Source organism: Bradyrhizobium sp. ARR65 (assembly GCF_000472385.1).
Lineage (GTDB): Bacteria > Pseudomonadota > Alphaproteobacteria > Rhizobiales > Xanthobacteraceae > Bradyrhizobium.
This window is the reverse complement of record NZ_AWZU01000015.1, coordinates 1-57671: the sequence shown is the minus strand read 5'-3', so window position 1 is coordinate 57671 and position 57671 is coordinate 1. Positions and strand designations below refer to the sequence as shown.

Here is a 57671-nt window from a genome sequence, read left to right as displayed (position 1 = left end):
GTACAGCCCAAGCGTTGCGCCATAGACGCCGAGCGCAAAGAAATGCGCCGCAAACAGGATCGTCACGAAAGCCGCATTGATCGTGAAACGTAGCGGCCATTGCCGCTCCGCCAGCATCAGGTAGGCGGCGATGCCCCAGAGCGCGATACCGAGACCGCATTCGAAATTGACGAAGCCCCAACTGAACGGCAGGCAGTAGAGGAACATCAGCGCCGCGAAACCCGCGAGGTGGACGCGCCTCTTCACGGCCCATTCGAGTGCAAGTGCGCCGCTGATGATCGAGAGCTGGCTCAAGAGGAGAAACAGTCGCGTGGCGCTTTGGACACTCATCACGCGCGCCAGCCGCGGGATCACCAGATCCATCGCCAGATTGGGATAAAGCGCCCAGGCCGCCTCGTAGTACGGATTCGCATTCGCTGTGCCGGCTTGGCTCAGGATATACATGCGGGTCAGGTGATTGAGATAATCGACCATCGCCGGAATGGGTGTGAGCAGCGTCGGGAGAAGCGAAGCAACTGCCAGCAGCCCAAAAACAACGGTCGCCACCGCCCGTTCCGAGCCGTACCCCGTCCGGGCTGTCACGACCTGCCAAGCGGACGAAACCGTGTCATTGGATTGCTGCATCTGGGTTAATGTCTGGCCGAGCGCATATCGGCTCGGGCGTGGTACAAGGTTATCAGCAAGATGCCCCCATTCTCGATCATTCGCGCCGTGCAACTGGTCGAGAAGTCTAGGCGGCCTTCGTGAATGAACAGGTAAGGGTGCCTGGTGGCATGCTTAACGAGGACCTAAGAGGGCATGCTGCGAGTGATCTTCCGCCTCGAAATCGCGCGGCCCACGAGCCCTGATCGGAGTTCATTGCCATGGATATGCTGGTGAAATTGTATGATCTGCCGGACTCCGGTCAGAGCTTGAGCCGCCTTGCCGCCGTTGGAATATCGATCCGCCGCGCTTTGCCGCCCGAGAAACATAAGGTCCTTGACTGGGTCCGAAGCAATTTCAGCCAGGCATGGGCCAGCGAGGCCGAGGTTGCCTTTGCACGCGAGCCCGTGTCCTGCTTCGTCGCGATCCGGGCAAAGAGTTTGCTGGGTTTCGCCTGCCATGATGCGACATGCCGGAATTTTTTCGGTCCCACCGGCGTCGATGCGAACGCCCGCGGCAAAGGAATCGGTGCCGCGCTGCTGCTGGCGTGCCTCGAATCTATGAGGCAGCAGGGTTTCGGCTACGCCATCATCGGCGGAGTCGGTCCAGCCGATTTCTACACGAAAACTGTCGGCGCTATTCCGATCGCGGGATCCGAGCCCGGCATCTATCGGGGACTTCTTTGACCGACGTTGCTTGTAACGTGCACCGGCTTGCTAGGTGGATCATTGCTATCAGGGGTACCATAGGAACTCATGCGCAGCCAATCGTCACGCGTGCTGCCCTCGCCTTAGCCAGAAACGTGATGAGAAGGTCGAGCAAGAACGCGCTCGCGCCATCTTTTGTTATCCCTGCCGGGGGTCCGCGCGCGAGCTACGGGGTGAGACCCGGATAGGTGGGCGGCGAAACCGGACACGCGCCCTGAGCGCCTGCGCTCTCAATCGCCAAGCTCAAAACGGAAAAATAGAAAAAAGAATAAAATCCCAAATTTTCAAACAGGCCATTCATCGGTACTTTTTACCTCTCCCCCCTCTGATTCTGGGTCACTCCTTGAGCGACATTGCCGAACAAGTCTTGCGCGCCGCAGATGCCATTATGAGCGCTGCTCCTGAGAACCTTGTCGTGAGTGTGAGAGACGCCCTACGATCGTTCCTCAGCTCCGACTTTGTAGTTGGTTCGGGCTCTATCCACGATGCATTTGGGAAATCGACGCCGATCTACCCTATTGTCATCTATCGTGCCAGCAATGAGCCTTCGCCACGGGCAGACGGACAGATCGCAATCTCTGCTGATCATGCTGCCGTGGTAATCGAGATCTGTAACGAGCTCAACGTCGATCGCTTGCGCGATGCCTATGCAAGAGTATCGCAAGCGAAGCAGCTCGGCAAAACGCCGGTGCCCGTGGACGAAGCGCGCACCAACATAACTTTGGGCGTCGTCGTTGCAGCCAAGTCGGCCGTCTCGCTCGATTCATTGGCGGACGAACTGTATCAGCTCAACATAGCGACATCACATAAGCATTGGCTCGACATGCTCGTTGTTGTCCCAATCGGAGTTATAAACTACGCAATACAATTTCCCGGCGAGGTTCTCGCCGGTGACTTCATGCCACCAGCGGATGGAGCCCTCGATCCACCAGCGCCGCCGGCCTTTTACGTCACGATCGTGATGCGGCCCACCGGATGCAGCTCCTTCAATAAACTCGTCGCATTTGTGCTTGGGCACCTTCAGATCTTTGCACCTGATGTCGCAGCCAAACAACTTAATTGGAATCTGATTCTAGAAGGCCAGCCTTTGGGGGCGCTGACGACATTGGGCTTCCAGCCGAACCTGAGTGGTGAACTCGTTGCGGTGCCGCCTGATGCATACAGCGGAAAATTTATACCTAACAAGCCGGTTTTGCTCGAAGACACAAAGGGCACGATACTCGCCGCCGTTCAGTTTATGAAGTGGCAGAGTGGCGGTATCATCATCGCGGCCGGCAAGCTTCCCCTTGAGGGTCTATTGGTCTTTCTGCCGAATGCACGACGAGAATATCTGAGGGTTATGAAGCGGCCAACTCATCAAATTTCACCTGTTCTGCCCATATCCCATCTTCAGTTTAGCCAGTGGCTCGCCAACGTTCAGCAACGCTCCAACATTCGAGTTCGGAAAGACCCAGGCTCTATCATAATGCAAAAGTTTTTGGACGAGGGCACAACTGTCCCGTTCGTTGCTCGATGTACTCTTGGGTTGCTCCGATTGCGAGAGGGCGCGCTAGCTGACGCGTCAAAGCGCGGGGAATTTGATCGGCGCTTTCAGAGCGCGCTCTCGTCGATAATGACCGCTCGGGAAGCTAACAAAAAGCTTCTGGAAATTTGGGAGGACCATCGCGATCGGGTTTCATCAGGCGACGCCGCGCACTTGGAGGGGGTGGACATTCGAATACTTGAGAACGTCAATAAGCGACTTAGCGACGAATTTGAAGCCTTCTTAAACGCCTCAGCTCGCGCGACCAAGACCGGCATTCAAGGCTTAGCTGCGTTTTTGGGCTTTGACATTGGCTATTTGTTCAAAAGGAAATCTGCGTTTGACGCGGGTATCGATCGTCTAAGAAAGATAGATGGGGCTCTCGCCGACTACCTTTTGCAAACCAGGAACTGGACTGAACGACTGATTCTATTACGGAACAATTTGGAGCACGACATTTGGGAATTCCCTCGGGTGAACTACTCCGTGGAAAGTGGACGCGTTCGCGCAATAGAGCCGAAGATATCCGGCGAGGACCTCACCGTGCTAGTTACATTCCTTTTCGACCGGACAATATGCTTCTTTGAGGAGGTGATTGCCTACGCCCTTCAGCACAACCTTCCCTGTGGGACGACAATCACAGAGATTGCTCTCGCTGAAAGGATCAAGGAGGTACCCGAACGGTTTCGCATCACGCTCGCGCAAGGCGGCGAACCGCCGTGGCGAATTACTTATCACCAGTCAAAGTTCGACGATACTTAGAGCGAGCGGAATTGCTATCTATTCGATACGTGCAAACCAATAGGAACAGGAAGTTTCCTGTTCCCGCTGAAATCTGAAGTAGGTCCATTCGCAATCAAGCTGGGATGGCCACCCGCCGGGCGCGCATTGCTCGGCCATTTCTTCGAGGGCGCCCAGAGCCGAAGTCAGGAGCATCGACCGCAATTTAAGGAAAGCTCAATCCGCGAAAAGCGGTCAACGAGCTCAATGTCACGTCAAGCACCGCGGCGTACTGGATCGTCCGGTCGCGCCGGACGATGACGATCGAGATAGGGGCCAGAGAGGCGCACGAACCTGATTTGCCCGTCGCGTTAATGTGTCGCATGCCGTCGGGTTGCGCTGTCGGGCAAATCACTCTCATACCTTCCCGCGTCCCGCCTCGATGAGGGGCGTACGCGTCGTCACGGACGTTGAGTGCGGGATGCGGTGGACGCGAAGGTGCTGCCTGACGAGCGGCACAAGCGCGGACGGCGAAGTCGTGTGGTTCTGGCGCCCCATGGCTGGCGCTAAGGTCGCGACGATGCTTCTCGCATCGCGCGGCTGACGGTGGCAACAAAGTCTGGTTCACCGGGAAGAGCGCGAAGTAAGCCGTAAACCACTCGCGCAGGGAAGGCCGGCGTGACTGCGGCTGTACCTGTGGTTATGACCCGTGTGCTTTTTTTTGCGCATTTGCCGCACACGGGGCCATGGGTGCGGCGGGCACCCGGTCTTCCCTGCGCCCTCTGTTATCGAGAGGGTCGAGGTTCGCAGCACAACTCGGGCGCAGTGCGTCGCGGGAACGCGGACGCATGCTCATTGCTGATTGAAAGTCGAATCGGTGAATCTTGCTCTCGCGCGCTCAAACCTCTCCCCGTCACGGCGAAGCCCTTTGCGCGGGGATGACGGGTCGAACGGTTACCGCGGCGAAAGGCGTGGATGCCCTGAACACTCTCGGATATGGCGGCCGCGAGTATGTCACCTTTCTCTATCTGATCGGCGGCGCGTACTGGATCCCACCGGCATTCCAGAGCTGGTTCAAGCCGCGCGGAATGTGCAGCTTCGAGTCCGCGCCGATGTTGCGGTCGTAGACCTCGCCGTAATTGCCGACGTGGCGGATGATGCGCACCGCCCAGTCCTTGGTGAGACCGAGGTCTTCGCCGAAGCTGCCTTCATTGCCGACCAGCCGCATCACGTCAGGCTTCTTCGACTTCAGGGCTTCGTCGACGTTCTTCGAGGTGACGCCGAGCTCCTCGGCATTGATCATGGCATAGAGCGTCCACTTCACGATCATCATCCAGTCGTCGTCGCGCTGGCGCACCACGGGCGCGAGCGGCTCCTTGGAAATGACATCAGGCAGGATCATGTGATCGTTCGGCTTGGAGAGATTGAGCCGCAAGGCGTAGAGCTGGGAGACGTCGGCGGTGAACGTGTCGCACTGGCCGCTGTCATAGGCCTTGACGACATCGTCCAGCTTGTCGAACTTCATCTCCTGATATTTCATATTATTGACGTGGAAATAATCGGCGAGGTTGAGCGCGGTCGTCGTGCCCGACTGTACGCAGACCTTGCTGCCGTTGAGATCGAGCGCGGTTTCGATGTTGCGCGAGCGCGGCAGCATGAAGCCCTGGCCGTCATAATAGGCGACTGCCGGGAAATAGAGATCATAATTCTCCTCGCGCGACATGTTCCAGGTGGAGTTGCGCGAGAGGATATCCACCTTGCGGTTCTGCAGCTCCTTGAAGCGCTCATTGGCATCGAGCGGGATGAACTTCGCCTTGTTCGGATCGTCGAAGATCGCCGCCGCGACCGCGCGGCAGAAGTCGACGTCAAAGCCGGTCCAGTTGCCCTTCTCGTCGGGGATCGAGAACCCCGGCAGGCCCTTGTTGACGCCGCAATAAACCTCGCCGCGGCGGAGCGTGCGTTTCAGCGTGCGGGTATCGTAGACTTCATAGGCGACGGCAACGGCCGCGACCAGGACGGCAACCGCGAGCCCGATCGTCAGGCCGCCTCGGAATGTGCGCTTCATTTGCCCCTCGCAGTATGAGACGAAAACAGCAGAAACGGAAATGGAAGCCGCGCCTTACAATTCGGGCTTCTGCCTGACGATGACCTTGGTGCCAACGGGCACGCGGTCATAGAGATCGGTGACGTCGGCATTGACAAGGCGGAAGCAGCCTGAGGAGATCTTGGTGCCGATGGTCCAGGGCTGGTTGGTGCCATGGATGCGGTAGACGGTCGTGCCGAGATACATTGCCCGCGCGCCGAGCGGGTTGCCGGGCCCGCCGGCCATGAAACGCGGCAGATAAGGCTGGCGCGCGATCATTTCCGGCGGCGGCGTCCAGTCCGGCCACTCCGCCTTCCTGGTGATGTTGAGCAGACCCTGCCATTGAAAGCCGTCGCGGCCGACGCCGATGCCGTAGCGCACCGCCCGTCCGCCGGGCTGCACCAGATAGAGATGCCGCTCGGCCGTCGAGATGATAATGGTGCCGGGCGGTTCGGTGGTTCGATAATACACCACCTGCTTCTGCCACTCCGGATCGAGCTGATACGAATCGTCCGCCACAAGTCCGGGCTGGTCGCCGGGATCGTTCTGCTGCTGCGCGAAGCTCGGTGCAGCCGAAACCATCAGGCCGATCGCCGCGATCATCATCCAGCTCAGGTGACGAAACGTCGTCATCAAGGACTCTCCTTGTGGGATGCCAGCCAAATCAACGCAACCATCAAATCTCAGCGGCAGCTTGATGGCAAGTTGATGGTGGTGTCTGCGCGTAGGCCTCTACAAGCCCTTGAATCTTTCATGACAGCTGTAACGCGCAGCGGGGCAGCGCTTATTTCGCTCCCAGCCAGAGGTGCAGGATCAACGCGACGGTCGCGACCGCGCCGACTCCGGCCAGCCACAGCGCCACGAACCAGAGGAGGCGTCGCACGAGCGGTGTGGTCGGCTGCTCCGGAGCCATCAGTGATAGCCGCTGTCCGGCTTCACCTTGCCGCGGAAGACCCAATAGGCCCACCCCGTATAGCCGAGGATCAGCGGAATCAGCACGGCGACGCCGACCAGCATGAAGAGCTGGCTGTTTTCGGGCGCGGCCGCCTGCCAGATGGTGATGCTCTGCGGCACGATATAGGGATACATGCTGATGCCCAGTCCCGCATAGGACAACAGGAACAAGAGGAGCGACAGCACGAAGGGTTGCCGGTCCTGCTTGTCGGCGAGGCTCTTCAAGAGAGCCACCGTTACGACGGCCACCGCGAGCGGCACCGGCGCGGTGAGGACGACATTGGGCCAGGTGAACCAGCGCTGCGCATAATGGATGGTCAAAAGCGGTGTCGCCAGGCTGACCGCGGCGATCGCGGCGAGCATGCCGAACAGAAGGTACCAGCTAATGTGGTAGGCCTTCTCGCGCAGTTCGCCCTCGGTCTTCAGGATCAGCCAGGTCGCGCCCAGCAGCGCGTAGCCGACAACCAGCGACGCGCCGGTCAAGAGGCTGAACGGCGTCAGCCAGTCCCACCAGCCGCCGGCATATTGCCGGCCCTCGACATGCACCCCCTGCAAGATCGCGCCGAGCGCAACGCCCTGCGCCACTGCCGCAAGCCACGATCCGCCGCAGAAGGCGATGTCCCAGCGGTTGCTCTGTGAACGTGTACGCCAGCGGAATTCGAAGGCGACGCCGCGAAAGATCAGGCCGATGAGCATCGCGATCATGGGCGTGTAGAGCGCGGGCAGCAGCACGGCATAGGCGAGCGGAAACGCCGCCATCAGCCCGCCGCCGCCGAGCACGAGCCAGGTCTCGTTGCCGTCCCACACCGGCGCCACGGTGTTGGTGATGACGTCGCGATCCGCTTTCGCCGGAAACAGCGGAAACAGGATGCCGAGCCCGAGATCGAACCCGTCCATCACCACATAGACAAAGACCGCAAAAGCGATGATGAAGGCCCAGATGGTTGCGAGATCGACAGCTCCAGTCATGACGCGCCGACCTCCGTAGGAATGCCCGCTGCCGGCGTGATGCCGGCGCTACGGACCGGGCTCTCGGTGCTGGGCCCTTCTTCGCCCGGATGCGGCGGCTGCGCCATCAATCGCAACAGATAAAGAATGCCGGCCGCGTAGACCGCGAAGTAGACGATCACGAAGGCGAGCAAGGACGAGCCGACCGCGGGTACCGCCAGCGGCGAGACGGAGTCGGCGGTGCGCAACAGGCCGTAGACTGTGAATGGCTGGCGTCCGGTCTCGGTGGTGACCCAGCCTGCGATCACCGCGAGGAAGCCGGCCGGCCCCATCAGCAGCGCGAAGCGGTGCAACGGCCGCGACTGGTACAGCCGCCCGCGCGAGCGCTCCCACAGGCTGAGCAGGCCGAGGCCGAACATCAAAAAGCCGAGGCCCACCATGATGCGGAACGCCCAGAAGGTGATCGGCACCGGCGGCCAGTTTTCGCGCGGCACGGTGTCGAGTCCATCCATCGGCGCATCGGGGGAGTGCTTGAGGATCAGCGAGCCCAGCTTCGGAATGTCGATGGCATATTTGACCTTGCCGGCCGCCTCATCCGGCAAACCGAAGAGATAGAGCGGCGCGCCGTCCTTATGGCTTTGGAAATGGCCCTCCATGGCCATGATCTTCACCGGCTGGTGTTCCAGCGTGTTGAGGCCGTGTTGATCGCCGGCCAGGATTTGGATCGGCGCCGCCAGCGTCGCCATCCACATCGCCATCGAGAACATCACCCGGGGACCTGCGAGATGCTGGTCGCGCAACAGATGAAAGGCACCGACTGCGCCGACCACCAGCGCCGTGGTGAGGTACGCCGCCAGCACCATATGCACCAGGCGGTAGGGAAAGGACGGATTGAAGATCACCTTGAACCAGTCCGCCGCGACGAATTGGCCGTCGGCGTTGACCGCAAAACCGCTGGGGGTCTGCATCCAGGAATTGGCGGAGAGAATCCAGAAGGCGGAGATCAGGGTGCCGATCGCCACCATCAGCGTCGCGAGGAAATGCAGCCTCGGCCCGACGCGCCTCAAGCCGAACAGCATGACGCCGAGAAAGCCCGCTTCGAGAAAGAACGCGGTGAGCACCTCATAGGCCATCATCGGTCCGATCACGGGTCCGGTCCTGTCGGCAAAGACCGACCAGTTGGTCCCGAACTGGTAGGACATCACGATGCCGGACACGACGCCCATGCCGAAGGCGACGGCGAAGATCTTCAGCCAGTAATTGAACAGGTTGATGAAGACGTCGCGCCCGGTCCAAAGCCACAGCGCTTCCAGCACCGCAAGATAGCTCGCAAGCCCGATCGAGAACGCGGGAAAGACGATGTGAAACGTCATGGTGAATGCAAATTGGGCACGGGCCAAAACAACTGCATCCAAGCCGAGCATGCACGCCACCATCGTTATTGCGGGGCTGATTTATCACGCCTGCAATGGCGAGGAAATTGGACGTTGCGTCCTACTTTGGCGGCAGCGTGCGAAATAAGAACGACCCGGGAGGGGGGCATCCCGTCCGGGTCGTTGGAGGTCCTGGGAGGTCAAAGCGGTAAGTCAGCTGACGACTAAATCGATTGCGTACCTAAATAGCAGATCAATCTTTCAGCGTGATTTCGCCGATTGTTTCAATTGCTTCGTCATGCGTTCAACTTCATTAAGCCGCGAGGCTATCGACGCCTGCGCCCCTCAAGAGATCGGCGAGCTGCTTGCGGGCGTAGAACATCCGCGTCTTCACCGTGCTCTGGGGAATGCCGATGATCGCGCCGACTTCCTCCACCGACTTCTCATGGTAATAGACGAGGTTGATGATCTCACGGTGCGCCGGCGACAGTTTTGCGACGCAGGCGCGTAGAATCTCGTTGGTAGTGGCGCGATCGAGCGAGGCCTCCGGCGTGTCGGCCCCGTCGGGGATCTCGCGCACGTCGTCCTGATCGATGTCCTCGAAGCGCCGCTGCCGCAGCGAGGTCAGCGCCTTGAAGCGTGCGATCGACAACAGCCAGGTCGAAACCTGCGAGCGGCCTTCGAACTGGGCCGCCGTGCGCCAGACATCGAGGAACACCTGGCTGACCAGGTCTTCCGCCACGCTGGCATCGCGGACGATGCGCAGGATGAAGCGATAAACCCTCACATTGTGCCGGGCGTAAAGGATGTGCATTGCGGTCCGGTTGCCATCGGCAATGCCCTCCAGCAGCATCTCGTCCGAGGCAGCTTGAGCGGCGTCGATGCTCTGGCGGGCTGCCGCGTTGATAGCGACGACGTTCTGCATGACACTCTCCCCATGTGCCGCCTATGCCGCGGCGCTTCCTTGGGAAGAAAGTGTTAATCAGGCAACGTTTCCGGACGTCTGCACCGCAAGCGCAAAATGGTTTCGTCGGTAAGAGAATTGTTTCGTCGGACGCCTCGCGACGAAACATTCGGGGCAAAATCGTGAATATTTTCAATGCATGGATAATTGCCGCGGGGGACCGAAACAGATCGAAACACGAAGCTGTCGCCGTCGCGCAGCCCGGGACCGCCCCGCTTGCGGGGGGAGAGGGGCGCGCAACGCAGAAGGCTACGCCTTCTCCTCCGTCGGCGAGAACAGGTAGCCGCCGCCGCGAATGGTGCGGATCACCGCGGGCTTGGTCGGATCCGGTTCGATCTTGCGGCGGATGCGCATGATCCGCAGGTCGACGGCGCGGTCGAACGCCTCGCTGTCGCGGGCATTGGCCAGTTCCAAAAGCCGCTCTCGCGACAGCACCCGCTTGGGATTGGCGGCGAACACTTTCAGGAGCCCGAATTCGGATGCCGTGAGCGGATGCTCGTTGCCCTCCTCGTCGCGCAGGGCCTGTGCCTCGAGATCGAGCCATTTGGTGCCGAACCGCACCAACTGCTCCTTGCCGCTCTTGGCGGCCGCCGAGGCTTCCGCGGCGGCCTTGGGTGGTCCGCTTCGCCGCAGCACCGAGCGGATGCGCGCCATCAATTCGCGCAGCTCGCAGGGTTTGGCGACGTAATCGTCGGCCCCCAGCTCGAGCCCGACCACGCGATCGATCGGGCTCGCGGTGGCGGTCAGCATGATGATCGGAATGTTGGTGCGGCTCTTGAGGTCGCGGATGACGGACAATCCGTCCTCCTCGGGCATGTTGAGGTCGAGCACCACAAGGTCGGGTGCGCTGGTCTCGATCGCGCTGCGCAGGCTCTTGCCGCCGTCGCACAGCGTCACGGTGAAGCCGTGCATCTTGAGATAATCGCCGACCATCTCGCGCGCCGGCGCCTCGTCATCGACGATGATGATGTGCTGGCTCTGGCTCATGACATCTCGGTCGCAGGTAGAGTGATGGTGAAGGTTGATCCCTTGCCGGGACCGGCACTGTTGGCGGTGACTTCGCCGCCATGCATATCGATGATCCGCTTCACGATCGACAGCCCGAGCCCGGTCGAGCTTTCGCCCGCGGTAGGCTTGGCCGAAAGCCGCTGAAAGCGGCCGAACAGCCGCCCCAGGTCTTCCGGCGACAACCCGGCCCCCTCGTCGGTCACCCGGATCGCCGTACTGTTGTCCTCGCGGGTCACGACGACCGAGATCTTGCCCCCGACCGGGCTGTATTTGATGGCGTTGGAGACCAGATTGTCGATCGATTCGCGAATGCGGTCGGTGTCGCACATGGTCATGATGTTCGGCGGCGCCGATACCGTGATCGCCTGTTGCTTGTTCACGGCAAGCGGCTGGTTCGCTTCCACGACTTCGCCGACCAGGGCGGCGATATCGACGGGCTCGCGGCGGATGGTGATGTCGAAGGCATCGGCCATTGCGTCCGTGATCAAATGGTCGACCATCGAGGTCAACCGCTTGGTCGCATCGCGGACATGCTCGATCTGGGCGGTGATGCTCTCGCGCGAGGCGCCGGTCGAGATCAGCTCGGTGAGCATTTCGGTGCGCCCGAGGATGACGCCGAGCGGATTCTTCAGGTCATGGGCCACCGTGCCCAGGATCTCGTTCTTGAAGGCATTGGCGCGCTGCAGCCGCAGCCACTGCGCCGAGAGCCGCCGGTTGGCCTGCATCAGCGCCCGCGTCCGCTGCGCGACGCGGTCCTCGAGCTGGGTATTGGCTTCGTGCAGTTGCTGATAGAGGATCACGTTGTCGAATGCGATCGAGAGGCGGCTGCCGAAAATCTCCACCAGCGAGCGGTCGGTTTCCGAGAGAGGACGCTCGGCCTGCAGCAGAACGACGACTTCGCGTCCGCTTCCGGTGCGGACGTAGAGCACGGTGCGCTGATCGGCAAATTCGTGCTTGCGCCGCTTGAAGGCTGCCTCCACCATGGTCCGCAAGTCCGGATCCAGCGATTTGGACCCCGCGGAGCCGATAAAGCGGCTGTAGCAGCCGGAGCCGGCCAGAACGGCAAAATCGTCGCCGGCCTTGCTGCCGTCGTCGCGCAGCACGAGGATGCCGGCGCAGTCGACGTTGAGCAGCGATGCGAGCTGGGTCAGCACGCCCTCCGCCAGCCGCTGCATCGATTTGAAGTCGTAGAGCGTGGAAGCGGCGTCGATGATGATCTCCAGGCCGCGCCGGGTCTGCACCATGCGCTCGAGCTGTTGATAGCTGCGCAGCGCCGCCGTCAGAGAGGTGAACAGCTTATCGGCGGTAAGCTCGGTCTTCGCCTTGTAGTCATTGATGTCGTACTGAACGATGACGCGCCGTTCCGGCGCCTGGCCCGGTTGGCCGGTGCGCAGGATGATACGGACCGTCTCGTTCCTGATCTCGTTGCGGATGTACTCGACGAGCTCAAGCCCGGCGATGTCCGTCTCCATGATGACATCAAGCAGCACCGCGGCGATGTCGGGATGGGCCCGCATCAAGGCCCGGCCTTCCGCCGCGGAATAGGCGGACAGGATTTCCAGCCCCTGGCCATTGAGGCTGTAGTCGGAGAGCGCAAAGCGGGTGCCCTCGTGCACGGCCTGATCATCGTCGATGACGGCGATCTTCCATTTGCGCGCGGACGTATCCTCCGGAGCGGCTCCGGTGTCGTCGATCAGGTGGAGGACATCGTCCTGTTCGGCCATTGCGCCCCGTCTGTCTCTTCTGTTGCCCCGCCACCCTTGGCGATCCGGGGCATGATAATGCGAAAAGTGGTGCCTTGTCCCGGTCTTGACTCCAGCATCATGCGGCCGCCGAGCTGTTGGGTCACGAGATTATAGACGATATGCAGCCCAAGTCCGGTGCCGCCCTCGTTGCGGCGGGTCGTAAAGAAGGGATCGAAGGCCTGGCGCTGCACTTCTGGGGTCATTCCGGACCCGTCATCAGAAAAAATGATCTCGACATCGTCCGCCCCGCGCGGCCGCGCTGCTATCGAAATTGTTCCGGAACGGCCGTCGGCAAACGCGTGATTGACAGCATTGAGGAACAGATTGGTTAAAATCTGGCCGTAAAAGCCGGGATAGCCGTCGATTACGAGATTCTCCGGCACGTCGGTCTGAAGTGTGATCGGCGCCCGCTTCAGGACCGGCCGCAAGCTTGCGATGATCTGATTTGTCGCCTCCCTGAGCGGGAACTGGCGGCGTTCCGCGTGTGAACGGTCAACCGCGACCTGTTTGAAGGACTGAATCAGCTCGCCGGCACGGTGAAGATTGGCGACCAACTGTTCGGAGGCGTCGCGCGAAGAGCGCACGAATTCCTCCAACTGGGAGCGACGCAACTGGCCGTCTCTCTTCAGCTCGGCCTCAAAGATTTGCGTCCGCCGCGCGAGGCTGGAAGCGACCGTGAGACTGATGCCGATGGGGTTGTTGACCTCGTGGGCGACGCCGGCGACGAGCCCGCCCAATGCGGCTAGGCGTTCGGCATCGATCAGGTTCTGCTGCGCGGTGTTGAGCTCCAGCAGCGCGCTTTCGGCCCTTTCCTTGGAGGCGCGCAGTTCGTCCTCGGCCTTGCGTTTGGCAATGGCGTTCTCGCGGAACACCTCCACCGCGCGCGCCATGGCGCCGACCTCATCGCGCGCATTGGTGCCCTGCACCTCGCGCTCGAAGTCGCCCATGGTGATGGCGCCCATCGCCGTCATGATCTGCTGCAGTGGCAGGCGTATCGAGAGCGCGATCAGAACGCCGGCGCTCAAGATGATGCCTAAGAAAATCACGGCGATCGACAACACGCGGCGTGAGATATCGGACAGCGCGCGGTCGAAGGTTGCCTGCGCCCTCTGTTCACGTTCGCGCATCCTGGCCGACAATTCATCGACCGCGCCGGTGGCCTCGGCCTGGGTGGCGTCGATGGTGTTGCGCAGCAATTCTGTGCGGTTGGAGAGTTGCTCGGTCAGCTTGGAAAGCCCCTCGCGCAGCGCCGCCGTGCGCGCTTGCAGCCGCTGCAGCGCCGTCCGCTGCTGGTCGTTGTCGGCGAGGCCGCTCATGAGCGGAATGGTCTTTTCAATCGTATCGGTGTTGCGGCGGGCATCTTCCGCCGATGCGGTGGCCAGCGACAAATAATAGGAATTGGCGGCGACCAGCATCGCCGTGAACGCCTCGCGGGATTTGCCGAGCGAGGGCCAGATCTGCGCGTCGCGATGACCGGTGGCACCCTCGATCGCCGCATAGAGTCCCGCCATATCCTTGGCGGGCCCCAGCACCTGCTCCTCATAGGTCTTGGCGATCTTGGTTTGCACGGCGCGCAATTGGCCAAAGCCGTCGAGCAGGCGTTCGGTCGCGTGCTCGAGTTCGTCCACCGAGCCCGACAACATTGGATCGGTGGAAGCGCGCGTCGTCAACGTGCCGAGCACGGCCTCGCGCACCAAAAGGATCTCGGCGAAAAGTTCGGGGCTCGGTTGATTGATATAGCGGTGGATCAGGTTCTGCAGACGGCTGGTCTCGCTTTCCAGCCTCGCCAGGATCTTTTCGGATTCGCGCGCCTGCCGCACGTCCTTCCAGGCCGAGCCGAGTACGTTGGCCCCGTTCCAGATCATCCCGGCGAGCGCCAGCACGACCGCCGAGTTCAACGCTGCGATCGACAGGATACGCCAGCGGATCGGGACCGCCCGCAACAGAGTGAGGATGCGCAGGCGGCCCGCCGTGGCGATACCGGCCGACCGCTTCGCAGATTTACTCCGCCCGGAGGTCGCCACCACCAGTTCACTCCACCTTGCGGCTGCGTGTCATGAGTTGTGAGATCATCTCGATCAGACCGCCCGTTCGGCTCGGCGCCTGGAGGTGGAATCGACCTCGTGCCGCTGGGCGCCGCTGCGAAGCTCGCGCACGGCATCCTTCGTGCGGGCGCGCGGATGAGCGCCCACGAGTGCAACAGCCCGCCAAAGCTCGGCGCGGTAGTCAGCCAACTTCCAATCCCTCATGATGATGTCGACAGAGGTGGGAAAAGGTTCAACGGTCTTTGCATCTAAAGGCAGGATCAGTCTATTGTGCCGACCCTTATAGGGCCGTCAATGGCCTGACGGATCATTGCTTTCTTGAATTAGCCCGACGCTACCGGCGCGCGAAATATTTCCCGAATGCACGCCGAGGCGCGGGCCGGATTAGCTGCGGGAGCAGTTATTGTGAATCTCCTCTTCAAATCGCTGCCGGTCGCCTGCGCGGCCTTCGCGGCCGGGCTTGCTTCTCCGGCCTGCGCCGTCACCGAAATCCAGTGGTGGCATGCGATGTCCGGGCAGCTCGGGCGCCAGGTGGAAAAGCTCGCCGCGGATTTCAATGCCTCGCAATCCGATTACCGGATCGTGCCGACCTATAAGGGCAATTACGCCGAGACCGTCACCGCCGCGGTTTTCGCGTTTCGCTCGAAGAGTCAGCCGGCGATCGTTCAGGTCAGCGAGATCGTCACGGCCACCATGATCGCCGCGCGCGGCGCGATCTATCCCGTCCACGAATTGATGCGGGACGAACATGAGGCGTTTCCGCCTTCCGCCTACCTCCCCGCTATTGTCAGCTATTACGCCGACGCAAGCGGCAACCTGCTGTCCTTCCCGTTCAACGCCTCGACCCCGATCCTCTATTACAACAAGAACATGTTCCGCGATGCCGGGCTCGACCCGCAAGCCGCGCCAAAGACCTGGCCCGAACTGGGAATGGATGCGAAGCGGCTGCGCGAGTGGGGCGCGCCTTGCGGCTTCACCACCTCCTGGCCCTCCTGGATCAATGTCGAGAATTTCTCAGCCTTCCATAATCTGCCGATTGCGACCCGCGCCAACGGCTTCGGCGGCCTGGACGCGGTATTGATCTTCAACAACCCGCTTCTCGTGCGCCATATCGCGCAGCTTGCCGAATGGCAGAAAACCAAGGTGTTCGACTATGGCGGCCGCGCGCAATCGGCCGAGCCGCGTTTTCAGAGCGGTGAATGCGGCATCTTCCTGGGCTCTTCCGCAACGCGCGCCGACATCATCACCAATTCGAAGTTCGAGGTCGGCTACGGCATGCTGCCTTATTGGCCCGATGTCGAAGGCGCGCCGCAAAACACAATTATCGGGGGCGGTACCTTGTGGGTGCTGCGCGACCGCCCGCGCGAGGAATACAAGGGCGTCGCAAAGTTCTTTGCGTTTCTGTCGCAGCCCGAAGTGCAGGCCGCCTGGCACCAGAACACGGGTTATTTGCCGATCACCCGTGCCGCCTTCGAGCTCGCCCGCAACTCGGGCTTTTATGAGCGCAACCCGGGGGCGGCGATCTCGACGGAAGAGACCAGCTTGAAGCCGCCGACCGACAATTCGAAAGGCATCCGGCTCGGATCCTTCGTGCTGATCCGCGACGTGATCGAGGATGAGCTGGAACAGGCGTTCAGCGGAAAAAAATCGGCACAGGACGCACTCGATTCGGCGGTCGAGCGCGGCAATCGACTGCTCCGCCAGTTCGAACGCGCAAACCCGGATCGGTGAGGTTCGGGCCGAACAGGCGCACCTGAAATCATTCTGCTTATTTGGAGAGCAAAAACGCCGCTCCGTATGCAGCTTTGCGGGGCGCTCGGCTCCACGCGACCGAGTATTCGCCAATGAGATCAGATGTTTGGTCCCGGATCAGGCGGCGGGTGCGCTTGGCACGAAGCTTGCGATCGTTTGCTCCAAACCGGCTCTCGAACATTGGAGCACCATGAAGCATCGCGCCTTTCGCAAATCCGTCTTGGATTGGCCGCGGGTGCCAAGATCGACGCTTGAGGATTTTCGCTTTCCCTGGGGAGCTGGGGGAAGGGTGGGCGAGTATCGCAGTCGCGATACGCGTCCGGGTGGGGCATGTCTGGAGCGGCCCTGGCATGCCCCACCACGACCTGGCGCGCGCGATTTGAACCTGTGGCAAGCCCCCCCAGCATTCGCCTGGCATGAGCTATTTTGTCCTCTCCAATGCTTGGAGTGCCGTGCACGCGTTGCGCGATCGTGCCATTGTGATGCGCAGGGGACGAACCATCGAGCGGCAAGCGGCGAGCGCTGCCCGTGATGCGACGGTGCCATGGGCAAGCAGGAGAGGAGGAGAAACATGGCTGATCCGCTTGATGAGTATATCGACGCGGTCGCAAAGACGCTGGCGCTGCCCGTCGAGGAGGCCTGGCGACCCGCGGTCAAGGCCAATCTCGAAGTTTCGCTGAGATTGGCGCGAATGGTCGACGAGTTCGTACTGCCCGACGAGGCCGAGCCGGCCAGCATCTTCACCGCCTGATTCCGCGATGCCTGAAAACCTGAACCGACTTTCGGCCGCGCAGATCGCCAAGGCCGTTATCGAGCGCAAGACGACGGCGCTGGCCGCAACGGAAGCGGCGCTTGCGCGCATCAAGCAGCATGACCCGATCCTCAATTCCTTCACCGACGTCACGGCCGAGCGCGCGCTGGAGAGAGCGCGCGCGGTCGACGCCGCGATCCTTTCGGGCGAAAAAGTCGGCCCGCTGGCCGGCGTGCCCTTTGCGGTGAAGAATCTGTTCGACGTCAAAGGCCTTCCAACCCGTGCCGGCTCCAAGATAAATCGCGATCGCCCACCGGCGGCGCGCGATGCGACCTTGATCGAGCGGATGGAGGCCGCCGGCGCCGTGCTCGTCGGCGCGCTGAACATGGGCGAATACGCCTATGACTTCACCGGAGAGAATGTTCATGACGGCCCGTCGCGCAATCCGCACGATGTCACGCGGATGAGCGGCGGCTCCTCCGGCGGCTCGGGCAGCGCCGTGGGCGGCGCGCTGGTGCCGATCGCGCTCGGCTCCGACACCAACGGTTCGATCCGCGTGCCGTCCTCGTTCTGCGGAATTTTCGGGTTGAAGCCGACCTATGGCCGGCTGTCGCGGGCGCGCTCCTTTCCGTTTGTCGCGAGCCTCGACCATCTCGGTCCGCTTGCACGCAGCGTCACCGACCTCGCGCTCGCCTATGATGCGATGCAAGGACCTGATCCCGACGATGCGGCCTGCGTCGCGCGCGGAATCGAGCAGGTAGCACCGCTATTGTCGCAGGATATCGGCGATCTGCGCATCGCGCTGGCCGGCGGCTACTTCCAGAAGAACCTGTTTGCGGAGGCCGAGGAAGCGGTCGCCCGCGTTGCCAAAGCGCTGGGCGTCACGCGCACCGTCGAACTCCCCGAAGCGGCGCGCGCCCGGGCGGCGGCTTACGTGATCTCTACGGTCGAAGGCGCCTCGCTTCATCTCGATCGCTTGCGCAAACGCCCCGATGATTTCGACCCCGCGGTGCGCGACCGCCTGATCGCCGGCGCCATGGTGCCGGGATCGCTGGTCGACCGCGCGCAAAAATTCCGCCGCTGGTATCGCGCGCAAGTCGCCGAGCTGTTCAAAACCGTCGACGTCATCATTGCGCCGGCAACACCCTGCATCGCCTCAAAACTCGGCCAGGCGACCTTCGTGCTCGACGGCGTCGAACTGCCGGTGCGTGCCAATATCGGCATCCACACCCAGCCGATTTCGTTTATCGGGCTTCCGGTGGTCGCGGCGCCCATTCCGCTGGAGCCGATGCCGATCGGCGTGCAGATCATCGCGCCGCCCTGGCGCGAGGATATCGCGCTGCGCGTGGCTTTCGCGCTAGAGAAGAGTGGCGTCGCGCTGGCGCCGCAGCCAAGGGGATTCTGAAACGCATGGAAATCGATCTGCCTGAGGTCGTCGCGGAAGTGACGGCGCAATTCGAGCGTTATGAGAAGGCGCTGGTCAACAACGACGTCGGCGTGCTCGGCGAATTGTTCCGCAACGACCCGCGCACCCTGCGCTATGGCATCGGCGAGAACCTCTATGGCTATGGCGAGATCAACGCATTCCGCGCGGCGCGCTCGCCGGTCGGGCTGATGCGCAAGACCGCGAAGACGCTGATCACCACCTACGGCCGGGACACCGCGGTGGCCTCGACACTATTCTATCGTGACAGCGCGCCGGGGAAGGTGGGTCGGCAGATGCAGACCTGGATCCGCTTCCCGGAAGGCTGGAGAATCGTCGCGGCTCATGTCAGCATCATCGACGAACCGAAGGTTGCGACCATATGAGCCTTGACGATCTTCCGGCGGACAGTCCGCCACGTCCGAAAGCCGTGGGCGCGACGGTGGTCCGGCGCGTCGATCGCACGTCCGGCGTGGCCGAGAAGATCACTCGGGCAGAAGAGCTGCGCCTGCAGCTTGCGGACGAGATCGTCCGTGGCACCTTGCGGCCGGGCTCGCCGCTCGACGAAACCGAGCTTGCGCGGCGCTTCAACGTGTCGCGCACGCCGGTGCGCGAAGCGCTGCGCCAACTCGCAGCTAGCGGCCTGGTCGACGCGCGGGCCCATCGCGGCGCTGTGGTGGCGCGTCCCTCGATCCAACGTTTGACCGGGATGTTCGAAGCCATGGCGGAGCTGGAAGCGATCTGCGCGGGCCTCGCTGCCGAGCGCATGACGCCCACCGAGCGGCACAGTCTGGAAGCCGTTCACGAGGAATTGCGGGTCTTGAGCCATGCCGGCAACCCGGAGCGGTTTCACGAGGTCAATGAGCGCTTCCACAACGCGATCTATGCCGGCTCGCAAAACGCGTACATTGCCGAAATGACGCTCGCGACGCGGGTGCGGGTGCAGCCGTTCCGCCGCGCCCAGTTCCGCAATCTCGGACGGCTCGCCAAATCGCACGCCGAGCATGATCGTGTGGTCGTCGCGATCATGCGCGGCGACAAAGCGGGGGCCGCGGCCGCCATGCGCGCCCATATCGAGCTGGTCCGCGACGAATACGAGATCTACGCGGTGTCGGTGTAGCCTCCTTCTCCGCCGTTCTTTCGCATCATTCTTTCACGGTCACTCCGGGACGGTGCGAAGGGCCGAACCCGGAATCTCGAGATTCCGGGTAAGGCTTTGATCGATTACGAAAAGAAGAACGAAGCGGCCTGGCGCAAATCGGCATAGAGCGCTTGACCTCTCCCCGCAAGCGCGGGGCGAGGGAGCGTAGCCCTCGACTGGCTGCTCTATACCGCCGCCGCTTCCGCCATATACGCGCGCCAGCCGCCAAAGGCGGAGATATCGCGGGCGCCGTCGAGCGCGGCGGATTCGACGAGAAAGCCTTTTACATTGCGTCCGTCGGCGAGCCTGACCGTGCCGATCGAGAGCGGCGGCGGGACCGCGGCGACGAACTTGCCGAAGCCGGCGGCCGACAGCGACCAGATCTCCAGCTCGACGGCCGCGCCTGCGCCGGCTTCCACACGCAGCATGCCGGGCCGCGGCGGGACTGTGTCGAGTGCATAAAGCCTGTAGTCGGGCGCGGTGACGGCGGTCTCGACCAAGCGCGCGCTCAACGCCCTCAATTCTCCATTCAGTGCCATGCCTGACATGTGTGCGCCCGCCACCGAAATCTCGATGTCGTCGTGGGCCGCTGGCGCCGGCAATGGCGCAAGCGGCGGCTGCATCACGCCCCTGGCCCCGAGGGGGAGTAGGGTGTCGGCATGGAAGACGCGCCCGATGCCGGCAAGCAGCGCGTCGTGCCCGGCCGGCGCGAGCAGTGTAATGCCGAACGGTGCGCCGTCGGCCCTGAAGGAGGCCGGCACCGCGAGCGCGCAGAGATCGAGCAGATTGACAAAATTGGTGTAGGTGCCGAGCCGGCTGTTGAGCAGGACCGGATCGGCCAGCGCCTGCGCGGTCGAATAGACGGTTGGCATGGTCGGCAGCACCATCGCGTCGAAATCGGTAAGGATGCGCTCGGCGATCTTGCGCAGGCCCTGCAGTCGATACAACGCGGAAAACGTCTCGGCCGCGGTGAGCCGCGCGCCTGGCGCGACGATGTCCCGCGTCACCGGATGGATCGCATCAGGCGATGACGCCAGCAGATTGCGGATCGCGACATAGCGCTCGGCGACCCACGGCCCCTCATAAAGCAGCCGTGCCGTCTCGTAGAACGGCTCCATGTCGAATTCGACGATCCCGGCGCCGAGCGCGGTGAAGCGCCTCAGCGCCTGTCGATAGGCCGTCTCCTGCGCCTTGTCGCCAAAGAAGATCAATTGCCCTTCGCGCGGCACGCCGAGGCGGAGATTGGCGGGAATTGGCGTGATGTCACCGAGCGGCCGGTCGCGCGAGAACGGATCGGCGGGATCCGGGCCCGCCATCACCGCAAGCGCAGTGACCGCATCGTCGACGGTGAGCGAAAAGATCGAGACGCAGTCGAGTGTCCTGCAGGCCGGGATCACGCCGGCGGTCGAGATCATGCCGAGGCTCGGCTTCAAGCCGATAACATTGTTGAGCAGCGCCGGCACGCGGCCCGAGCCCGCGGTGTCGGTGCCGAGCGCAAGCGGCACCAGGCCCGCGGCGACGGCCACCGCCGATCCCGAGCTCGATCCGCCCGGCAAGAGATCGCCGCGCACCGGGTTCTTCGGAATGCCATAAGGCGAGCGCACGCCGACGAGCCCCGTGGCGAACTGATCGAGATTGGTCTTGCCGATGATGACGGCACCCGCCGCGCGCAGCCGCGTCACTGCGGTTGCGTCACGCGTCGGCGAATAGGAGAAGGCCGGGCAGGCGGCGGTGGTCGGCAGGCCCAGCACGTCGATATTGTCCTTCACCGCGACGGGCACGCCGTAGAGCGGCAGCTCCGCGGCATCCCTGCGGGCCATCAGGCGTTCGGCCTCGGCGATCGCCTCCTTCTCGTCGCGGAGCGAGATGAAGATCGCGGGATCGTCGTGCGCGCGGATACGGACAAAGCTGCGCGCGACCGTTTGCGCAGGCGTGAGGTTGCCGGTGCGATGCGCGGCGATGATCGCAGCAACGGTTTCGGTCACGCAACACTCCGAAAGAGGCCGGGCGGCATTGCCATCGCTCTCAGGTCCCGGACTAAAATGCCCTCCGACATGAAGCAAGGGATGTGCCATGTGTTCAATGGCGATCACCGGGGCGGCTGCGAAAATTGCGGCTTGGCCTCAGATGCTTGGCCAGCGTTTGCGGGACGCAACCGTCGCCTGGGCGTCACGCCGCAGCCCCTGCCATTGCTCAGTCTCCGAGCAGCTTTACGTCGTCACCTTGCTGCTGCCCTGAGTGATCAGACGCGCCGCGCGCTGGTCGCGGACGTAGATCCAGAGCCAGCTAAGCGCGACGGCGAGCCGGTGTCGCAGGCCGATCAGGAAGTAGATGTGCGCGACGCCCCAGATCCACCAGGCAATCGCGCCGCGCAGCTTGATGCGGCCGAAATCGATCACCGCAAGCCGCTTGCCGATCTGGGCGAGGCTGCCGGCATGTTTGTAGCGGAACGCCCCCATCTTGTCGCCGCGCAGGCGCGCCTTGATCAGTTCGGCAACGTAGCGTCCCTCCTGCTTGGCGGCGGGCGCGATGCCGGGCACCGGCTTGCCGTCCCATGCACTGATGGTCACGGTGTCGCCAATGGCGAAGATCTCGGGATGATCCGGCACCGTGAGGTCGGGCTCGACTTGCACCCGGCCGGCACGGTCGGCCGGCGCCCCCAGCCATTCGGCGGCGGGCGAGGCGCGCACGCCGGCCGCCCAGATGATGGTCTTGGCTTTCAATTGCTTGCCGCCATAGACCACGCCGTCGCGTGTGCATTCGGTCACGGGCTGGTTCAGCACCACCTCGACGCCGATGCGCTCCAGCGACGCTTTCGCATAGGTCGACAGGTCGTCGGCAAAGCCCGCGAGCACCCGCGGTCCCGCCTCGATCAGCACGACGCGCGCCTTGCGCGTATCGATATTGCGGAAATCCCCGGGCAGCGTGTGCTGCGCGAGTTCGGCGATGGTGCCGGCAAGTTCGACACCGGTCGGGCCGCCGCCGACGATCACGAAGGTCAGGCGTGCCGCGCGCCGCTCCGGATCCGTTTCGCGTTCGGCGCGCTCGAACGCCACCAGGATGCGGCGTCGGATCGTGGTGGCGTCCTCCAGCGTTTTCAGGCCGGGCGCATAGGTCTCCCATTCGTCATGGCCGAAATAGGCGTGGCGCGCGCCGGTGGCGAGGACGAGGGTGTCGTACGGCACAGCGGCGCCGTCCTCGAGCAGCACGCGGCGGTTGGCCGCATCCACGCCGCTGACGGTAGCGAACAATGTCGTGACCTCACGCCGCTCGTGCATGAGATAGCGTATCGGCCAGGCGATGTCCGACGTCGCGAGGGAGGCGGTGGCGACCTGGTACAGCAGCGGCTGAAACAGATGGTGGTTGCGGCGGTCGATCATGGTGATCGCCACGGGCGCGCCCTTGAGCCGATAGGCCGTCTCCAGCCCGCCAAAACCGGCGCCGACGATGACCACCCTATGCGGATTTTGCAGTGTCGCTGTCATGGCGGTGGCCTTTAATCTGGAATCTGGGAGTTGCTGACTGCCTTTTATTTAAGGACGCGCCGCCGCCTTCGGTCCATGCCGGTTTTGCGAATTCACCCGACGAACCCGAGGGAACATCGCCTCGCCCGCGGTGCTGCATCGCACCGCAACTAGCACTATAATTCTTGCCACGGCCCGCGAGCACGAATTATGGTGCAGGCGGTGCTGAGCCGAAGGTGTTACGGAAGACCTTCGCTTGGTGCTTGCTGCCGGGGCGAGATTTCGCGCACAAAACAACAAGGGATCCGCCAGCCAGCGGCAGACTGCCGCTCGCGACCAGGTGGGGCCGGTGGTAGCTTGAGGTCGATAGAGGGAGGGGAAATCACCATGAAAACGGCATTTTGGCTGGCGGGCGCGGCCGCGCTGGCGCTCGCAGGCCCGGCGTTCGCACGCGATACGATCAAGATCGGCTTCGTCTCGACGTTCAGCGGTCCGACCGCCGTGATCGGCAACGACATGCGCAATTCCTTCGAGCTCGCACTCGATCATCTGGGACGCAAGATGGCCGGCAAGCCGGTCGAAGTGATCTACGAGGACGACCAGCAGAAGCCGGATGTCGGCAAGCAGAAGACGGAAAAGCTGGTGCAGTCCGATAAGGTCGACTTCATCGCCGGCTACATCTGGTCGAACGTGCTGCTCGCCTCGCTGAAGAGCGCGGTCGACTCGCAGACCTTCCTGATCTCGGCCAACGCCGGGCCCTCGCAGCTCGCCGGCGAATTGTGTTCGCCTTATGTGTTCTCGACCTCCTGGCAGAACGACCAGACGCCTGCGGCCATGGGCCTCTACATGAATCAGAAGGGCGTGAAATCGGTATTCCTGATCGGCCCGAATTACGCCGCCGGCAAGGACATGCTCGCCGGCGTGAAGAGCACCTTCAAAGGCGAGGTGGTGGGCGAGGAGTATACGGTGTGGCCGAGCCAGCTCGACTTCTCCGCCGAACTCACCAAGGCGCGCAATTCCGGCGCTCAGGCGATCTTCGTGTTCTATCCCGGCGCTGCCGGCGTGCAATTCCTCAATCAATATGCCCAGGCCGGCCTCAAGCAGCAGATGCCGCTCTACACCGCCTTCACCATCGACGAATTGTCGCTGCCGCTGCAGAAGGACAACGCGTTAGGGGTGCCGGGCGCGCAGGAATGGGTCAACGACCTGCCCAATGAGCAGAACAAGCGCTTCGTCGAGGACTATCGCAAGAAATATCCGAACCTGCGCCCGACCTATTACGGCGCGCAGGCCTATGACGCGGCGCAACTCATCAACAGCGCGGTGGTCGCGGTGAACGGCGACACCTCCAAGAAGGACGCCATGAAGGCGGAGATGGAGAAGGCGAACTTCAAGTCGCTGCGCGGCTCCTTCAAATACGGCAACAATCACATCCCGATCCAGAATTTCTATCTGCAGGACGTGGTCAAGGACGCCAATGGCGAATTGTCACTGAAAACGGTTGCCACCATTGTCAAGGACGACCAGGACCGCTTCCATGACAAGTGTCCGATGAAGTGAGCACGGATCTTGCTTATGGCAGCAGCGACGCCTTTTGAGCGCCGCCTCCTTTGCAAGATCGTGATCGCTTTTGATTCAATCGGTCCGCCCGCGTGCTCGATTCACCTCGCCCCGCTTGTGGGGAGAGGTCGAAGCCGAAGGCCTCGGGTGAGGGGGACTCTCCGCGAGCTCAGTGCGTGGAGAATCCCCTCACCCCGACCCTCTCAGCGCGAGCTTTGCTCGTCGCGGCCCCGCAAGCGGGGCGGGGGAGCGCGCCGACCGCGCCGATAGTGCGATCTAATCTCATCACGCTCCAGGTAGTTTTCCATCCTCATGCTGCTGCTCGTCGAACAGATCCTGAATGGCCTGCAGTTCGGCCTCTTGCTCTTCCTGCTTGCGGCCGGATTGACGCTGGTGTTCGGCATCATGGATCTCGTCAATCTCGCCCATGGCTCGCTCTATATGATGGGCGCCTATTTTGCCGCGACCTTCGTCGCCTGGACCGGCAGTTTCGTGCTCGGTGCCGTGCTTGCGCTCGGCGCGACGCTCTTGCTTGGTATGGCGCTGGAATTTACCGCGCTTCGCCATCTCTATGGCCGCGATCATCTCGACCATGTGCTCGCAACCTTCGGACTGATCTTGTTCTTCAACGAGGCGGTGCGGCTGATCTGGGGTCCGGCGGGGCTGGCGCTGCCGCTGCCGCCCTGGCTTTCCGTGCCGGTGCAGATCCTGCCCGGCATCTATTATCCCGCCTATCGTCTGGCCATCATCGTCGTCGCGCTCCTGGTGGCGCTGCTGCTTTATCTCGGTGTGATGCGCACCCGCATCGGCATGCTGGTCCGCGCCGGCGCGTCCAATCGTGAGATGATCGGCGCGCTCGGCATCAACATCAAGCTGCTCTACACGCTGGTGTTCGGCTTGGGTGCGGCGCTTGCCGGCCTCGCAGGACTGATGCAGGCGCCAATTCTCACCGTGCAGATCGGCATGGGCGAGAACATCCTGATTCTCGCCTTCGTGGTCATCGTGATCGGCGGCATCGGCTCGATCCGCGGCGCGTTTCTGGCCGCGATCTTCGTTGGCCTGATCGATACGCTGGGGCGCGCCTTTCTGCCCAACCTGTTGCGCCAGGTGTTGAGCTCGGCCGCCGCGTCCACGGCCGCGCCGGCGCTATCCTCGATGCTGATCTATCTGTTGATGGCGATCGTGCTGGTCGTGCGGCCGGAGGGGCTGTTCCCAGCCAGCCGCCGATGAAATCTGCCTTCAACGTCCGTCACCTTGTCTCGGTCCTGCTGGTCGCGGGACTCTTGCTGCTGCCGCTCTATTCGCACCTGACCGGCAACGTCTTCGTGCTGACGCTGTTCACCCGCATCGTGATCCTGGCGCTGGCGGCGGCGAGCCTCAATCTGATCATGGGCTATGGCGGCATGATGAGCTTTGGTCATGCCGCCTATCTCGGCATTGGCGGTTATGCCGTGGGCATTCTGGCGCAGGAGGGCATCGGCTCCGGCTTCGTGCAGTTTCCGGTGGCGCTCGCCGTCTCGGCCTTCTACGCCCTCGTCATCGGCGCGCTATCCTTGCGAACCCGCGGCGTCTATTTCATCATGATCACGCTCGCCTTTGCGCAGATGGCCTATTACGTCGCCTCAGGTCTTGCGCGTTACGGCGGCGACGATGGTCTCACCATCTACAAGCGGAGCGATTTTGCCGGCCTGATCAATCCAGGCAATCGCGTGCAGTTCTATTATCTCTGTCTCGCTTGTCTGCTCGTTGTGGTGTTTCTGATCTGGCGTATCGTCAATTCGCGCTTTGGGCTCGTCGTGCAGGGCTTGCGCTCCAACGAGCAGCGCATGCAGGCGATCGGCTTTCCCGGCACGCGCTACCGCCTGGTCTGCTTCGTCATCGCCGGAACCATGTGCGGGCTAGCCGGCGCGCTGCTCGCCAACAACACCGATTTCGTCAGCCCCGCCGTGATGTACTGGACCCGCTCGGGCGATCTCATGGTGATGGTAATCCTGGGCGGCATGGGCACGCTGTTCGGCCCCGTGATCGGCGCGGTGGCCTATCTCGTGCTGGAGGAGTTGCTGTCGCAGGTCACCGAATATTGGGCGCTGATCATGGGGCCGCTCTTGCTGTTGATCGTGCTGTTCGGCCGAGGCGGCATCATGGGCCTGCTCGGGAGGCTTTCTCGTGGCTGAACCTTTGCTCCGGGTGGAAAAACTCGTGCGGCGGTTCGGCGGCATCATCGCCACCGACCACGTCACGCTGGAAGTTCCGCGCGGCGAATTGCATGCGATCATCGGCCCGAACGGCGCCGGCAAGACCACGCTGATCGGCCAGCTCACCGGGCACCTGATGCCGCATTCGGGCAGCATCCATCTTGCGGGTCGCGACATTTCACGATTGCCCGCCTATCGCCGCAGCGCGCTGGGGCTCGCGCGCTCGTTCCAGATCACCTGCCTGCTTGCCGATTTCACCGCCGCCGATAACGTCGCGCTCGCCGCGCAAGCGCGCGCCGGCCACTCGTTCCGCTTCTTCGGCGATGCGCGCAAGGAGCGTGGCTTGCGGGAGGCCGCGATGAGCGCGCTGGAGCGCGTGGGCCTTGCGGATCGCGCCGGTGTGGTGGTGTCGCGCCTGAGCCATGGCGAGCAGCGCGAGCTCGAGCTTGCGGTGGCGCTCGCCACAAAACCGCAATTGCTGCTCCTGGACGAGCCGATGGCCGGGCTCGGCATCACCGAATCCGCCCGCATGGTGCGGCTGCTCTCGGATCTGCGGAAAGAGGTCACGATCGTTCTAGTCGAGCATGACATGGAAGCGGTGTTCGCGCTGGCCGACCGCATTTCGGTTCTGGTCTATGGCCGCGTGATCGCATCGGGCACGCCCGATGCGATCCGGCAGAACGAAGAGGTCAAGCGCGCCTATCTCGGCGATCAGCATGTGGTGGTCCGTCATGGCTGATGCCGCGCCGCTGCTCGAAATCGACTCGATCGAGACCTGTTACGGCTTGAGCCAGGTGCTGTTCGGCTTGTCGCTGTTCATCCGGCGCGGTGAGATGGTGTCGCTGATGGGCCGCAACGGCATGGGCAAGACCACCACCATCCGCTCGATCATGGGCCTGACGCCCGCGCGCGCGGGCGCGATCCGCTTTGGCGGCACCGAGGTCCGCAGCTTGCCGTCCTACAGGATTGCAAAGCTCGGTATCGGCCTCGTGCCCGAGGGGCGCCAGATCTTCCCCAACCTTACGGTGCGTGAAAACCTGGTCGCTGCGGCCGCCAATCGGCTGGGTAGCCCAGATCCCTGGACGCTTGAGAAGATCCACGCGCTGTTTCCGCGCCTCGCCGAGCGTGGTTCCAACATGGGCAACCAGCTCTCCGGCGGCGAGCAGCAGATGCTCGCCATCGGCCGCGCGCTGATGACCAATCCGCATCTGCTGATCCTGGACGAGGCAACGGAGGGGCTGGCGCCGCTGATCCGGGAGGAAATCTGGAACTGCCTGTCGATGTTGAAAGCGCGCGGGCAGTCGATCCTGGTAATCGACAAGAACGTCGAGCACCTCAGTCGCATTTGCGACCGCCACTACATCATCGAGCGTGGTCGCACGGTGTGGAGCGGCACCTCGGCGCAACTCACCGCCGAGCCCGGCCTACAGCATCGCTATTTGGGCATTTGAAGCCGCTGCCTGCCTCGCCGCAACGGGAAGAAGCGGAGCGCAGAAAATGTCCGTGTGTGCCCGAACATCGACCGCTCTCCCCTTTTCAAAGCCAGCTTGCCTCGGCTAAGATCGCAATGCGGCGGCAGGGTGGCCGCGGAATGCAACATTCGGCGGCGAATGCGCTGGGTTCGGGATAATATCAGGCATGGTTCCTGGCTTGCGCTGGTCGCGCTTGCCATCAACTTTGCTTTGTCCTTCGGCCATGTTCACGCCATCGCCGGACGAGCTTCGCGCGGCGTCATCGTCGCGGCGCTCGCCTTGCCCGAACAGGGCAAGACGCAAGGCCACCCCGACGAGGGCCAAGCGGACTATCTCTGTCCGATCTGCATCGCGACCAGCGCGATCGCCAACGCGCTCGCATCCTCGCCACCTGCCATCCTGCTGCAACTGACCGCGACGGCAGTCGATCGCACGATCGAACCCGCCCGCTTTGTCGTAGAGCCGCAGCGCGCGGCCTTTCAATCGCGCGGCCCACCCATTTCCTGACGTCGCCGCTTCGTTTCCTGCTCTAGCACTGCGTGCTGGGCCACGCTGCTGGCAGCGGGGGCGAAGTTCCGTTCGTGCATATGGGTCCTGGCGCATTTGACGACGCTGGACCCGCTGAATTGGGGTCAGGAATCTCTTATGGGTCTCTCGTCTACGCATCTGCGCCGCAACGCTCTTGTTTCGGTGTCATCATTGGCCTTGCTCGCTGCCATGGGGACGGCAGCGCTGGCCCAAAACGACAACTCGTCTCAACCGCCGCCGACCGCCGCGACACCGCAGGCGCCGGCTGCCACGCCCGCGCCGTCAACCGAAGCGCCGCAGCAGAATGCGGCCCCCGCGCCGGCGCAAACGCCCACGCCTGCCGCGCCGCGGCAGGCCGGCCGAGGCAATGTGCTGCCGGAAACGCGTGTCGCCGCTCCGGTGGAGCGGCGCCGTCCGCGCACCACGCCGCCGCCCCGGGTGGTCGCCACCCGACCTCCGGCGCCGGCTCCCGCGCCGACGCAAGCGCAGGTGGTGATGCAGCAGAACCAGGCATTGGATTCCGGGCGCCAGACCATCTATGCGCCGGTCGGAACCGCACCCTACCGGATGAGCGAGCAGCAGATTGAAGCGCTGCCGCAGGGCGAGAACACCTCGCTCGATCGCGTGCTGTTGCAGACGCCGGGTGTGACCCAGGATTCGGCCGCGAGCGGCGATTTCCACATCCGCAACGAGCACGGCAATGTGCAGTACCGTATCAACGGCATCATGCTGCCCGATGGCGTCGGCGCCTTCGGCCAGATTCTTGACACCGGCATCATCGGCAGCCTCGCGCTGATCACCGGTGCGCTGCCGGCGCAGTACGGTCTGCGCACTGCGGGCGTCGTCGATATCCAGACTAAGGCGAGCGCCTTCGATAACACCGGCAAGGTCAGTGTGTATGGCGGCAGCCACGACACCATTACGCCCTATGCCGAGTGGGGCGGAACAGTCGGCAATACGCAGTATTTCGTTTCAGGCCGCTATTTCGGCAGCAATCTCGGTCTGGAAAACCCGACGCCCTCCAATAACGCGATCCACGATCACACCGATCAGGGCAAGGGTTTTGCGTATGTCTCGACCGTGATCGACCCGACGCTGCGGCTGACCTACATCGGTGCCGCGGCCTACAGCCAGTTCCAGATTCCGAACAATCCGGGGCAGACGCCGAACTTCACGGCTTTCGGCGTCTCGGATTTCAACTCGGCCAATCTCGACGAGAATCAGCGCGAGTTCAATCAGTTCAATGTGCTGGCGCTGCAATATTCCAACAACGGATTGGACGTGCAGGCGTCCTATTTCAATCGCCTCAGCACGCTGCATTTCATGCCCGACGTGATCGGCGATCTCGTCTTCAACGGCGTAGCCTCCGACGTCTATCGCCGCAGCCTCACCAACGGCATCCAGACCGATGCGTCCTATCGGCTGACGGATGCCCACACGCTCCATGCAGGGTTCACGGTCAGCACCGAGAATGCGCTGGTGACCAATTCCTCGGTTCTGCTGCCGCTGGATGCCACGGGTTCGCCGATCGATGCGCCATTCAATGTGGTCGACCAGAGCGCCAAGACCGGCTTCCTGTTCGGCACCTATATCGCCGACGAATGGAAGATCACGAACCAGGTCACCCTGAACTACGGGCTACGCTTCGACCAGATGATGCAGTACACCAAAGCCAACCAGTTCAGCCCGCGCGTCAGCGTGACCTACACGCCGTGGGACGGCACCGTCTTCCACGCCGGCTACGCCCGCTATTTCACCCCGCCGCAGCTCGTGCTGGCGGCGCCGACCAATCTGGCGCTGGTGCAGAACACCACGCAGCAGCCGGAGGTCAATCAGGCCGATCCGGTGCTCCCCGAGCGCTCCCACGTCTTCGATGTCGGCGTCACGCAGAAGCTGCTGCCCGGCCTCGAGGTCGGCGTGGATGGCTACTACAAGATCGCCAGGGACCTTCTGGACGATGGCCAGTTCGGCGCGGCCTATGTGCTGACCGCGTTCAACTATGAGAAGGGCAACAATTACGGCGTCGAGCTGACGGCAAAATACACCGACGGCCACTTCACCGCCTACAACAACTTCGCCTATGCCCGCCAGATCGCGACCAATGTGGTCTCCAATCAGTTCCTGTTCGGCGCGGACGAATTGGCCTATATCGCGACGCACTATATCTATACCGATCACTCGCAATGGATCTCGGGATCGGCAGGCGCATCCTATAAATGGGATGACGGAACCCGCGTCTCGGTGGACCTGCTCTACGGCAGCGGTTTGCGAAGCGGCTTTGCTAATACGGACAGCGTGCCCTGGTATTCCCAGGTCAATCTCGGCATTTCGCACGAGTTCAAATGGCTCAACGACACGAAGCCGACAACTTTGCGGTTTGACGTCGTCAACCTGTTCGACACAAGCTATGTCATCCGGGATGGATCAGGCATCGGCGTGTTCGCCCCGCAATATGGGCCGCGGCGGGGATTTTTCTTCGGTATTTCACAAAAGCTTTGAGTGGGGGCAATGCAAACGACAACGGAAAAACGAGAGGCAGATGCATTACCCTTCTCCTGAACTGCCGGCGGCTTCACGAAAGTTCGCCCGCATCGTCACGCTGATCATCGCGAGCGTCGCACCGCTCGCGATGTCGAGCGCCGCGCTGGCGCAAGGTGACGCCGCAAATCCCCTGCTGCCGCGGAATCTCTCGCCGTGGGGCATGTTCCTGAACGCGGACATCGTGGTGAAGGCGGTCATGATCGGGCTCGCCATCGCCTCGCTCGCGACCTGGACGATCTGGCTCGCCAAGAGCATCGAACTGCGCGTTGCAAAAAGCCGCGCGCGGCGGCGGATGAAGATGCTGGAAAGCGGCCGGCATCTGGCCGATGCCGTTCACGCGTGCAAGGGCGAGCGCGACGCGGTGGCCCAGTTGATCCTTTCGGTCGCCAAGGAAGCCGAACTCTCCGACGGCATCATCGATGACGGCTTTAAGGAGCGCGTCGCCTTGCGCCTCGAGCGCGTGGAGGCGGCGATGGTCCGGCAGGTCTCCCACGGCATCGGGATCCTCGCCACGATCGGCGCCACCGCGCCGTTCGTCGGCCTGTTCGGCACCGTGTGGGGGATCATGAATTCCTTCATCGGCATCTCGGAAGCCCACACCACCAATCTTGCGGTGGTGGCGCCCGGCATCGCCGAAGCCCTGCTGACCACGGCCATCGGGCTCGTCGCCGCGATTCCCGCGGTCGTGATCTACAACCATCTCGCCCGCGTCATCAGCGGCTACAAGACGCTGCTGACCGATGCTTCCGCACAGCTCCTGTTGATGATCAGCCGCGGCTATCGGATGACAGCGGCGACGCTGCCGCGGGCGGCGGAGTAGGGCCATGGCGCTGCGACTTGGTTCATCTTCGGGCGACGATTTCGAGGTCCAGCACGAGATCAACGTCACCCCGTTCATCGACGTCATCCTGGTGCTGCTCATCATCTTCATGGTGGCGGCGCCGCTTGCCACCGTCGATATCGGGGTCAATCTGCCGGCGAGCACCGCGCCCGAGCAGCCGCGCCCCGACAAGCCCGTGTTCGTCACCATCAAGCCGGACGCGACCATCGCGATCGGCGAAACGACCGTCACACGCGAGGAATTGGCGGGCGCGCTGGATACCGCAACCAACAGCCACAAGGATGAAACGATCTTCATCCGCGCCGACAAGGCGCTGAGCTATGGCGATCTGATGGGCGTGATGAACGTTCTGCGCGACAACGGCTATCTCAAGCTCGCCCTGGTCGGGCTGGAAGCACCGGCGACGAAACCATGAATGCGTTCGCGCTGCATATTCCGGAACGGCCCGGCTTTTCCCGCTGGATACTCGCCGCGATGGTGATTATCGCCGCGCATGCGGGGATCATCGCGTCGATTGCGCTGTGGTACGTGCACCAAGCGCCGGAACCGAATATCCTTCCGGCCATTGCCGTGTCGCTCGCGCCGGTCGACGCGAGTTCGCCCGAGATCCAGGACCAGGACATCGCGGTCGGTCCGACCATGCAGCAAGCCGAGGAGCAGCCGAAGGAGCAGCCCAAGGTCGAGGATAAGCCGATCGAGCCGGTGGTGCAGCCGCCGCCACCGCAACAGCAGGCCGAGGTCACGCTGCCGACCGAACAGCCCAAGGAAGTTGAAAAGCCGAAGCAGGAATATACACCGCCCGCACCGGAGACGCGGGCGCCACCGAAGACCGAACATATGGGGCAGTTCAGTCAGGCCGCATCGAACAAGTACAACGCCCTGGTATTTGGCCATCTACAGCGCTTCAAGCGCTATCCGGCAGCGGCGCACGGCGCCGCCGGTACCGCGGTGGTGCGCTTCGTGCTGGATCGGAGTGGCCAAGTGCTGAGGAGCGAGGTGACGAAATCATCCGGCAGCAGCGTGCTGGATCAGGAGGCCATCGCCATTCTGCATCGCGCCAGTCCCTTCCCGGCATTTCCCGCTGCCAAGCCGGGCGAGCAGGACGTCTACATCGCGCCGGTGAATTTCGGGCGGTAGAGCCGGGCTGCTTTGGACGGAAGCGGGCGTTCATCCCAGACCCTTATTCTGAGGCGCGAGATCCAGACCAGCGCCAAATCGGCCGAGTGCCTCAGAACATCTCAAAATACTCACGATGCTCCCAGTCGGACACTTCCGCCTGGTAGCGCTCGATCTCCGCGTTCTTGATGTGGACGTAATAGTCCACGAACTCCGCGCCGAATGCGTTGCGGAAGAAGCTGTCCTCCTGCAGCGCGAACACTGCCTCGCGCAGCGATTTCGGCAAGAACTCCGCCTTGGCCTCGTAGGGCGTATCGGCGGAGGGAGGCGGAGTGAGCTTGCGGTCGACGCCGTCGAGGGCTGCGAGGATCTGCGAGGCCATGTAGAGATAGGGGTTGGCGGCCGGCTCGCCAATCCGGTTCTCCAGCCGCGTCGCGGTATCGCCGGGCCCACCGAGCACGCGGATCATCACCCCGCGATTGTCGCGGCCCCAGATCGCGCGATCCGGCGCCAGCGAGTAGGAGCGGTAGCGCTTGTAGCCGTTGATGGTCGGCGTCGAGAACACGGCTGAAGCCCGCGCATGCTGCAACAACCCCGCGAGATAGTACCGGCCGAACACGGACAGCGGCTCGCCGTCTTCCTTGGCCATGAAAATGTTCTCGCCGCTGCCGGTTGCTGCGATCGACTGGTGCAGGTGCCAACCGGAAGCGAACACATTCGGCAGCTTGGGCCGGCACATGAAGGTGGCGTGATAGCCATGGCGGCGCGCGATCTGTTTCACGGCCGAGCGGAACAGCACCATGTTGTCCGCGGGCGCGAGCCCCTTTCTCGGCGCGAAGGTGAACTCGCACTGGCTCGGGCCGAACTCGACCTCCACCGAGCGCAGCGGCAGGCCAAGCGCCATGACATCGCGCCGGATGATCTCAAGAGCCGGCTCCATCAGGTCATAACGCTGCTCGGTGAGATACTGATAGCCCTGCGAGAGCAGGCTGACGGACGGTGGCTGCCCCGGTTGACCGGCGTCCTCGGGCGCCATGCGCGCGTCCTCGAGCTTGAAGAGGTGAAATTCGACCTCCAGTCCCGCGACAAAATCGTAGCCGCGCGTACCCAACTGGTCGAGCACCCCGCGAAAGAGCTGGCGCGTCGCAAACGGAACCGGCCGCCCGTCGGCGAAATAGATGTCGCACAGCAGCCAGCCCGTGGCCGGCGCCCATGGCAGCACGCGAAATGTCGTGGGGTCGGGCACCATCAAGATATCGGCGGCGCCTTCCATCTCCTTCATGCCGAAGCCGCCGCCTGATGTGAACACCGGAAACACCGTGCGGTGCGACGTATCCTTCGCCAGCATGGTGGTGGTGATGCTGCAGCCGCTTTCCAGCGAGCCAAGCGCTTCCGCCGCGACCAGCGTCTTGCCACGCAGGATGCCGTGCTGGTCGGGAAAGGAGAGGCGGATGGTCTCTAACTTTTGCTCCTCGACGACACGGCGCAAGCGCTTCGCCGCTTCCTGCTGCTCGTCCGACCAGAGCGCGTGCCGCGCGACGAAAGTCACTCCGTTACTCCTTTGGTGGTTGATGCGAAGCAATGAATGCCGCCACGCATGCCGTCATTGCATTGCGAGGAGCAAAGCGACGAAGTAACCCAGAATTTCTCCGCGGATGGATTTCTGGATTGCTTCGCTTCGCTCGCAATTGACGGGGGAGGCATTTTCACTCCGCCGCCGAGAGGTGAACCTTCGCCGCGATCTCCTCCGGCACCGGCGCCACCCATGGCGCGCCGCGGCGCCGTTTCACATCGACTTCCATCCAGAACGTCTCCCAGCCCTGGGTCGGCCCGATGCCGTCCATGGTCGCAGGCCCCTGGATGCTACGCGCGTTGCTCGCGTCCAGGAACAGCATCGGCGGCTCGCCGGAGGCGACCTTTTCGATCTCCTGCCGCAGCAGGCGGCGATATTGCACGATCGCCTTATCGCTCTGGCCGAGATGCTCCTTGGTGCGGTCCTGGATCGGTCCCATCGATTCCACCGCCCACTGGTCGTGCACGTTGATGTCGGCGCCCATGCCGGTATAGGTCGAACGCAACTGCTCCTGCGCATCGAAGCCGTAGTCGTTCGACTTGTTCTTGCGCGATTTGTAGTCCGGCAGCTCATAAAGTTCGAGCCGCTGCTCGCGCATCTTCTTCTTGTCGACCGGCGTCGTGTAGGAGGTGAAGATCGCATACCAGTAGCAGTTCTCGTCATCGATCGGCACGTGCCACTGCGTGATCGTCATCTCCGTGCTCATGGGAATGACGAAGCCATGCGGGAAAAGCTGGTTGGTGACGCGCACATGCGTGCGCTCTGCATCGAGCTCGCGCAGCGCGATCAGGCGCAGACCGTATTCGGTCTGTTCGACATTGATGATCGGACGATCATATTCGCGCAGGATCTTTGTCATCGGCATGTCGCTGCCGGCGGATGCGCCGCGGAATTGCTTGCCGTAAGCGGTCGAGGTGTCCTCGTCCTCGAAGAAGCGGTGTAGATAGGAGGCGTGGCTCGGATCGATGCCGACTTCCAGCGCCTGCAGCCAATTGCAGTTCATATGGCCCTTGAACGCGAAGGTGTGGCTCTCGGGCGCGACGAAGCAGTCGATCTCGGCAAAGGCCGGCGGTTCACCTTCGCCGAGATAAGCCCAGAGAATGCCGCTCTTCTCCACCACGGCATAAGCGCGCTGCCTGATGTTCCTGCAGAGATTGGAGCCCTTCGGCTCGGCCGGCGTTTCCAGGCATTGGCCTGACACATCGAACAGCCAGCCATGGAACGCGCAGCGCAAGCCGCCGTGCTCGAGCCGGCCGAAGGCGAGATCGGCGCCGCGATGGGCACAATGGCGCTCGATCAGGCCGTAGCGGCCGTGCTCGTCGCGAAACAGCACCAGGTTTTCGCCGAGCAGTTTGACCGGGCGTACGGGGCGCGCGCCCTGCAGTTCGTCCACCAAGGCCGCCGGTTGCCAGTACTTCCGCATCAGTCTGCCACAGGGGTCTTTTGGCCCGATGCGGGTGATCAGGTCGTTCTGCTCCTGGCTCATCATGGCGCGTCACCTCTCACGGCTTGGCGGGCTTATAGTTCGTTTTGTTCGCCTATTGAACGAATGGTCAAATTATGCCATGAATCTGAAGGGCAGCAAGCTCTTTTTGGCAGCACGGAGAGATCGAGAATCATGCCGAAGCTGAAGCGCGAGAGCCGGGAGGAGCGCGCCACCGACTTTGTCGAGAGTCTGGATCGTGGCCTGCGCCTGCTGCAGGGCTTTGCCGCTTCACGTGAGCCGATGACCTTGAGCGATCTTGCCCGCTCCGCCGAACTGCCGCGCGCCACCGCCCGCCGCATTCTCTTCACGCTGGAGCGCGGCGGCTATGTCGCCTCCGACGGCAAGCTCTTCACGCTGACGCCGCATGTCCTGACCTTGGCCGCCTCGTATTTGCGCTCCAGCCAGCTCGCGACCGTGTTGCAGCCGGTGCTAGACCGCGTCGCGAGCAGCGCGCAGGAGATCAGCTCGCTCGCCGTGCTCGATCGTAATGAGGTCGTGTTCATCGCGCGCTCGAGCCCGACGCGGGTGTTTTCCGGCGGCATCGATATCGGCTATCGCCTGCCGGCGTTCTGCACTTCAGTGGGGCGCGCGATGCTCGGCCAGTTCGGCGACGATGAACTCGCCGCCAAGCTCCGCGCAATGCCGCGCCAGGTGATGACGCCGCAGACCGTCACTGATCCCGATCGCGTGCTGGCGTCGATCATCAGGGACCGCGCGCAAGGTTATTCGCTAGTCGACCGCGAGGCCGAGCCGCATTTCCGCTCGATCTCGGTCCCCGTGCGCCGCTACGACAACGTCATCATCGCCGCGATCAACATCGGCGCGCATGTCGATCGTATCTCGACCAACGAGATGATCGAGCGTTTCCTGCCGCTGCTGCGCGAAGGCGCGGAGTCGGTGCGCTCGCAGTTGTTGTGATGCAAGCGCAGCATTCTGCTACACCGCAACCGTTTGCAGCCCGAACGCGCGGGCCTGGTTCTGCAGCACGGGACGTACGGTGTCGATCAGCTTCGCCGCCGCGGCGTCGACGGAGAGCCCTGCGGTGTCGACCACGGCGGCGGCGCGCGCGTAGAGCGGCTCGCGGCTCCGCAAGATGTTGCGCAACTCCGCCATGGCCGAGCGATCGTCGGCCATGGGGCGCAGATCACCCTGCTTGCGCACGCGGCCCATATGCTCTTCCGGCTCGGCCTTCAGCCAGACCGTGTAGAAGGACGACAGGATGAGGTCGAACGTCAGGGGCTCCGAAACGATGCCGCCGCCGGTCGCCAGCACCATCGGCTCGCCGCGCGCGAGCAGGTGCTGAAGCGCGGTCTGCTCCAGGCGTCGAAAGCCTTCCTGGCCGTAGAGCGCGATGATCTCGGCCACCGACAGGCCGTTCTCGCGCTCGATCTCCTTGTTCAGCTCGACAAAATTCCAGCCGATCTTTTTTGCGAGCATCCTGCCGAGGGTCGATTTACCGGCGCCGCGCAGGCCGATCAGTGCGATGCCGGAGAATGACGGCCGGTGCGCCGCGCCGCTGCCGCCGGTGAGCACGTCCTTCGCCTGTGCGATTTGGCCCGGCGAAGCTTTGCGCAGGAGATCGCGGATCACCTGCCAGTCCGGCGCCGGATCGGCCGAGGGAATCAGGTCCTCCAAATGCGCGCCCATGGCGTTGGAAACGCGGCGCAACAGCACGATCGAGACATTGCCCTTGCCGCTTTCAAGCTGGGCGATATAGCGCTCCGAAATTCCTGAAACCTTGGCGAGCACCTTGCGCGACATCCCGCGCAGCGCGCGCATGGTGCGCACGCGCTGACCGAGCTGTTCGAGGAAGGCTTTCTCCGGATCGGATTCGTCACTCATCGTCGGACTGGGACCGCAACTCAGGAAGGATAGTGCCGATAAGGATTGACAGCAAGCGCGGCGGGTGGCTTTCTCTATGCATTATAATTCAAGGCCGGGGAGGGACGTCATGGCACGCTTGGCCGCCTCAGAACACGACACCAGCTCTGGGTCTAGTTCGTCTGATTCGAACGGTTCCTACAATGCAGTGAGTTTTTTGCTCGACCGCAACGTCGAGCAAGGGCGCGGCAACAAGCTCGCCTATACCGACACCATTTCGGAGTTGACCTACGGCGAATTGCAGCGGCAGACGCGCAAGCTCGCCAACCTCTTGCGCCGGCTTTCCGTGCGCCGCGAAGAGCGCGTCGCCATGATCATGCTGGATACGGTCCATTTCCCGATCGTGTTTCTTGGCGCGTTGCGGGCCGGCGTGGTGCCGGTGCCGCTCAACACGCTACTGACGGCCGAGCAATATGCCTATGTGCTGGCGGATTGCCGTGCGCGCGTGCTGTTCGTCTCCGAGGCGCTCTATCCCGTGGTGAAGGATATCGTCGGCCGCATGCCGGACCTGGAGCATGTGGTCGTCTGCGGCAACAATGCGTTCGGCCACAAGAAGCTTGCGGAAGAGCTGGCGCGCGAAAGCGACAGCTTCGCCACGGTCGCCACCCATGCGGACGAGCCGGCGTTCTGGCTCTATTCCTCCGGCTCGACCGGGAGCCCTAAGGGCGTGCGGCACCTGCACGCCAATCTGGAGGCCACCGCGAACACCTATGCAAGGCAGGTGCTCGGCATTCGCGAGGACGATGTCTGCCTGTCGGCGGCAAAACTGTTCTTCGCCTATGGCCTCGGCAACGCGCTGACCTTTCCGCTGTCGGTCGGCGCCACCACCGTCCTCAATCCTGAGCGGCCGACGCCGGCGCTGATGTTCAGGCTGATGAACAAGTACAACCCGACCATCTTCTACGGCGTTCCGACGCTGTTCGCGTCGATGCTCAACGATGAGTCGCTGAAACAGGAGCATTGCGGCAGCCGCTTGCGCGTCTGCACGTCCGCCGGCGAGGCGCTGCCCGAATCTGTCGGCAATGCCTGGCGTGCGCGCTTTAACGTCGACATTCTCGACGGCGTCGGCTCGACCGAGCTGCTGCACATCTTTCTCTCCAACGCGCCCGGCGACATCAAATACGGCTCATCCGGCCGCCCGGTGCCCGGCTACAAGGTGCGACTGGTCAATGAAGCCGGAGAGGACGTTGCCGATGGCGAGGTCGGCGAGATGCTGGTTCACGCGCCGTCCGCCGGCGAGGGCTACTGGAATCAGCGTCATAAGAGCCGCTGCACCTTCGAAGGCTATTGGACGCGCACCGGCGACAAATACATTCGCGATGCGGAGGGCCGTTACACCTTCTGTGGCCGCTCGGATGACATGTTCAAGGTCTCCGGCATCTGGGTCTCTCCGTTCGAGGTCGAAAGCGCGCTGATCACCCATCCCGCCGTGCTCGAAGCGGCCGTTGTGCCCGAGGCTGATCCGGAGGGACTGCTGAAGCCCAAGGCCTTCATCGTGCTCCGCGCCGATGCGGCGCGCGACAGATTGGACGAGGTGCTCAAGGAGCACGTGAAGCAGAAGATCGGGGCGTGGAAGTATCCGCGCTGGATCGAGGTGGTGGAGAGCCTGCCCAAGACGGCGACGGGGAAGATTCAAAGGTTCAAGCTGCGCGAACGCGCTTCATAGTTGTCTCGTCATTCCGGGGCGATGCGAAGCATCGAACCCGGAATCTGGCGCGGCATACGACAATCTCGAGATTCCGGATCAGCTCGCTTGCGAGCTGTCCGGAATGACGGAGTGAGAGTGAGTGACGGAATGACCCTTCAACCCTCAGGCTTCCTGCGTATCGGCGATTCCGAGCTCGAATACCGCATGATCGGCCCTGCGCCCGATCAAGCGCCAACCATCGTCATGCTGCATGAAGGTCTCGGCTCCGCCGCGCTGTGGGGCGATTTTCCGGAAAGTCTGCAGGCCGCGACCGGCGCAGGCGTGTTCGTCTATTCGCGCGCGGGCTATGGCGCCTCATCGCCGGTCAGCTTGCCGCGTCCGCTCGACTACATGCAGCGCGAAGCGCTGGAGGTCCTGCCGAAGCTACTGGAGCAATTCGGCTTTCGCCGCGGGCTCCTCGTCGGCCATTCCGACGGCGCTTCGATCGCGGCGATCTATGCCGGCGGCCTGCAGGATCACCGTCTGTCAGGGCTCGCGCTGATCGCGCCGCATTTCATCGTGGAGGACATTTCGGTCGCCTCCATCGCCGAGATCAGGGCGGCCTATGAGACGACCGAACTGAGGACAAAACTGGCGCGCTGGCACAAGGACGTCGACAACGCCTTCTACGGTTGGAACGGCGCCTGGCTCGATCCGAAATTCCGCAACTGGGATATCTCGGACTATCTCGCCTATATTCGCGTGCCCATAGCGATCGTGCAGGGCGAAGCCGACCAGTACGGCACCATCCGGCAGATCGAGATTGCGCAAGAGGAATGCTACTGCCCGGTCGAGGTGACGCTCCTCGAAGGCGCCGGACATTCGCCGCACCGCGAAGCACTGGGGCCGACGCTCAGTGCGATCTCGGAATTTGCCAAGGCGGTCTTGCGGCCGGAGGCGCGCTCGCGGGGGCAGGCCGCCTAACGCCTTGCCTTGGACGGGCGGATAATCCGCAGTCACTCAGATGAAGGAAAATGCATATTCTGGCCGTGCGAGCTAGACTTTTTCAGTTTCATGCATTATAGTGCATATAACGATAACACCTGATAATTCTGCAAAGGGTGGCTCATGGCCGGGGAAGACCGCGTTCTCGCGAGCGGCGCGAAATACATCGATTTCCAGACCGATCCCTCCCGCTACCGGCACTGGAAGCTGGACGTGAACGGCGACGTCGCGACGCTGACCATGGACGTCGACGAGGAAGGCGGCCTGTTCGAGGGCTACCAGCTCAAGCTCAATTCCTACGATCTCGGCGTCGATATCGAGCTTGCCGATGCCGTGCAGCGGCTGCGTTTCGAGCACCCGCAAGTGAAGGTCGTGGTGCTGCGCTCGGCCAAGAACCGCGTGTTCTGCGCCGGCGCCAATATCCGCATGCTCGCCGGCGCCACCCACGCGCACAAGGTGAACTTCTGCAAATTCACCAATGAGACGCGCAACGGCATGGAGGACTCCTCGGAGAATTCCGGCCAGCGCTACATCGCGGTGGTGAACGGCACCGCGGCCGGCGGCGGCTATGAGCTTGCGCTCGCGACCGATCACATCATCCTCGCCGATGACGGCTCGTCCTCGGTGGCGCTGCCGGAAGTGCCCTTGCTGGCGGTGCTGCCTGGCACCGGCGGGCTCACTCGCGTCGTCGACAAGCGCAAGGTGCGCCGCGACCACGCCGATTTCTTCTGCACCATCGAAGAAGGCATCAAGGGCAAGCGTGCAGTCGCATGGCGGCTCGTTGACGAGATCGCGCCCAACAGCAAGCTGGAAGCCAAGATCGCGGAACGTGCCAAGGAGTTTGCCGAAGCCTCACCGCGTAGAGGCGATGGTAAGGGCGTCGCGCTGACGCCGCTCAAGCGCAGCATCGACGACAACACTATCCGCTACGGTTTCGTCGCCGTGGATGTCGATCGGCCTGCGCGCATCGCCACCATTTCGATCCAGGCTCCTGATGCGGCTCCGCCCGCGGATATTGACGGCATGCTCGCGCAAGGCGCTTCGTTCTGGCCGCTGCAGGTCGCGCGCGAGATCGATGATGCGATCCTGCATCTACGCGTCAACGAGCTCGAGATCGCGCTCATCGTCTTCAAGTCGCACGGCGATCCCGCCAGTGTGCAGGCTTACGATGCTTTTCTCGAGACCAACAAGGCGCATTGGCTGGTCAACGAGATCAGGCATTTCTGGAAGCGCGTCTTGAAGCGCATCGACGTCACCTCGCGCACGCTGGTGGCCCTGGTCGAGCCCGGCTCCTGCTTTGTCGGCACGCTTGCTGAACTCGTGTTCGCCGCAGACCGCTCCTACATGCTGATCGGCTCGCGCGAGGGCGACAACCGCCCCGCCCCGGTGCTGCAATTGACCGCGCTCAATTTCGGTCCCTATCCCATGAGCCACGGATTGACGCGGCTGGAATCGCGCTTCCAGGCTGATCCGTCCGATCTGACACGTGTGCGCGAAAGGATCGGCGAGGCGCTCGACGCCGAGCAGGCCGAAGAGCTCGGCCTCGTCACCTTCGCCCTCGACGACATCGATTGGGACGATGAGATCCGCGTGTTCCTGGAGGAGCGCGCGAGCTTCTCGCCCGACAGCCTCACCGGCATGGAAGCGAATTTGCGCTTCGTCGGACCTGAAACCATGGAATCCAAAATCTTCGCGCGCCTGACTGCCTGGCAGAACTGGATCTTCCAGCGTCCCAATGCGGTCGGCGAGGAGGGCGCGTTGCGGCGCTATGGCAGCGGCCAGAAGCCGCGGTTCGATATGACGAGAGTTTAGGGAGCACGCCATGAACATGAACGTCATGAACGTCGATTACTCCACCAAGATTCCAAACAACGTGAATCTCGCGGCGGACCGCCAGGTGCTCAAAGCACTCGAGGGTTGGCATCCCGGCTATATCGACTGGTGGCACGACATGGGGCCGGACGGCTTCCAGCAGTCGCTGGTCTACTTGCGCACCGCCTATTCGGTCGATCCGCGCGGCTGGGCCAAGTTCGACTATGTGAAAATGCCCGACTATCGCTGGGGCATTCTGCTCGCGCCGCAGGAAGAGAACCGGAAGATTCCCTTCGGCGAGCGTTATGGCGAGCCGGCCTGGCAGGAAGTGCCGGGCGAACACCGTGCCATGCTGCGCCGTCTGATCGTGATCCAGGGCGACACCGAGCCCGCGTCCGTCGAGCAGCAGCGTCATCTGGGCAAGACCGCACCCTCGCTCTACGACATGCGCAATCTGTTCCAGGTCAATGTCGAGGAAGGCCGCCATCTCTGGGCGATGGTCTATCTGTTGCAGAAATATTTCGGCCGCGACGGCCGCGAGGAGGCGGACGAGTTGTTGCGGCGGCGTTCGGGCGATGCGGATTCACCGCGCATGCTGGGCGCCTTCAACGAGAAGACGCCGGACTGGTTGTCCTTCTTTATGTTCACCTATTTCACCGACCGTGACGGCAAGATGCAGCTGCACAGCCTCGCGCAATCCGGCTTCGATCCCTTGTCGCGCACCTGCCGCTTCATGCTGACCGAAGAGGCGCATCACATGTTCGTCGGCGAGACCGGCATCACCCGAGTCGTGCAACGCACCTGCGATGCCATGAAGGCCGCCGGCATCGACGATCCGACCGACATCAACAAGGTGCGGGCGTTAGGCGTGATCGACCTGCCGACCATCCAGAAAAAGCTGAACCTGCATTATTCGCTCTCCCTCGACCTGTTCGGCTCGGAGGTCTCGACCAACGCGGCGAACGCCTTCAACGCCGGTATCAAGGGTCGCTACCACGAGACGCAGATCGACGACGACCATCAGCTGAAGAACGCGACCTATCCTGTGCTGAAGCTCATCGACGGCGAGATCAAGCGGGTCGACGAGCCGGCGCTGACCGCGCTCAACATGCGGCTGCGCGATGACTACACCCAGGACTGCGTCAAGGGAATGCTTCGCTGGAACAAGGTGATCTCGACCGCCGGCTACGACTACAAGCTGTCGCTGCCGCACACCGCTTTCCACCGCGCCATCGGCGAGTTCAAGGACGTGCACGCGACGCCGGACGGCGTGCTGATCGACGATACCACCTGGAACAAGCGCAAGGACGAATGGCTGCCGTCGCAAAGCGATGGCGACTTCATCGTCTCGCTGATGCAGCCGGTCACCGAAATCGGCCAGTTCGCGCCGTGGATTTCGCCGCCAAAGGTCGGCATCGACAACAAGCCGGGCGATTTCGAGTATGTGAAGATCGAGTCGTGAGGGTTTTGTCATCACCCGCGAAAGCGGGTGATCCAGTAACCACCGCCGTCAATTTATAACGGGCGCTGATGGTTACTGGATGCCCCGCCTGCGCAGGGCATGACGGCTGAGCGTGGGCGAGGGAGCGTGCCGTCGATGCGGTTACAGCTCAACCATCCCAGCCGCTACCCTTGATGCCCGCGCTGGCGAATGCCACGCCGCCGTCCACCGTGAGCGTGGTCCCCACCACATAATCGCCGGCGCGCGAGGCGAGATAGATCGCAGCTCCCGCCATGTCCTCATCCGTGCCGATGCGTCCGGCGGGCACCCGCCTTGCGACCTCTCCTTCATGATCGCGCGCGGCGCGGTTCAAGTCGGATGCGAACGGCCCCGGTGCAATTGCCGTGACCACGACATGGTCCTTGATCAGCTTCACCGCCATCCGACGGGTCAGATGGATCAGCCCGGCCTTGCTCGCGGCGTAGGAATATGTCTCCAGCGGATTGACGAAGATGCCGTCGATGGAAGCGATGTTGATGACCTTGGCGGGGCGCTCGCGGATTGCGGCCGCGCGCAAGGGCGCGGCGAGCGCCTTGGTGAGAAAGAACGGCGTCTTGAGATTGAGATTCATCACCTTGTCCCAGCCGCTTTCCGGGAATTCATCAAAATCCGCCCCCCAGGCTGCGCCGGCATTGTTGACGAGAATGTCGAGTTTGGGTTCGCGCTTCTTGATCTCGGCGGCTAGCATGTCGATGCCTGCAAGCGTGGAGATATCGATCGGCAGCGCGATGCATTCTCCGGCAAACTGCGCCGAGAGTTCCTGTGCGGTCGCTTCGCAGGGCCCCGCCTTGCGCGCGGTGATGTAGACCTTCGCTGCATCCTGGGCGAGAAGACCCGCCGCAATCATCTTGCCGATGCCGCGCGAGCCGCCGGTTACCAGCGCGATGCGGCCGGCGAGCGAAAATAGATCCTTGAGCATGGTGCCCTCCCATTGGTCTTCCTTCTTCTGCGTGCGGGAGGTGGTTTGAGTCAAGGAAAGCCCCTTTCGCCGGGACGACAGGAGCATATTGGCTGCGACAATGAAGCCTAGGCCGCATCGATGCGGCGAAAGCCGTTCCACATCGCGGTGGCGGCGCCTGAGGTCAGCACCGGCAAGATCCGCGCGTCCTGGTAATTGCCGTTGAGCGAGATACGCGGCAGCGCGGTGAGATGATCGGCGCTTTCCGGAAAGATCATGCCCGGCCGGGTCGTCACCGCGGTCCTGTAGCCGGCGCCGCGCGCCAGCGCGAACTCGCGCGGGCCTGCGGCGATCTTGTCGCCATAGGGATAGGCGAGATGCAGGACCGGGCGCTCGAGCACGCTTTCGATTCTGGCGCGGCTCGCGCTCAGCTCGTATCCGGCCACCGTCTCGCTTTGCTTGGCGAGATTGCAGTGGGTGATGGAGTGAGCCCCGATCGTCACCAGCGGATCCTGCGCGAGTTCTTTCAACTCGTCCCAGGACATGCAGAGATCGCGGCAAATCGCCGCGTCGTCGACACCGTGGCGCGCGCAGAGCGCTTCGATCTCGCGCCGCAACTCCGGCTCGGCGAGGCTGCGCAGCCAGTCATGCAGCCGGTCGAACGCGGCCTGCTTGGCGGGCGCGGTCTCGGCATCGAATCGGGTCGGCGTGCCCTCGATCGTCACCTCGACCGAGGAGGCCTTCGCGAGCACCATTTCCAGCGCGATCCACCACAGACGCCCGCAGCCTTCGGCGAAATCGCTCGTGACATAAATCGTGAACGGGGCGTTGAACTCGCGCATCACGGGAAGCGCGAAATCACGGTTGTCGCGATAGCCGTCGTCGAAACTGAAACAGGCGAAGCGGTGGGAAAAGTTCCGGCACGCCAGGCGCTCATGCGCCTCGTCGATCGGAATGATATCGATGGCTCGCGAATGGAGGTGCGCCAGCATCGCGCGCAGGAATTCGGGCGCAACTTCGAGATGGCGGTTGGGCGCAAATTCGCTCTCGCGCGGTGGCCGCACATGATGCAGCATGAAAATGGCGCCGACGCCGGAAAAGATCGGCCGCAGCAAATGATGCATCCCGCTGAAATAGAGCGCGCCGAGGCCGGCGCGGATCATGCTATTGCGGAACTGCTTCATTAATAATGATGACTGGCCGGTTGCAATGTGTTTTCGGACGTTAGCGAAGAACCGCTGAACAAACTATTAGCCGGACCATTCGCCGCAGTCCTCCTATGCGGGTTCGATTTCCGGTTTGACAGCCCTGCAACGGTTTGATTTCTCTCTGTTTCCCGGACTCTGTGGGATCTCGAATGCGCGGACTTTTCAGGTGGAGCGGCAAATGGTGGCCGGGCGTCGTGCCGCTCGTCTTGTTTTGGGCGATTGCCGCCTGGAATAATACTGCGTCCGTCGAGGCGGACCTCGGCGGAAAAAGTGCGGCCGCGGTCAAGGATATCGTGCTCGACAAGACGCGGATTTCCGTCGACGGCCGCGACGTCACATTCGCTGCCGACGCGTTTTCGGAAGACGGCCGCCATGGCGCCCTGATCGCTGTGGAAACCGTGCCGGGCGTGCGGCTGGTCAATGACGAGAGCCGCCTGGTGCCGGAAGCAAAACCCTTCGTCTGGTCGGCCCAGCGCGAGGTGGCCAGGATCACGCTGGCCGGCAACGCACCGTTGCCCGCGGTGCGGGCCAAGCTGATGGATGTGGCGCGCGACGAAGTGAAGGGCATCGAGATATCAGATCAGATGAATCTCGCGCGCGGGGCACCAGCGCATTTCGAGGACGCGGCGGTGCTTCTGATCGGCCAGATCAGCAAGCTGAAAGACGGCAAGGTCGCGATCTCGGATTCAGGCGTGACGCTGTCCGGCATGGCCCGCGAGCTCGGCGGCAGGGAGGCGATCGCGGCGGCGTTGAGGAATCTGCCGCAGGGTTTCTCCGTGAGCGCCAACGACGTCAGGGCGCCTCCTTACGTGTTCCAGGCCAACAAGGACCCGGTTGCGGTCACCCTGACCCTTTCCGGCTATGTGCCCGACGAGAACGTCCATGCCGCAATTCTCGGTTCGGCGTCGCGGAAATTCTTCAGCGAGAAGGTGGTCGACAACCTCAAGACAAGCGTCGGCGCACCTTCCGGATTCGTCAACGCCGCGATCCCCGCGCTCGGCGTGCTGTCGCGCCTTTCCACCGGCACGCTGGTGGTTTCCGATCGCGAGGTGAAGATCTCGGGCGACGCGCTCTATGAAGCCGCCGCCGCCCAGATCAAGGCCGGCTTGCCGAAGGATTTCCCGAGGGATTTCCAGGTCAAGGCGGATATTTCGGTCAAGCCCGCCTCCGCGCCGGTAGATGCCACGGTCTGCCAGCAGTTGTTCAACGATCTCCTGTCCAAGGCCAAGGTCCGCTTCCTGACCGGGCGCGCCACGATCGATTCGGATTCCGCCGGCCTGCTCGATCACCTGATCGAAACCGCGCTGCGCTGCCCGAACGCCAATATCGAGATCGCCGGACATACCGATTCCGACGGCGAGGATGCCGCCAACCAGGCGCTCTCGGAAAGGCGAGCGCAGGCCGTGCTGGATTATTTCGTCAAGGCCGGGCTGCCGGCCGACCGGTTCACCGCCACCGGTTATGGCAGCAGTCAGCCGATTGCCTCCAACGACACCGATGATGGCCGGGCGCAAAACCGCCGCATCGAGTTTCTGGTGAGATAGGCCGATGGCTTACCTGATCGCCTTTCATTGGGGGTGGCTGCTCGCCTCGCTGCTTCTCGGCCTTGGCATGGGCTGGATCGCCGTGGTGAGCCGCGTCCGCCCGGTCTCCAGCCGCTGGATGCTGATCCTCTCAGTGCTTGCGGCCATCCTCGTTGCACTCGCGCTCACCCGCATCGTTCCCGGCCGCTTCGGTTATTGGCTCGACCTTTTGCTGCTGATGTTCGTGCCCTACCTGGTCGGCTGCGCCATCGGCTCGCAGCTCCGCGACTGGGTCGTCCGGCGAACGATGCCGCCGGTGTAAGGCGCGATCCCACCCTCCCCCTTGTGGGCTGGGCTATCGCACGTATGCGGATCGCGCTGCAGGTTCGCTGTGCCTGTCCGGGTCGGTCAGACCGCGAACTCGTCATGCCCGGCCTTATGCCGGGCATCCACGTCTTGTTTCCAGCCTGGAAAGAGGCGTGCATGGCCGGGCCTTCGCCTCGCCGATGGGGCTTCGGCCCCGCAGGCGGGTAAAGCCGGGCCATGGCGATGCGGACGCATCGGCGCAACATCCGATCTCGCGAATGCGATTGCCTTCGAAGGGAAGGGTAACGCCAAGGCTTCCTTCCGGAGGTCGATCGGCGCGCTTGACGACAATACGTACGTACGTATTATACGCGTATGCCAAAACCCTCGCTCCGGGATGCTATCCTCGACGCCGGCCTGAAGGTGATGTTCCGCACCGGCTACAACGGCACCAGCGTGCGCGACATCACCGCGGCAGCAGGCGCGCCGCAGGGCTCCTTCACCAATCATTTCCGTTCCAAAGAGGCATTCGCTTCCGAGGTGCTCGACCGCTATTTCGCACAGACGCGGACCCTGGTGGCCGCGGCGCTCGAAGACGTCTCGCTGACGCCGCGCCAGCGCTTGCGGCGTTATCTCGACATCATCATCGGCAGGCTGGAGCGCGACGACTTCAACCGCGGCTGCCTGATCGGCGATCTCAGCCTGGAGGCGTCAGCTGCGAGTGAACTGTTGCGCACGCAGCTTGCGCAGATCTTTCAGGAATGGCGCGCTCCCTTCGCCGCCTGCATCGCCGAGGCACAGAAAGCCGGCGAGATCGTTTCGCATTTCGAGCCGGTCGAACTCGCCGAATTTCTGCTCGCGTCCTGGCAGGGTGCAATGCTGCGGATGAAAGTGGAGCGCACCGCCGCGCCGCTCGAACGCTTCAAACGGATCGTCTTCCAAACCGTGTTCAAGGAGCCGTCGCCATGAACTCCGATACGACCAAGTTTGACATGACCTTGCCCAAGCTCTCCGTGCTCGATTCGGAAATGACCTACCGGGAGGCCGGCGAGAGGGGTGCGCCCGTCGCGCTGTTCCTGCACGGCAATCCCACCTCATCTTTCATCTGGCGCAACATCCTGCCGCTGGTGGCCCCGGTCGCGCATTGCATCGCGCCCGACCTGATCGGCTTCGGCCAATCCGGCAAGCCCGACATCGCCTATCGGTTCGTCGAGCATGTGCGCTATCTGGACGCGCTCATCGACAAGCTCGGGATCGGCTCCGCCTACCTGGTGGCGCAGGATTGGGGCACGGCGCTCGCGTTTCATCTTGCCGCGCGCCGGCCGGACTTCGTCCGCGGGCTCGCCTTCATGGAGTTCATCCGCCCGATGCCAGGCTGGGCCGATTTTGACCCCACGCACGGCGTGCGCGAACAGATCTTCCGCAAATTCAGAACGGCAGGCGAGGGCGAGGCGATGATCCTGCAAGCCAATGCCTTCGTCGAGCGCGTGCTGCCGGGCGGGATGTTGCGCCGATTGAGCGATGAGGAGATGGCGGCCTACCGCGCGCCGTTCCCGACGCCCGAGAGCCGGCGCCCGACACTTGCTTTCCCACGCCAATTGCCGATCGAGGGCGAGCCGGCGGACGTCTGGGAGATGTTGGGATCGGCCCATGCGGTGCTCGCGGCCTCCACCTATCCAAAGCTGCTCTTCGTCGGCGAGCCCGGTGCCCTCGTATCGCCGGCGTATGGAGCCGCTTTTGCCGCTTCGCTGCAGAACTGTGCCTTGGTGCCGTTAGGGCCGGGCCGGCACTTCCTGCAGGAGGACCATCCGGAGGCAATCGGTCGCTCGGTGGCGGGCTGGATCGCGGGGATCGAAGCGGCGTCGTTCGCCACCAGACAGGCCGCGTGAACGCCATGGCAGGGCCACTCACCTGGACCGACGACCTCGCTCGCCTTGATTGGGACGAGCTCTCGGCGCTCTATCGCGCGGCGCCCCTTGGCGACAAGCCACCGGCCGATCTCAAGCTCGTCTTCACCAACAGCATGTTTCGCGTGTTCGCCTTCGAATCCGGCTGCCTCGTCGGCGCCGGCCGCGCCTTGGCGGACGGACGGGATTGCGCCTATCTCTGCGACATCGCGGTGGCGCCGAGCCATCAGGGGCACGGTCTCGGCAAGGAGATTGTCGCCCGCCTGGTGCGGCTCGCGGCCGGTCACAAGAAGATCATCCTCTACGCCGTACCGGGCAAGGAAGCCTTCTACGAACAGTTCGGCTTTCGGCGCATGACAACCGCGATGGCGATTTTTGAGGACCCCGCCAAAGCCCATGCGAGCGGGTATCTGGATCGTGCCTGAAACGGCCGTTGCGCCCTCTGGGCTAGGATATTGCGGTCAATATGCCGCATCCTTGCCACCGGATTCTTGCGGGTCCAGCGCCGCAGGTGGAAGGAATGCAGCGAAACTGTGCATTGTGCCGTCATTAATCTCTCCTAAAATATTGAAACAGCGAGTTTTTATTCACCGTGCCGATTTCACTCCGCGCCAAAACGCGCTACCAACTCTGCGGAAGTACGATCCGGACCCGAAAGGGCTACATTAGCGCAAAGTTGGTATCGGTTTTCCGGTAGGATCATGCTCAACCCAAAATTAGAGCGGGATGACCAAAAGTGATCGCGCTCTAACGAGACGCGGCGCTCGATGCCGGCTCGGCCGGAAGCCGGTGCTGCGCCATCCTGTTCGAGGTTTAGATGCTGGAAGCCATACGCAGGACGATCTCGTTTCTGCGCCAGAAGCAAATCCTGCACAGGCTGGGAGTTGCGATCAGCGTCACGGTCATCGGGATCGCGTGCTATGTGCTCTACCACATGCTGCGCGGGATCGATGTCGATGACGTCATGGAGGCCATCAGGGATACCGAGCCGCGGCAGATTGCGCTGGCCGCGCTGTTCGTCGCCGCCGGTTATTTCACGCTGACCTTCTACGATCTGTTCGCGGTACGCGCGATCGGCCACCGCAGCATTCCCTACCGCATCAATGCGCTTGCGGGCTTCACCAGCTATTCGATCGGTCACAATGTCGGAGCCAGCGTCTTCACGGGCGGCGCGGTGCGCTATCGCATCTATTCCGCCTGGGGGCTGAATGCGATCGATGTCGCCAAGATCTGCTTTCTGGCCGGCCTGACCTTCTGGCTGGGTAATGCCGCGGTGCTGGGACTAGGCATCGCTTATCACCCGGAGGCGGCCGCCAATATCGACCAGTTGCCGCCCTGGCTGAACCGCACGTTCGCGATTGCGATCATCTGCGCCCTGGTCGGCTATGTGGTCTGGGTTTCGACCCAGCCACGCGCCGTCGGCCGGGGTCCATGGACGGTGGTGCTGCCGGGGGGTTCGCTGACGCTGTTGCAGATCGCAATCGGGATCGTCGATCTCTCGTTCTGCGCGCTCGCCATGTACGTGCTGGTACCCGACGAGCCCAATCTCGGTTTCATCGTGGTTGCGGTGATCTTCGTCTCGGCCACGCTTTTGGGCTTCGCCAGCCATTCCCCCGGGGGGCTCGGGGTGTTCGATGCCGCCATGCTGGTCGGCCTCTGGCAGATGGATCGCGAAGACCTCCTGGCCGGCATGCTGCTGTTCCGCCTGCTCTATTATATTGCGCCATTTGTCATATCTGTAATCTTGTTGACGTTTCGGGAGCTTATCCTGGGAGCCCGGTCGAAGCGCCTGCGTCAGGCAGCCGCGCGTGGTCTGGAGGCTCGCCTGGAGGCGGGACCCCCGCGCGAGGCAGCCTATGTGAGAGAGCGTGGCGATAGCGGAGCCTAACGAGGACCCAAACGGAGAAGCCTTGCCGATGGCAGTCGAAGCGCCTCCTTCATCCTCCTCCTTCTTTTCACCCTGGCCTGATCGTTTGCGCCATTCGGCCATCGTGCTTCTGGTGGCAGGTCTCGCGCTGTCGGTGCTGGTCGCCTTGGGGGAGCTGTCGCCGCTGCGCGCCGGCGTGGTCTTCGCTCTCATGGCGGCGGCCGCGCTCGTGCCCTGGCGGCTGCACCATGCAGCGATCTCGCGGGAGGACAGAGGCGGCACAGTCCCCGTCGAGGCGCCGGCGGTTGCCGCCGTGGTCGCCGGGATGCCGGACCCTGCGGTGCTGCTCGACCGCGCCGGCCGCGTCATCCATCTCAATGCTGCCGCGGCCCAGCTTGCACCGGCGCTGCGCAAGAACGAGCTCGCGCAGTTCGCGCTGCGCTCGCCCGAGATCATCACCGCGCTGCGCGAGGCCATCGCGACCACGGAGCCGCGGCGGGCGACCTATCTGGACCACGTCCCCGTGGATCGCTGGATGGAACTGATGATCACGCCGGTGCCGGTGCCCACCGCCTTCGGGGGCACCGAGAAATGCATGCTGATGACGTTCCATGACCAGACGCCGTTGCGCCGGGTCGAGGAGATGCGCGCCGATTTCGTCGCCAATGCCAGCCATGAATTGCGCACGCCGCTGGCCGCCCTGTCCGGGTTCATCGACACGCTGCAGGGGCCGGCCAAGGACGACCCGAAAGCGCGCGACCGCTTTCTCGCCATCATGCATGCGCAGGCCACGCGCATGGCGCGGCTGATCGACGATCTGTTGTCGCTGTCGCGCGTCGAACTGTCGGCCCATGTGCGGCCCGACACCCTGGTCGATCTCGTCCCCATCATCCGGCAGGTCGCCGACGGGCTCGAGCCCTTGGCGCGCGAGCGCCAGGTGGTGGTCGAGATCAACCTGCCCGAGACGCTCGTGATGATCGCGGGCGACCGTGAGGAGCTGCTCCGGCTGTTCGAAAACCTCATTGAGAACGCGCTGAAATATGGCGCCTCCGGCGGCAAGGTCATCGTCTCCTTGAGCTGGGCCACAACGGGCGAGGGGACGCCCGAAATTCGCGTCATGGTGCGCGATTTCGGTCCCGGCATCGCCCCCGAGCATCTGCCGCGGCTGACCGAGCGCTTCTACCGGGTGGATGTCGGCGACAGCCGCTCCCAGGGCGGAACCGGGCTTGGGCTGTCGCTCGTCAAACATATTCTTAACCGCCATCGCGGCCGGCTTTTGATCGAGAGCGTGCCCAAAAACGGGGCGACTTTCACCGCCTGTTTTCCTCAGCCAAAGAGCGCCCATTCGACACAAAGCTGAGAAAAATCAACAGCTTACTCTGTCATCCAACTGTCATCCAACTGTCGTAAAAGCGGTACCGACCGCTCTTAAAGGGGCGGCCGTGAGCGCGATCGGGCGCTAAGCGGCGCTTCGCTCACAACAGGGAGACCAGCATGAATTTCGTTAAAGCGATCGTCGCTGCCGGCCTCGTCGCCGCATCGACGTCGGCCTACGCGGCCGATATCACCGGCGCGGGGTCCAGCTTCATCTACCCGGTGCTGTCCAAGTGGGCTGATGCCTACAAGAAGGAGACCGGCGGTGTGGTGAACTACCAGTCGATCGGATCGGGCGCCGGCATCAAGCAGGTCCAGGCCAAGACCGTGACCTTCGGTGCCACCGACGCTCCGCTGAAGTCGGATCAGCTCGAGAAGGATGGGCTTGCCCAGTGGCCGATGATCATGGGTGCGATCGTTCCGGTGGTGAACATCGACGGCGTCAAGCCCGGCGACATCATGCTCGATGGCCAGACCCTGGCCGACATCTTCCAGGGCAAGATCACCAAGTGGGACGATCCGGCGATCAAGAAGCTCAATCCGAAGGTCAGCCTTCCCTCGGCGGCGATTTCGGTCGTGCATCGTTCGGACGCTTCGGGCACGACCTTCAACTTCACCGATTATCTTGCAAAGGTGAGCGCGGATTGGAAATCCAAGATCGGCTCCGGTACCGTCGTCGAATGGCCGGCGGGCGTCGGCGCCAAGGGCAACGAGGGTGTGTCGGCCAATGTCGGCCAGACCAAGAACTCGATCGGCTATGTCGAATATGCCTACGCCAAGCAGAACAAGCTGACCTACACCGGGTTGGTCAACAAGGCCGGCAAGCCGGTGCAGCCGACCAACGAAGGCTTCCAGGCGGCCGCTTCCAACGCCGACTGGGCGCATGCTCCGGGTTATTACCTGATCCTGACCGACCAGCCCGGCGAGAAGTCCTGGCCGATCGTGGCCTCGACCTTCATCCTGCTCCACAAGGATGCGGCGGACAAGGCGGCCACCCAGGACGCGCTCAAGTTCTTCAAGTTCTCGTTCGAGAAGGGCGCCAAGATGGCTGAAGAGCTCGACTACATCCCGATGCCGGAGTCGGTGATCAAGCAGATCGAGAAGACCTGGTCGTCCGAGATCAAGAGCTAAAGCCCCTGACGCAAGGCGAAGTCTCTTCCCTCCCCCGCCACGGGGGAGGGTTCGGGGCTTCCGTTACGAAGAACCAAATCGATTGTAAGGCCTTGAGGCGCATTGAAGCTGCGCCGTGGGCCGCTTCCTCCGGGGGGAGGCAGGCAAGAAGGTCTGCGCGGGTTCTTGCGAATGCGCCTGGGATCGCGCAGCAAAAATTTAGGGGATTGGCGTGGCAGAGATGGCCGTTGAAACCGACGTGAGCGACGTACTCGAAGCCGCCGGACCTTACGATCGCGCCAAGGCGCTCAGCGCTTTCAAGGTGGGCGATGTCACTTTCTACTGGATCACGCGCCTGAGCGCGATTTCGGTGCTGCTGATCCTCGGCGGCATCATCATCTCGCTGGTTGTCGGCGCCTGGCCCGCAATCAAGGAATATGGCGCCCCGTTCCTGTGGACGGAGCGCTGGGCGCCCTCGGCCGATCCGCCGATCCTCGGCGCGCTCTCGCCGATGTACGGCACGCTGGTCACCTCGTTCATCGCGATGCTGATCGCAATCCCCGTCGGGCTAGGAATTGCAATCTTCCTCACCGAGCTTTGCCCGCAATGGCTGCGACGGCCGATCGGCATCGCTATCGAACTGCTGGCCGGCATTCCCTCGATCATCTACGGCATGTGGGGCTTCTTCGTGCTGGGCCCGTTCCTGGCCTACACGTTCCAGCCGTTCATGATCGACACGTTCGGTTCGGTTCCCGTGCTGGGCGCGATCTTCGCCGGGCCGCCGTCCTATCTTTCGCTGTTCAATGCGTCGCTGATCCTGGCGATCATGGTGCTGCCGTTCATCACCGCGATCTCGGTTGACGTGTTCAAGACCGTGCCGCCGGTCCTGAAAGAGGCTGCCTACGGCGTCGGCTGCACCACCTGGGAAGTGGTGCGCAATGTGGTGATCCCCTATACGCGGGTCGGGGTCATTGGCGGCGTGATGCTGGCGCTCGGCCGCGCGCTGGGCGAAACCATGGCGGTCACCTTCATCATCGGCAATTCCTTCCGTATCTCCACGTCGATCTTTGCGCCGGGCACCACGATCTCGGCGGCGATCGCCTCCGAATTCGCCGAGAGCGACGGGCTGCATCAGTCCGCCCTGATCCTGCTCGGCCTTCTTCTGTTCGTGCTGACCTTCTTCGTGCTTGCGGCCGCGCGGCTCATGCTGCTGCGCCTGGAAAAGAAGGCGGGGAAATAACATGGGTGACGTCATCAATCCGATTTACGCACGCCGCCGCCGCCGCGATATCACTGTTCGAGCGCTTTGCTTCGCCGCGGCGCTGTTCGGCGTCACCTGGCTGGCGCTGATCCTGATCACGCTGTTCTACAATGGCGTGACCGGGCTCAACCTCCAGGTCTTCACCCAGAGTACGCCGCCGCCCGGCTCGACCTCCGGCGGCCTGCTCAATGCCATCGTCGGCTCGGTCATTATGACCGTGATCGGGGTGGGCATCGGCGCCCCGCTCGGTCTGTTCGCGGGTACCTATCTCGCCGAATACGGCCGGCATGACCGCCTGACCTCGGTCATCCGCTTCATCAACGATATTCTGCTTTCCGCCCCCTCGATCATCATCGGTCTGTTCATCTATGGCGCGGTGGTGGTGCCGATGGGCGGCTTTTCGGCGATCGCGGGCGCGCTCGCGCTCGCGGTGATCGTCATCCCGGTGGTGCTGCGCACCACCGAGGACATGCTGCTGCTCGTGCCCAACCCGCTGCGCGAGGCGGCATCCGCGCTCGGCCTGCCGCGCTCGCTCGTGATCAAGAAGATCGCCTATCGCGCCGCGCGCTCAGGGCTCATCACCGGCGTGCTGCTGGCGACCGCGCGCGTCGCCGGCGAAACCGCGCCACTCCTGTTCACCGCGCTGTCGAACCAGTTTTTCAGCCTCGACCTGACCAAGACCATGGCCAACCTGCCGGTGACCATCAACAACTTCGTGCAGAGCCCCTACGACTATTGGAAGCAGCTCGCCTGGAGCGGCGCGCTGCTGATCACCCTGACCGTGCTCGCGTTGAACATTGGCGCGCGCATCCTTGGCGCCGAGAGGAGCGCAAAATGAACGATCTGTCCGTATCCGTGAGTACCAAGGGCAATCCCGCTGCGTCTGGGCATCTGCCGGAGGCTCCGGCGAAGGTGACTGCGCGCAATCTCAACTTCTACTACGGCGAACATCACGCGCTGAAGAACATCAATCTGACGCTCGGCACCAACCGAGTCACCGCCTTCATCGGCCCGTCCGGCTGCGGCAAGTCCACGCTGCTGCGTATCTTCAACCGGATGTACGATCTCTATCCGGGACAGCGCGCCGTCGGTGAACTGAAGCTCGACGATACCGACATTCTCGATCCGAAGCTTGATCTCAATCTGTTGCGGGCGCGCGTCGGCATGGTGTTCCAGAAGCCGACGCCGTTCCCGATGACCATCTACGAGAACATCGCCTTCGGTATCCGCCTTTACGAGAAGCTGCCGAAGTCCGAGATGGACGACCGCGTCGAGAAGGCGCTGCGCGGCGGGGCGCTGTGGAACGAGGTCAAGGACAAGCTGAACGCCTCCGGCCTCAGCCTCTCCGGCGGCCAGCAGCAGCGGCTCTGCATCGCCCGCACCGTGGCGGTGCGCCCGGAAGTCATCCTCTTCGACGAGCCCTGCTCGGCACTGGACCCGATCTCGACCGCCAAGGTCGAGGAGCTGATCCAGGAATTGTCCGAGAACTACACTATCGCCATCGTCACCCATAACATGCAGCAGGCGGCGCGCGTCTCCGACAAGACCGCCTTCATGTATCTCGGCGAGCTGATCGAGTTCGACGACACCAGCAAGATCTTCACGTCGCCGGGTGACCGCCGCACCCAGGACTACATCACCGGCCGCTTCGGCTGAGGAGAACGAATATGGGTTCCGAACATACAGCCAAGGCGTTCGACAGTGACCTGCAGGAGCTGACCCGTCTGGTTGCGGAGATGGGCGGCCTCGCCGAGCGCATGATCGTCGAGTCCGTGGATGCGCTGGTTCGCCACGACGTCGCGCTCGGCCAGCGCGTGGTCGCTGCCGATCTCGAGAT

The 57671-nt window shown here is 63.0% G+C and carries 50 protein-coding genes and 1 pseudogene (1 of these 51 running past the window's edge); 34 read left to right on the top strand and 17 right to left on the bottom strand.

What is annotated here, in order from left to right; all coding sequences use genetic code 11:
- A protein-coding gene (locus F758_RS0118050) for a hypothetical protein (protein ID WP_024509174.1) crosses the window boundary here: on the bottom strand, window positions 1-546 show its 5' portion. It extends 960 nt beyond the left edge of the window; 546 of the gene's 1506 nt are visible here — the first part of the coding sequence; its start codon is at window positions 544-546; the stop codon falls past the left edge of the window.
- A 317-nt stretch (window positions 547-863) separates the two neighbouring features.
- Between F758_RS0118050 and F758_RS0118045 the strand changes: the two genes are divergently transcribed.
- Window positions 864-1328 (top strand): GNAT family N-acetyltransferase, encoded by a 465-nt coding sequence (locus F758_RS0118045; protein WP_024509173.1) that lies wholly within the window; start codon window positions 864-866, stop codon window positions 1326-1328.
- 364 nt (window positions 1329-1692) lie between these two features.
- Entirely contained in the window at window positions 1693-3633 is a 1941-nt protein-coding gene (locus F758_RS0118040; RefSeq protein ID WP_024509172.1) for a DUF6602 domain-containing protein, read from the top strand.
- A 982-nt stretch (window positions 3634-4615) separates the two neighbouring features.
- Here F758_RS0118040 and F758_RS0118030 read toward each other — a convergent pair.
- From F758_RS0118030 to F758_RS0117990, 9 genes are all read right to left on the bottom strand, one after another.
- On the bottom strand, window positions 4616-5656 hold the full coding sequence (locus tag F758_RS0118030; protein WP_024509171.1) for an amino acid ABC transporter substrate-binding protein: 1041 nt from the start codon (window positions 5654-5656) through the stop codon (window positions 4616-4618).
- Window positions 5657-5710: 54 nt separating this feature from the next.
- Entirely contained in the window at window positions 5711-6307 is a 597-nt protein-coding gene (locus F758_RS0118025; protein ID WP_024509170.1) for a L,D-transpeptidase, read from the bottom strand.
- A 151-nt stretch (window positions 6308-6458) separates the two neighbouring features.
- Window positions 6459-6590 (bottom strand): DUF2474 domain-containing protein, encoded by a 132-nt coding sequence (locus F758_RS49635; protein WP_157450061.1) that lies wholly within the window; start codon window positions 6588-6590, stop codon window positions 6459-6461.
- Window positions 6587-7597, bottom strand: a complete 1011-nt coding sequence (gene cydB, locus F758_RS0118015; RefSeq protein WP_024509169.1) for a cytochrome d ubiquinol oxidase subunit II — start codon at window positions 7595-7597, stop codon at window positions 6587-6589. Before cydB ends, F758_RS49635 begins: the two co-directional genes overlap by 4 nt.
- On the bottom strand, window positions 7594-9000 hold the full coding sequence (locus F758_RS0118010) for a cytochrome ubiquinol oxidase subunit I (protein WP_024509168.1): 1407 nt from the start codon (window positions 8998-9000) through the stop codon (window positions 7594-7596). Before F758_RS0118010 ends, cydB begins: the two co-directional genes overlap by 4 nt.
- 262 nt (window positions 9001-9262) lie before the next feature.
- The gene (locus tag F758_RS0118005) at window positions 9263-9874 is read right to left on the bottom strand and encodes a sigma-70 family RNA polymerase sigma factor (protein ID WP_024509167.1); all 612 of its coding nucleotides are present in this window, start codon (window positions 9872-9874) and stop codon (window positions 9263-9265) included.
- A 288-nt stretch (window positions 9875-10162) separates the two neighbouring features.
- Complete coding sequence (locus F758_RS0118000) at window positions 10163-10900, bottom strand: response regulator (RefSeq protein ID WP_024509166.1); 738 nt, start codon at window positions 10898-10900, stop codon at window positions 10163-10165.
- On the bottom strand, window positions 10897-12645 hold the full coding sequence (locus F758_RS0117995) for an ATP-binding response regulator (protein ID WP_024509165.1): 1749 nt from the start codon (window positions 12643-12645) through the stop codon (window positions 10897-10899). The genes F758_RS0118000 and F758_RS0117995 overlap by 4 nt, the downstream gene beginning before the upstream one ends.
- Complete coding sequence (locus F758_RS0117990) at window positions 12615-14531, bottom strand: sensor histidine kinase (protein WP_245286528.1); 1917 nt, start codon at window positions 14529-14531, stop codon at window positions 12615-12617. Before F758_RS0117990 ends, F758_RS0117995 begins: the two co-directional genes overlap by 31 nt.
- Before the next feature lie 606 nt (window positions 14532-15137).
- Between F758_RS0117990 and ugpB the strand changes: the two genes are divergently transcribed.
- The 5 genes from ugpB to F758_RS0117955 all read left to right on the top strand — a co-directional run bounded on the left by ugpB (window position 15138) and on the right by F758_RS0117955 (window position 19757).
- Entirely contained in the window at window positions 15138-16442 is a 1305-nt protein-coding gene (ugpB, locus tag F758_RS0117980; RefSeq protein WP_245286527.1) for a sn-glycerol-3-phosphate ABC transporter substrate-binding protein UgpB, read from the top strand.
- A gap of 592 nt (window positions 16443-17034) precedes the next feature.
- Window positions 17035-17214, top strand: coding sequence for a DUF4089 domain-containing protein (locus F758_RS0117970; RefSeq protein WP_024509162.1), 180 nt, complete (start codon window positions 17035-17037; stop codon window positions 17212-17214).
- Window positions 17215-17221: 7 nt separating this feature from the next.
- The gene (locus F758_RS0117965; protein ID WP_024509161.1) at window positions 17222-18619 is read left to right on the top strand and encodes an AtzE family amidohydrolase; all 1398 of its coding nucleotides are present in this window, start codon (window positions 17222-17224) and stop codon (window positions 18617-18619) included.
- A 5-nt stretch (window positions 18620-18624) separates the two neighbouring features.
- A complete protein-coding gene (hpxZ, locus tag F758_RS0117960) occupies window positions 18625-19023 on the top strand; it encodes an oxalurate catabolism protein HpxZ (RefSeq protein WP_024509160.1) in 399 nt (132 codons plus the stop codon).
- Window positions 19020-19757 carry a GntR family transcriptional regulator gene (locus F758_RS0117955; RefSeq protein ID WP_024509159.1) on the top strand — a complete coding sequence of 246 codons (738 nt, stop codon included), beginning with the start codon at window positions 19020-19022 and terminating at the stop codon, window positions 19755-19757. Before hpxZ ends, F758_RS0117955 begins: the two co-directional genes overlap by 4 nt.
- A gap of 206 nt (window positions 19758-19963) precedes the next feature.
- Here F758_RS0117955 and atzF read toward each other — a convergent pair whose 3' ends face one another.
- Complete coding sequence (gene atzF, locus F758_RS0117950) at window positions 19964-21763, bottom strand: allophanate hydrolase (RefSeq protein ID WP_024509158.1); 1800 nt, start codon at window positions 21761-21763, stop codon at window positions 19964-19966.
- A gap of 225 nt (window positions 21764-21988) precedes the next feature.
- Complete coding sequence (locus F758_RS0117945; protein ID WP_024509157.1) at window positions 21989-23263, bottom strand: NAD(P)/FAD-dependent oxidoreductase; 1275 nt, start codon at window positions 23261-23263, stop codon at window positions 21989-21991.
- A 366-nt stretch (window positions 23264-23629) separates the two neighbouring features.
- On the opposite strand from F758_RS0117945, the gene F758_RS0117940 reads away from it, so the two are divergent.
- From F758_RS0117940 to F758_RS0117895, 10 genes are all read left to right on the top strand, one after another.
- Window positions 23630-24802: an ABC transporter substrate-binding protein gene (locus F758_RS0117940; protein WP_024509156.1), complete on the top strand. Its 1173-nt coding sequence runs from the start codon at window positions 23630-23632 to the stop codon at window positions 24800-24802.
- A gap of 312 nt (window positions 24803-25114) precedes the next feature.
- A complete protein-coding gene (locus F758_RS0117935; RefSeq protein ID WP_024509155.1) occupies window positions 25115-26032 on the top strand; it encodes a branched-chain amino acid ABC transporter permease in 918 nt (305 codons plus the stop codon).
- Window positions 26029-26976, top strand: a complete 948-nt coding sequence (locus F758_RS0117930) for a branched-chain amino acid ABC transporter permease (RefSeq protein ID WP_024509154.1) — start codon at window positions 26029-26031, stop codon at window positions 26974-26976. The genes F758_RS0117935 and F758_RS0117930 overlap by 4 nt, the downstream gene beginning before the upstream one ends.
- Complete coding sequence (locus tag F758_RS0117925; RefSeq protein ID WP_024509153.1) at window positions 26969-27736, top strand: ABC transporter ATP-binding protein; 768 nt, start codon at window positions 26969-26971, stop codon at window positions 27734-27736. The genes F758_RS0117930 and F758_RS0117925 overlap by 8 nt, the downstream gene beginning before the upstream one ends.
- Complete coding sequence (locus tag F758_RS0117920; RefSeq protein WP_024509152.1) at window positions 27729-28448, top strand: ABC transporter ATP-binding protein; 720 nt, start codon at window positions 27729-27731, stop codon at window positions 28446-28448. The genes F758_RS0117925 and F758_RS0117920 overlap by 8 nt, the downstream gene beginning before the upstream one ends.
- 159 nt (window positions 28449-28607) lie before the next feature.
- Window positions 28608-28976, top strand: coding sequence for a DUF2946 family protein (locus tag F758_RS0117915; RefSeq protein ID WP_024509151.1), 369 nt, complete (start codon window positions 28608-28610; stop codon window positions 28974-28976).
- 138 nt (window positions 28977-29114) lie between these two features.
- The gene (locus tag F758_RS0117910) at window positions 29115-31496 is read left to right on the top strand and encodes a TonB-dependent receptor (protein ID WP_035722378.1); all 2382 of its coding nucleotides are present in this window, start codon (window positions 29115-29117) and stop codon (window positions 31494-31496) included.
- A 130-nt stretch (window positions 31497-31626) separates the two neighbouring features.
- Window positions 31627-32358, top strand: a complete 732-nt coding sequence (gene exbB, locus F758_RS0117905) for a tonB-system energizer ExbB (RefSeq protein WP_157450059.1) — start codon at window positions 31627-31629, stop codon at window positions 32356-32358.
- A gap of 4 nt (window positions 32359-32362) precedes the next feature.
- Window positions 32363-32794, top strand: coding sequence for a TonB system transport protein ExbD (gene exbD, locus F758_RS0117900; RefSeq protein WP_024509148.1), 432 nt, complete (start codon window positions 32363-32365; stop codon window positions 32792-32794).
- Window positions 32791-33516, top strand: a complete 726-nt coding sequence (locus tag F758_RS0117895; protein ID WP_024509147.1) for an energy transducer TonB — start codon at window positions 32791-32793, stop codon at window positions 33514-33516. The genes exbD and F758_RS0117895 overlap by 4 nt, the downstream gene beginning before the upstream one ends.
- Window positions 33517-33607: 91 nt before the next feature.
- On the opposite strand, the gene F758_RS0117890 is transcribed toward F758_RS0117895, so the two are convergent.
- Window positions 33608-35044, bottom strand: a complete 1437-nt coding sequence (locus F758_RS0117890; protein WP_024509146.1) for a glutamine synthetase family protein — start codon at window positions 35042-35044, stop codon at window positions 33608-33610.
- A gap of 157 nt (window positions 35045-35201) precedes the next feature.
- Window positions 35202-36557, bottom strand: coding sequence for an aromatic ring-hydroxylating dioxygenase subunit alpha (locus F758_RS0117885; RefSeq protein ID WP_024509145.1), 1356 nt, complete (start codon window positions 36555-36557; stop codon window positions 35202-35204).
- Window positions 36558-36686: 129 nt separating this feature from the next.
- Here F758_RS0117885 and F758_RS0117880 point away from each other — a divergent pair, with 129 nt between their 5' ends.
- On the top strand, window positions 36687-37472 hold the full coding sequence (locus tag F758_RS0117880) for an IclR family transcriptional regulator domain-containing protein (protein ID WP_024509144.1): 786 nt from the start codon (window positions 36687-36689) through the stop codon (window positions 37470-37472).
- Between the two features lie 18 nt (window positions 37473-37490).
- Here F758_RS0117880 and F758_RS0117875 read toward each other — a convergent pair whose 3' ends face one another.
- Window positions 37491-38396: a helix-turn-helix transcriptional regulator gene (locus F758_RS0117875; protein WP_024509143.1), complete on the bottom strand. Its 906-nt coding sequence runs from the start codon at window positions 38394-38396 to the stop codon at window positions 37491-37493.
- Window positions 38397-38505: 109 nt separating this feature from the next.
- Here F758_RS0117875 and F758_RS0117870 point away from each other — a divergent pair, with 109 nt between their 5' ends.
- The 4 genes from F758_RS0117870 (at window position 38506) to boxB (ending at window position 44341) form a co-directional block, all read left to right on the top strand.
- Window positions 38506-40101, top strand: coding sequence for a benzoate-CoA ligase family protein (locus F758_RS0117870; RefSeq protein ID WP_051386941.1), 1596 nt, complete (start codon window positions 38506-38508; stop codon window positions 40099-40101).
- Between the two features lie 129 nt (window positions 40102-40230).
- Complete coding sequence (locus F758_RS0117865) at window positions 40231-41046, top strand: alpha/beta fold hydrolase (protein ID WP_024509141.1); 816 nt, start codon at window positions 40231-40233, stop codon at window positions 41044-41046.
- A 144-nt stretch (window positions 41047-41190) separates the two neighbouring features.
- A complete protein-coding gene (gene boxC, locus F758_RS0117860) occupies window positions 41191-42879 on the top strand; it encodes a 2,3-epoxybenzoyl-CoA dihydrolase (protein WP_024509140.1) in 1689 nt (562 codons plus the stop codon).
- A gap of 10 nt (window positions 42880-42889) precedes the next feature.
- Window positions 42890-44341, top strand: coding sequence for a benzoyl-CoA 2,3-epoxidase subunit BoxB (boxB, locus tag F758_RS0117855; protein WP_024509139.1), 1452 nt, complete (start codon window positions 42890-42892; stop codon window positions 44339-44341).
- Between the two features lie 148 nt (window positions 44342-44489).
- Here boxB and F758_RS0117850 read toward each other — a convergent pair whose 3' ends face one another.
- Window positions 44490-45299, bottom strand: a complete 810-nt coding sequence (locus tag F758_RS0117850; protein WP_024509138.1) for an SDR family oxidoreductase — start codon at window positions 45297-45299, stop codon at window positions 44490-44492.
- A gap of 107 nt (window positions 45300-45406) precedes the next feature.
- Window positions 45407-46462 (bottom strand): polysaccharide deacetylase family protein, encoded by a 1056-nt coding sequence (locus F758_RS0117845; RefSeq protein WP_024509137.1) that lies wholly within the window; start codon window positions 46460-46462, stop codon window positions 45407-45409.
- Window positions 46463-46635: 173 nt separating this feature from the next.
- On the opposite strand from F758_RS0117845, the gene F758_RS0117840 reads away from it, so the two are divergent.
- The 12 genes and pseudogenes from F758_RS0117840 to F758_RS44180 form a co-directional block, all read left to right on the top strand.
- Window positions 46636-48030: an OmpA family protein gene (locus tag F758_RS0117840; RefSeq protein WP_024509136.1), complete on the top strand. Its 1395-nt coding sequence runs from the start codon at window positions 46636-46638 to the stop codon at window positions 48028-48030.
- Between the two features lie 4 nt (window positions 48031-48034).
- The gene (locus tag F758_RS0117835) at window positions 48035-48331 is read left to right on the top strand and encodes a hypothetical protein (RefSeq protein ID WP_024509135.1); all 297 of its coding nucleotides are present in this window, start codon (window positions 48035-48037) and stop codon (window positions 48329-48331) included.
- A gap of 359 nt (window positions 48332-48690) precedes the next feature.
- Window positions 48691-49284 (top strand): TetR/AcrR family transcriptional regulator, encoded by a 594-nt coding sequence (locus F758_RS0117830; protein WP_024509134.1) that lies wholly within the window; start codon window positions 48691-48693, stop codon window positions 49282-49284.
- Window positions 49281-50204 carry a haloalkane dehalogenase gene (locus F758_RS0117825; protein ID WP_024509133.1) on the top strand — a complete coding sequence of 308 codons (924 nt, stop codon included), beginning with the start codon at window positions 49281-49283 and terminating at the stop codon, window positions 50202-50204. Before F758_RS0117830 ends, F758_RS0117825 begins: the two co-directional genes overlap by 4 nt.
- A 5-nt stretch (window positions 50205-50209) precedes the next feature.
- Window positions 50210-50647, top strand: coding sequence for a GNAT family N-acetyltransferase (locus F758_RS0117820; RefSeq protein ID WP_024509132.1), 438 nt, complete (start codon window positions 50210-50212; stop codon window positions 50645-50647).
- 392 nt (window positions 50648-51039) lie between these two features.
- Complete coding sequence (locus F758_RS0117815; RefSeq protein ID WP_024509131.1) at window positions 51040-52110, top strand: lysylphosphatidylglycerol synthase domain-containing protein; 1071 nt, start codon at window positions 51040-51042, stop codon at window positions 52108-52110.
- A gap of 28 nt (window positions 52111-52138) precedes the next feature.
- Window positions 52139-53449, top strand: coding sequence for an ATP-binding protein (locus F758_RS0117810; protein ID WP_024509130.1), 1311 nt, complete (start codon window positions 52139-52141; stop codon window positions 53447-53449).
- Between the two features lie 134 nt (window positions 53450-53583).
- Complete coding sequence (gene pstS / locus F758_RS0117805) at window positions 53584-54594, top strand: phosphate ABC transporter substrate-binding protein PstS (RefSeq protein ID WP_024509129.1); 1011 nt, start codon at window positions 53584-53586, stop codon at window positions 54592-54594.
- Window positions 54595-54814: 220 nt separating this feature from the next.
- Window positions 54815-55813 (top strand): phosphate ABC transporter permease subunit PstC, encoded by a 999-nt coding sequence (gene pstC / locus F758_RS0117800; protein ID WP_035722373.1) that lies wholly within the window; start codon window positions 54815-54817, stop codon window positions 55811-55813.
- Window positions 55814-55826: 13 nt separating this feature from the next.
- Complete coding sequence (pstA, locus tag F758_RS0117795) at window positions 55827-56672, top strand: phosphate ABC transporter permease PstA (protein ID WP_157450058.1); 846 nt, start codon at window positions 55827-55829, stop codon at window positions 56670-56672.
- Complete coding sequence (gene pstB / locus F758_RS0117790; RefSeq protein ID WP_024509126.1) at window positions 56669-57490, top strand: phosphate ABC transporter ATP-binding protein PstB; 822 nt, start codon at window positions 56669-56671, stop codon at window positions 57488-57490. The genes pstA and pstB overlap by 4 nt, the downstream gene beginning before the upstream one ends.
- Before the next feature lie 11 nt (window positions 57491-57501).
- Window positions 57502-57671 (top strand): annotated as a pseudogene (locus F758_RS44180) (phosphate signaling complex protein PhoU); the annotation flags it as partial.

Excerpts from the sequence above, each read along its gene's own strand:
- F758_RS0118045 (WP_024509173.1), top strand. The coding sequence starts at position 864 with ATGGATATGCTGGTGAAATTGTATGATCTGCCGGACTCCGGTCAGAGC.
- F758_RS0118030 (WP_024509171.1), bottom strand. The coding sequence starts at position 5,656 with ATGAAGCGCACATTCCGAGGCGGCCTGACGATCGGGCTCGCGGTTGCC.
- F758_RS0118025 (WP_024509170.1), bottom strand. The coding sequence starts at position 6,307 with ATGACGACGTTTCGTCACCTGAGCTGGATGATGATCGCGGCGATCGGC.
- cydB (WP_024509169.1), bottom strand. The coding sequence starts at position 7,597 with ATGACTGGAGCTGTCGATCTCGCAACCATCTGGGCCTTCATCATCGCT.
- F758_RS0118010 (WP_024509168.1), bottom strand. The coding sequence starts at position 9,000 with ATGCTCGGCTTGGATGCAGTTGTTTTGGCCCGTGCCCAATTTGCATTC.
- F758_RS0118005 (WP_024509167.1), bottom strand. The coding sequence starts at position 9,874 with ATGCAGAACGTCGTCGCTATCAACGCGGCAGCCCGCCAGAGCATCGAC.
- F758_RS0118000 (WP_024509166.1), bottom strand. The coding sequence starts at position 10,900 with ATGAGCCAGAGCCAGCACATCATCATCGTCGATGACGAGGCGCCGGCG.
- F758_RS0117995 (WP_024509165.1), bottom strand. The coding sequence starts at position 12,645 with ATGGCCGAACAGGACGATGTCCTCCACCTGATCGACGACACCGGAGCC.
- F758_RS0117990 (WP_245286528.1), bottom strand. The coding sequence starts at position 14,531 with ATGATCTGGAACGGGGCCAACGTACTCGGCTCGGCCTGGAAGGACGTG.
- F758_RS0117970 (WP_024509162.1), top strand. The coding sequence starts at position 17,035 with ATGGCTGATCCGCTTGATGAGTATATCGACGCGGTCGCAAAGACGCTG.
- F758_RS0117965 (WP_024509161.1), top strand. The coding sequence starts at position 17,222 with ATGCCTGAAAACCTGAACCGACTTTCGGCCGCGCAGATCGCCAAGGCC.
- hpxZ (WP_024509160.1), top strand. The coding sequence starts at position 18,625 with ATGGAAATCGATCTGCCTGAGGTCGTCGCGGAAGTGACGGCGCAATTC.
- F758_RS0117955 (WP_024509159.1), top strand. The coding sequence starts at position 19,020 with ATGAGCCTTGACGATCTTCCGGCGGACAGTCCGCCACGTCCGAAAGCC.
- F758_RS0117945 (WP_024509157.1), bottom strand. The coding sequence starts at position 23,263 with ATGACAGCGACACTGCAAAATCCGCATAGGGTGGTCATCGTCGGCGCC.
- F758_RS0117940 (WP_024509156.1), top strand. The coding sequence starts at position 23,630 with ATGAAAACGGCATTTTGGCTGGCGGGCGCGGCCGCGCTGGCGCTCGCA.
- F758_RS0117935 (WP_024509155.1), top strand. The coding sequence starts at position 25,115 with ATGCTGCTGCTCGTCGAACAGATCCTGAATGGCCTGCAGTTCGGCCTC.
- F758_RS0117930 (WP_024509154.1), top strand. The coding sequence starts at position 26,029 with ATGAAATCTGCCTTCAACGTCCGTCACCTTGTCTCGGTCCTGCTGGTC.
- F758_RS0117920 (WP_024509152.1), top strand. The coding sequence starts at position 27,729 with ATGGCTGATGCCGCGCCGCTGCTCGAAATCGACTCGATCGAGACCTGT.
- F758_RS0117915 (WP_024509151.1), top strand. The coding sequence starts at position 28,608 with ATGCGCTGGGTTCGGGATAATATCAGGCATGGTTCCTGGCTTGCGCTG.
- F758_RS0117910 (WP_035722378.1), top strand. The coding sequence starts at position 29,115 with ATGGGTCTCTCGTCTACGCATCTGCGCCGCAACGCTCTTGTTTCGGTG.
- exbB (WP_157450059.1), top strand. The coding sequence starts at position 31,627 with ATGTCGAGCGCCGCGCTGGCGCAAGGTGACGCCGCAAATCCCCTGCTG.
- exbD (WP_024509148.1), top strand. The coding sequence starts at position 32,363 with ATGGCGCTGCGACTTGGTTCATCTTCGGGCGACGATTTCGAGGTCCAG.
- F758_RS0117895 (WP_024509147.1), top strand. The coding sequence starts at position 32,791 with ATGAATGCGTTCGCGCTGCATATTCCGGAACGGCCCGGCTTTTCCCGC.
- F758_RS0117885 (WP_024509145.1), bottom strand. The coding sequence starts at position 36,557 with ATGATGAGCCAGGAGCAGAACGACCTGATCACCCGCATCGGGCCAAAA.
- F758_RS0117880 (WP_024509144.1), top strand. The coding sequence starts at position 36,687 with ATGCCGAAGCTGAAGCGCGAGAGCCGGGAGGAGCGCGCCACCGACTTT.
- F758_RS0117875 (WP_024509143.1), bottom strand. The coding sequence starts at position 38,396 with ATGAGTGACGAATCCGATCCGGAGAAAGCCTTCCTCGAACAGCTCGGT.
- F758_RS0117870 (WP_051386941.1), top strand. The coding sequence starts at position 38,506 with ATGGCACGCTTGGCCGCCTCAGAACACGACACCAGCTCTGGGTCTAGT.
- F758_RS0117865 (WP_024509141.1), top strand. The coding sequence starts at position 40,231 with ATGACCCTTCAACCCTCAGGCTTCCTGCGTATCGGCGATTCCGAGCTC.
- boxC (WP_024509140.1), top strand. The coding sequence starts at position 41,191 with ATGGCCGGGGAAGACCGCGTTCTCGCGAGCGGCGCGAAATACATCGAT.
- boxB (WP_024509139.1), top strand. The coding sequence starts at position 42,890 with ATGAACATGAACGTCATGAACGTCGATTACTCCACCAAGATTCCAAAC.
- F758_RS0117850 (WP_024509138.1), bottom strand. The coding sequence starts at position 45,299 with ATGCTCAAGGATCTATTTTCGCTCGCCGGCCGCATCGCGCTGGTAACC.
- F758_RS0117845 (WP_024509137.1), bottom strand. The coding sequence starts at position 46,462 with ATGAAGCAGTTCCGCAATAGCATGATCCGCGCCGGCCTCGGCGCGCTC.
- F758_RS0117840 (WP_024509136.1), top strand. The coding sequence starts at position 46,636 with ATGCGCGGACTTTTCAGGTGGAGCGGCAAATGGTGGCCGGGCGTCGTG.
- F758_RS0117835 (WP_024509135.1), top strand. The coding sequence starts at position 48,035 with ATGGCTTACCTGATCGCCTTTCATTGGGGGTGGCTGCTCGCCTCGCTG.
- F758_RS0117830 (WP_024509134.1), top strand. The coding sequence starts at position 48,691 with ATGCCAAAACCCTCGCTCCGGGATGCTATCCTCGACGCCGGCCTGAAG.
- F758_RS0117825 (WP_024509133.1), top strand. The coding sequence starts at position 49,281 with ATGAACTCCGATACGACCAAGTTTGACATGACCTTGCCCAAGCTCTCC.
- F758_RS0117820 (WP_024509132.1), top strand. The coding sequence starts at position 50,210 with ATGGCAGGGCCACTCACCTGGACCGACGACCTCGCTCGCCTTGATTGG.
- F758_RS0117815 (WP_024509131.1), top strand. The coding sequence starts at position 51,040 with ATGCTGGAAGCCATACGCAGGACGATCTCGTTTCTGCGCCAGAAGCAA.
- F758_RS0117810 (WP_024509130.1), top strand. The coding sequence starts at position 52,139 with ATGGCAGTCGAAGCGCCTCCTTCATCCTCCTCCTTCTTTTCACCCTGG.
- pstS (WP_024509129.1), top strand. The coding sequence starts at position 53,584 with ATGAATTTCGTTAAAGCGATCGTCGCTGCCGGCCTCGTCGCCGCATCG.
- pstC (WP_035722373.1), top strand. The coding sequence starts at position 54,815 with ATGGCCGTTGAAACCGACGTGAGCGACGTACTCGAAGCCGCCGGACCT.
- pstB (WP_024509126.1), top strand. The coding sequence starts at position 56,669 with ATGAACGATCTGTCCGTATCCGTGAGTACCAAGGGCAATCCCGCTGCG.